The 57671-nt window shown below is 49.5% G+C and carries 45 protein-coding genes and 2 pseudogenes (1 of these 47 only partly in view); 19 read left to right on the top strand and 28 right to left on the bottom strand.

The genetic code is table 11. From position 1 onward, the window contains the following. Positions 1–802: 802 nt before the first annotated feature. Both BWI97_RS03895 and recQ read right to left on the bottom strand, forming a co-directional pair. Positions 803–1810, bottom strand: coding sequence for a hypothetical protein (locus BWI97_RS03895; protein WP_102200106.1), 1008 nt, complete (start codon positions 1808–1810; stop codon positions 803–805). Positions 1811–1864: 54 nt separating this feature from the next. Beyond that, the gene (gene recQ, locus BWI97_RS03890) at positions 1865–4072 is read right to left on the bottom strand and encodes a DNA helicase RecQ (RefSeq protein WP_102200105.1); all 2208 of its coding nucleotides are present in this window, start codon (positions 4070–4072) and stop codon (positions 1865–1867) included. A 302-nt stretch (positions 4073–4374) separates the two neighbouring features. Between recQ and BWI97_RS03885 the strand changes: the two genes are divergently transcribed. From BWI97_RS03885 to BWI97_RS03875, 3 genes and pseudogenes are all read left to right on the top strand, one after another. Then, entirely contained in the window at positions 4375–5070 is a 696-nt protein-coding gene (locus tag BWI97_RS03885; protein WP_094813608.1) for a response regulator transcription factor, read from the top strand. Between the two features lie 130 nt (positions 5071–5200). Further along, positions 5201–6254: pseudogene (locus BWI97_RS03880) on the top strand (sensor histidine kinase). 79 nt (positions 6255–6333) lie between these two features. After that, the gene (locus BWI97_RS03875; RefSeq protein ID WP_102200104.1) at positions 6334–6726 is read left to right on the top strand and encodes a hypothetical protein; all 393 of its coding nucleotides are present in this window, start codon (positions 6334–6336) and stop codon (positions 6724–6726) included. Between the two features lie 132 nt (positions 6727–6858). On the opposite strand, the gene BWI97_RS03870 is transcribed toward BWI97_RS03875, so the two are convergent. The 4 genes from BWI97_RS03870 to BWI97_RS03855 all read right to left on the bottom strand — a co-directional run bounded on the left by BWI97_RS03870 (position 6859) and on the right by BWI97_RS03855 (position 11117). Next, positions 6859–7809 carry an energy transducer TonB gene (locus BWI97_RS03870; protein ID WP_158242678.1) on the bottom strand — a complete coding sequence of 317 codons (951 nt, stop codon included), beginning with the start codon at positions 7807–7809 and terminating at the stop codon, positions 6859–6861. Positions 7810–7970: 161 nt separating this feature from the next. Next, positions 7971–8924, bottom strand: a complete 954-nt coding sequence (locus tag BWI97_RS03865; protein WP_102200102.1) for a toxin-antitoxin system YwqK family antitoxin — start codon at positions 8922–8924, stop codon at positions 7971–7973. A 102-nt stretch (positions 8925–9026) separates the two neighbouring features. Then, positions 9027–9362, bottom strand: a complete 336-nt coding sequence (locus BWI97_RS03860) for a translation initiation factor (protein ID WP_102200101.1) — start codon at positions 9360–9362, stop codon at positions 9027–9029. A 126-nt stretch (positions 9363–9488) separates the two neighbouring features. Next, entirely contained in the window at positions 9489–11117 is a 1629-nt protein-coding gene (locus BWI97_RS03855) for an ABC-F family ATP-binding cassette domain-containing protein (RefSeq protein WP_102200100.1), read from the bottom strand. 202 nt (positions 11118–11319) lie between these two features. Here BWI97_RS03855 and BWI97_RS03850 point away from each other — a divergent pair, with 202 nt between their 5' ends. The 3 genes and pseudogenes from BWI97_RS03850 to BWI97_RS03840 all read left to right on the top strand — a co-directional run bounded on the left by BWI97_RS03850 (position 11320) and on the right by BWI97_RS03840 (position 14365). Continuing rightward, a complete protein-coding gene (locus BWI97_RS03850; protein WP_102200099.1) occupies positions 11320–11793 on the top strand; it encodes an NUDIX hydrolase in 474 nt (157 codons plus the stop codon). 154 nt (positions 11794–11947) lie between these two features. Then, positions 11948–13377: pseudogene (locus BWI97_RS03845) on the top strand (ATP-dependent RecD-like DNA helicase). A gap of 193 nt (positions 13378–13570) precedes the next feature. After that, positions 13571–14365, top strand: coding sequence for an O-methyltransferase (locus BWI97_RS03840; RefSeq protein ID WP_102200098.1), 795 nt, complete (start codon positions 13571–13573; stop codon positions 14363–14365). Between the two features lie 68 nt (positions 14366–14433). Here the strand turns inward: BWI97_RS03840 and BWI97_RS03835 are convergent, their stop codons facing one another. Beyond that, complete coding sequence (locus tag BWI97_RS03835) at positions 14434–14952, bottom strand: MarR family winged helix-turn-helix transcriptional regulator (protein ID WP_158242677.1); 519 nt, start codon at positions 14950–14952, stop codon at positions 14434–14436. Between the two features lie 454 nt (positions 14953–15406). On the opposite strand from BWI97_RS03835, the gene BWI97_RS03830 reads away from it, so the two are divergent. The 3 genes from BWI97_RS03830 to BWI97_RS03820 all read left to right on the top strand — a co-directional run bounded on the left by BWI97_RS03830 (position 15407) and on the right by BWI97_RS03820 (position 19488). Beyond that, on the top strand, positions 15407–16450 hold the full coding sequence (locus BWI97_RS03830) for an HlyD family secretion protein (protein WP_094813588.1): 1044 nt from the start codon (positions 15407–15409) through the stop codon (positions 16448–16450). Positions 16451–16543: 93 nt separating this feature from the next. After that, a complete protein-coding gene (locus BWI97_RS03825; RefSeq protein WP_102200097.1) occupies positions 16544–18100 on the top strand; it encodes a DHA2 family efflux MFS transporter permease subunit in 1557 nt (518 codons plus the stop codon). Positions 18101–18186: 86 nt separating this feature from the next. Continuing rightward, entirely contained in the window at positions 18187–19488 is a 1302-nt protein-coding gene (locus BWI97_RS03820) for a TolC family protein (RefSeq protein WP_102200096.1), read from the top strand. A 525-nt stretch (positions 19489–20013) separates the two neighbouring features. Here BWI97_RS03820 and ald read toward each other — a convergent pair. Next, entirely contained in the window at positions 20014–21144 is a 1131-nt protein-coding gene (ald, locus tag BWI97_RS03815) for an alanine dehydrogenase (RefSeq protein ID WP_094813582.1), read from the bottom strand. Positions 21145–21509: 365 nt separating this feature from the next. Here ald and BWI97_RS03810 point away from each other — a divergent pair, with 365 nt between their 5' ends. Beyond that, a complete protein-coding gene (locus tag BWI97_RS03810; RefSeq protein WP_094813580.1) occupies positions 21510–21968 on the top strand; it encodes an Lrp/AsnC family transcriptional regulator in 459 nt (152 codons plus the stop codon). 231 nt (positions 21969–22199) lie between these two features. Next, the gene (locus BWI97_RS03805) at positions 22200–23525 is read left to right on the top strand and encodes a TolC family protein (RefSeq protein WP_094813578.1); all 1326 of its coding nucleotides are present in this window, start codon (positions 22200–22202) and stop codon (positions 23523–23525) included. A gap of 70 nt (positions 23526–23595) precedes the next feature. Here the strand turns inward: BWI97_RS03805 and BWI97_RS03800 are convergent, their stop codons facing one another. The 4 genes from BWI97_RS03800 to BWI97_RS03785 all read right to left on the bottom strand — a co-directional run bounded on the left by BWI97_RS03800 (position 23596) and on the right by BWI97_RS03785 (position 28663). After that, the gene (locus BWI97_RS03800) at positions 23596–26553 is read right to left on the bottom strand and encodes a glycoside hydrolase family 3 N-terminal domain-containing protein (RefSeq protein ID WP_102200095.1); all 2958 of its coding nucleotides are present in this window, start codon (positions 26551–26553) and stop codon (positions 23596–23598) included. Positions 26554–26723: 170 nt separating this feature from the next. Beyond that, on the bottom strand, positions 26724–27560 hold the full coding sequence (locus tag BWI97_RS03795) for a glutaminyl-peptide cyclotransferase (protein WP_102200094.1): 837 nt from the start codon (positions 27558–27560) through the stop codon (positions 26724–26726). 151 nt (positions 27561–27711) lie between these two features. Then, positions 27712–27897 carry a CsbD family protein gene (locus BWI97_RS03790; protein WP_102200093.1) on the bottom strand — a complete coding sequence of 62 codons (186 nt, stop codon included), beginning with the start codon at positions 27895–27897 and terminating at the stop codon, positions 27712–27714. Positions 27898–27979: 82 nt separating this feature from the next. Then, positions 27980–28663 (bottom strand): SDR family oxidoreductase, encoded by a 684-nt coding sequence (locus BWI97_RS03785; RefSeq protein ID WP_158242676.1) that lies wholly within the window; start codon positions 28661–28663, stop codon positions 27980–27982. A 175-nt stretch (positions 28664–28838) separates the two neighbouring features. Here BWI97_RS03785 and BWI97_RS03780 point away from each other — a divergent pair, with 175 nt between their 5' ends. Beyond that, a complete protein-coding gene (locus BWI97_RS03780; protein WP_102200091.1) occupies positions 28839–29618 on the top strand; it encodes a porin family protein in 780 nt (259 codons plus the stop codon). 68 nt (positions 29619–29686) lie between these two features. On the opposite strand, the gene BWI97_RS03775 is transcribed toward BWI97_RS03780, so the two are convergent. The 4 genes from BWI97_RS03775 to BWI97_RS03760 all read right to left on the bottom strand — a co-directional run bounded on the left by BWI97_RS03775 (position 29687) and on the right by BWI97_RS03760 (position 35732). Beyond that, complete coding sequence (locus BWI97_RS03775; protein WP_102200090.1) at positions 29687–30682, bottom strand: hypothetical protein; 996 nt, start codon at positions 30680–30682, stop codon at positions 29687–29689. Positions 30683–30796: 114 nt separating this feature from the next. Beyond that, a complete protein-coding gene (locus BWI97_RS03770; RefSeq protein WP_094813566.1) occupies positions 30797–31459 on the bottom strand; it encodes an HAD family phosphatase in 663 nt (220 codons plus the stop codon). Between the two features lie 98 nt (positions 31460–31557). After that, the gene (locus tag BWI97_RS03765; protein WP_102200089.1) at positions 31558–32466 is read right to left on the bottom strand and encodes a glycerophosphodiester phosphodiesterase family protein; all 909 of its coding nucleotides are present in this window, start codon (positions 32464–32466) and stop codon (positions 31558–31560) included. 65 nt (positions 32467–32531) lie between these two features. After that, the gene (locus BWI97_RS03760) at positions 32532–35732 is read right to left on the bottom strand and encodes a carboxypeptidase regulatory-like domain-containing protein (RefSeq protein WP_102200088.1); all 3201 of its coding nucleotides are present in this window, start codon (positions 35730–35732) and stop codon (positions 32532–32534) included. 154 nt (positions 35733–35886) lie between these two features. Between BWI97_RS03760 and BWI97_RS03755 the strand changes: the two genes are divergently transcribed. Then, positions 35887–36681: a polysaccharide deacetylase family protein gene (locus BWI97_RS03755; RefSeq protein ID WP_158242675.1), complete on the top strand. Its 795-nt coding sequence runs from the start codon at positions 35887–35889 to the stop codon at positions 36679–36681. Between the two features lie 263 nt (positions 36682–36944). Here BWI97_RS03755 and BWI97_RS03750 read toward each other — a convergent pair whose 3' ends face one another. The 6 genes from BWI97_RS03750 to BWI97_RS03725 form a co-directional block, all read right to left on the bottom strand. Continuing rightward, a complete protein-coding gene (locus tag BWI97_RS03750) occupies positions 36945–38060 on the bottom strand; it encodes an acyltransferase (protein ID WP_102200086.1) in 1116 nt (371 codons plus the stop codon). Positions 38061–38108: 48 nt separating this feature from the next. After that, on the bottom strand, positions 38109–39365 hold the full coding sequence (locus BWI97_RS03745) for a hypothetical protein (RefSeq protein WP_102200085.1): 1257 nt from the start codon (positions 39363–39365) through the stop codon (positions 38109–38111). Then, positions 39362–40633 carry a hypothetical protein gene (locus tag BWI97_RS03740; protein ID WP_102200084.1) on the bottom strand — a complete coding sequence of 424 codons (1272 nt, stop codon included), beginning with the start codon at positions 40631–40633 and terminating at the stop codon, positions 39362–39364. Before BWI97_RS03740 ends, BWI97_RS03745 begins: the two co-directional genes overlap by 4 nt. 351 nt (positions 40634–40984) lie before the next feature. Continuing rightward, entirely contained in the window at positions 40985–42295 is a 1311-nt protein-coding gene (locus tag BWI97_RS03735) for an efflux transporter outer membrane subunit (protein WP_102200083.1), read from the bottom strand. Between the two features lie 164 nt (positions 42296–42459). After that, positions 42460–43524: an efflux RND transporter periplasmic adaptor subunit gene (locus BWI97_RS03730; protein ID WP_102200082.1), complete on the bottom strand. Its 1065-nt coding sequence runs from the start codon at positions 43522–43524 to the stop codon at positions 42460–42462. Between the two features lie 132 nt (positions 43525–43656). Continuing rightward, positions 43657–46866, bottom strand: a complete 3210-nt coding sequence (locus BWI97_RS03725) for an efflux RND transporter permease subunit (RefSeq protein ID WP_102200081.1) — start codon at positions 46864–46866, stop codon at positions 43657–43659. A gap of 815 nt (positions 46867–47681) precedes the next feature. Between BWI97_RS03725 and BWI97_RS03720 the strand changes: the two genes are divergently transcribed. Both BWI97_RS03720 and BWI97_RS03715 read left to right on the top strand, forming a co-directional pair. Beyond that, positions 47682–48353 (top strand): superoxide dismutase, encoded by a 672-nt coding sequence (locus BWI97_RS03720; protein ID WP_094813550.1) that lies wholly within the window; start codon positions 47682–47684, stop codon positions 48351–48353. Positions 48354–48539: 186 nt separating this feature from the next. Next, positions 48540–48761 carry a hypothetical protein gene (locus BWI97_RS03715; protein WP_094813548.1) on the top strand — a complete coding sequence of 74 codons (222 nt, stop codon included), beginning with the start codon at positions 48540–48542 and terminating at the stop codon, positions 48759–48761. A gap of 65 nt (positions 48762–48826) precedes the next feature. Here BWI97_RS03715 and BWI97_RS03710 read toward each other — a convergent pair whose 3' ends face one another. Together BWI97_RS03710 and BWI97_RS03705 are read right to left on the bottom strand one after the other, a co-directional pair. Beyond that, positions 48827–49231 carry a DUF983 domain-containing protein gene (locus tag BWI97_RS03710; protein WP_094813546.1) on the bottom strand — a complete coding sequence of 135 codons (405 nt, stop codon included), beginning with the start codon at positions 49229–49231 and terminating at the stop codon, positions 48827–48829. A 103-nt stretch (positions 49232–49334) separates the two neighbouring features. Beyond that, a complete protein-coding gene (locus BWI97_RS03705) occupies positions 49335–50192 on the bottom strand; it encodes an AraC family transcriptional regulator (RefSeq protein WP_102200080.1) in 858 nt (285 codons plus the stop codon). Positions 50193–50416: 224 nt separating this feature from the next. Between BWI97_RS03705 and BWI97_RS03700 the strand changes: the two genes are divergently transcribed. Both BWI97_RS03700 and mnmA read left to right on the top strand, forming a co-directional pair. Beyond that, positions 50417–51406: an isopenicillin N synthase family oxygenase gene (locus BWI97_RS03700; protein WP_102200079.1), complete on the top strand. Its 990-nt coding sequence runs from the start codon at positions 50417–50419 to the stop codon at positions 51404–51406. Between the two features lie 158 nt (positions 51407–51564). Further along, positions 51565–52677, top strand: coding sequence for a tRNA 2-thiouridine(34) synthase MnmA (gene mnmA, locus BWI97_RS03695; protein ID WP_094813540.1), 1113 nt, complete (start codon positions 51565–51567; stop codon positions 52675–52677). Positions 52678–53326: 649 nt separating this feature from the next. Here the strand turns inward: mnmA and BWI97_RS03690 are convergent. The 3 genes from BWI97_RS03690 to BWI97_RS03680 all read right to left on the bottom strand — a co-directional run bounded on the left by BWI97_RS03690 (position 53327) and on the right by BWI97_RS03680 (position 55066). Further along, a complete protein-coding gene (locus BWI97_RS03690; RefSeq protein WP_102200078.1) occupies positions 53327–54292 on the bottom strand; it encodes a LiaI-LiaF-like domain-containing protein in 966 nt (321 codons plus the stop codon). A 72-nt stretch (positions 54293–54364) separates the two neighbouring features. After that, a complete protein-coding gene (locus BWI97_RS03685; RefSeq protein WP_102200077.1) occupies positions 54365–54634 on the bottom strand; it encodes a LiaI-LiaF-like domain-containing protein in 270 nt (89 codons plus the stop codon). Between the two features lie 36 nt (positions 54635–54670). Continuing rightward, positions 54671–55066, bottom strand: a complete 396-nt coding sequence (locus BWI97_RS03680) for a PspC domain-containing protein (protein ID WP_094808206.1) — start codon at positions 55064–55066, stop codon at positions 54671–54673. A gap of 516 nt (positions 55067–55582) precedes the next feature. On the opposite strand from BWI97_RS03680, the gene BWI97_RS03675 reads away from it, so the two are divergent. Next, entirely contained in the window at positions 55583–56428 is an 846-nt protein-coding gene (locus BWI97_RS03675; RefSeq protein WP_102200076.1) for an SDR family NAD(P)-dependent oxidoreductase, read from the top strand. Positions 56429–56577: 149 nt separating this feature from the next. Further along, positions 56578–57186 (top strand): Crp/Fnr family transcriptional regulator, encoded by a 609-nt coding sequence (locus tag BWI97_RS03670; RefSeq protein ID WP_102200075.1) that lies wholly within the window; start codon positions 56578–56580, stop codon positions 57184–57186. Here the strand turns inward: BWI97_RS03670 and BWI97_RS03665 are convergent. After that, a protein-coding gene (locus BWI97_RS03665; RefSeq protein ID WP_102200074.1) for an HD domain-containing protein crosses the window boundary here: on the bottom strand, positions 57174–57671 show its 3' portion. Its footprint extends 42 nt past the window's final position; 498 of the gene's 540 nt are visible here — the last part of the coding sequence; the start codon falls outside the window, past its right edge; the stop codon is at positions 57174–57176. The two genes, BWI97_RS03670 and BWI97_RS03665, sit on opposite strands and share 13 nt — an antisense overlap.

Here is a 57671-nt window from a genome sequence, read left to right as displayed (position 1 = left end):
TGGAAGCACTTGCTGCACTTATCATAAACTAGCGAGAAGTACTGGGCTATCACAGGATCCGTATTGGGTTCCGCTGCCACGGCTGGTCATTTAGTCCGTATGCATTCCATGCCGGGCATCGCATGCGGGCACGCCCACCGCTGACTTCCTCTTGCTCAGGCCACCGCTTTGCCGAGGGAGCGACCATGGGATGGCCCCCATGGAATGGCCCCCATGGAATGGTAAGCGGCTTGAAATTCCGGCATGGAATGCGATAGGACGGGGTTTGGTTTTATACCGTCCCTGTAGTTATCCGGCTATACTTTAACAACTAGCAACGAATAACCATCAACAAACAACTACTATACCCAGTCTGGGTGAATAGCGAAACTCAAAAAGGTAAAGCTTTTGATAGGATATGGTCCACTATCGAATGGGGTAAAGTCTCCAACCAGCCTAAACTCGGTCTGTTCAGCGACGTAAGTAAACAATCCTTTCTCCTGACTGCTTATAAACCTTCCTGTCAAGCAGCCAGTACCGGAAAAAACAGGAAGTGTATACTTACCTCATTTTTACAAAAAACCGACGGCATCGTTGACATTGATAGTAACGAATCGGCATGAAAAAGAATAGATAGCGAAAGGCCACAGGTCGCTGACGACGCTCGATGGACGTAGACTGGCAATAGGGGCATTGCCTCTGGAAAGTGATGGGAAACATGGTGAGATAAAGCGTTGGCGGATAGAGTGTAAAGCTATTAAAAAGCCGGAAACGTTTGTTTCCGGCTCAGCATATTTTCCCGTGATCTTTAATTAATTATCTTTTAATAAGTATTGGCCCACTCTAACACCTCAGGAGTACGCCCACTACTGGAAAGAATACCCAAACGAAGCTCACTCCCCAAGCCTTCGCTAGCGAGTGGAGCTACCTTGAAAACTGCCGCCCGGCGTCCCAGGGTTTGCTTGAGAGCCTGGATAATATTGCGAATTTCGTGCGTATTCAGGGCCTGAAGCGGATCATACTGTACGACGAGCAAAATACGCTGGGCTTCGTGCGGCAACGTACGCTGATTTCCAAACGTTTGCTTGATTTTTGCCACACTGGCCTCTAACCGTTGCTGACTACCCTGAATCGACAATCGCGTATAAAAGGCCAGACCGCTGGCTTCCAGGACCGTTTTCAGCTCCTGAATGTCCGAATCCGGCGTTTCGGAAGGTTTCAGAATATCCGGAACGATGCGAGCCGTCTGGCAAAGTAACTCATCGGCGGCGGCGTAAAACTCAGCGATACTCAGATCATCATTCAGATTCTCAGCAAGTTTATCCAGAGAAAAAGCCACCACTGAATCACAGGACTGCGTGAGTTGCTTCAGACCCCGCTCGGCCATCTGCATCGTTTCGTACCCTTCGGAAGCAAAGGGCATCATCACACACGCCACCACCAATAGTCCTCGCTGACGGGCCATTTCGGCAATGACCGGAGCCGCTCCGGCTACCGTACCATCCCCCAGCCCACCTACCAGAATGACAATTTTTGTTTCTGGATTAAGCACGGAGCCAATGACCGCCTGCTGATTCAGGGCCCACTGTCGGGCTTGCTCCGCCGTAAGTCCCAATCCCAGATCCCGCATCCCGAGCGGAATGGCCTGTGGAAAGGTCACTAACTGCGTAAAGTCCGTGTGACAGGGAATCAGGTGTAAACCTGTATAGGCCTGGTCGGCCATTTTTTTGAGGACCGAACAACCGGCCCCACCAATACCAATCATTTTCACGCCGTAGCAATTTGACACCGTTGGTAAGGCATCTTGCGAGGATAAAACCGTTTCTTCCACAACAGGTATAAGGCTTAGCTTTGGCGTAAATTACCGCAATTTTTCGAACAATTACTAGGCCGTTCGCGGGGGTAATCCATGTTCCTGCCGCCAGGCCTCCACGTCCATCCGTATCCCTTCGCCCGCAATCAAAAACGCCAGCCGTAGTTGCCAGGCCTGATAGGTCTCCCCAAAACTTTCCAGCAAGGGTGCAATCGGAGCGTTTTCAGCAACGGGGATGTCCAGTTGCCGGGCCGCTTTCAGAATGGCCTCTCGCGTAGCTTCCGGCAGCAGTCGTTCGTAGGCAATGTCCTCTCCGTCCGTTTTCAGTTTGTGTAAATGGCTCAGAATGGTCGTGGCCGTTAGGTTTCGTTCGGTAGCCATCCGCTCAATATCGTACCCTTGCTGGTAGAGTTGCAGCGTCTGTACGTAGGTCAGACCCTTGGCCATCTTCACGCCGGACTGATTATTTTCCTGGACAAAAGCCAGAATTTCATTGATGAATACATCCCCGAATTGCCAGTTTTTCTGCTCGCCTACGCCCGAAACCTGCAGGAACTGAGCATGATTGATCGGCCGTTTCTGAGCCATATCCGAAAGCGTAGCATCGCTGAATACCTGAAAAGGCGGAATCCCCAGGGAGTCGGCGAGTTGTTTTCGTAAAAGTCGTAACCGTTCGAACATGGCATCGCGAACCACCTCTCGTTTGCTTTTTGGAGCCTGTACGTTTTCTTCTTCCGCCCGGGCTCTTCGTTCTTCCAGGGGAATGAATTTCACTACGGATACGTTTTTGCCTTCCCGCAGTACCTGCTGACTGACTGCGTTGAGTTTGAAGGCGTGTCCTTCATCGTAGGCAATGTCCATAATGCCCGAATTGAGCAGCTGACTGATGTACTCAGCCCATTCTTCGTACCGCAGCTCATGACCTGCCCCGAACGTTTTCAGCTGATCGTAGCCGTGACGAATGATGTTCTGGTTCCGGCTGCCCCGCAAAATGTCAATGAGGGTACCCATGGCTACTTTCTGCTGGGTGCGGGCAATCGCCGAGAGTACTTTCTGAGCCATGACCGTCCCATCGATTTTGGTACGCGGATTGCGGCAGACGTCGCAGTTCCCGCAGTCTTTTTCTACCGTTTCATTGAAATAGCTAATGAGAATACGTCGTCGGCAGATATCCGCCTGAGCGTACTGCTTCATGCGGTCAAGCTTGGCAATGAGCAGATCTTTCTGATCCTGGGACAGCTCCGATTTCAGAATCATGTCCGTTTGCTGGGACACGTCCTGGTAGCTGTAAAAAAGTACCGTATCGGCGGGTAAGCCGTCCCGGCCGGCCCGACCGATTTCCTGATAAAAACTTTCGACGTTTTTGGGCAAATTGTAGTGCATGACCCAGCGAACATTCGATTTATCGATACCCATACCAAAAGCAATGGTGGCTACGATGATCTGAATGTCGTCCCGGAGAAACTCCGCCTGCGTATGGTTTCGGTACAGAGCATCACAACCGGCGTGGTAATGGCGGGCGTTGAAGCCCATGTACTGCAGATTGGCCGCTACGCTTTCGGTGGTTTTTCGACTGAGGCAGTAAATGATTCCCGGCTGGCCGGGATGGGCATTCAGAAAATCCACCATCTGCTCCATGCGTTTCCGCCCCGGCAGTACGGTGAGATTGAGATTGGGACGATCAAAACTGGCCAGAAAGGTACGAGCCTGCGGAATGGCGAGTTGTTGAAGAATATCCTTCCGGGTCACATTATCCGCCGTGGCCGTCAGTGCAATGATGGGTACGCGGGGGAAATGTTCTTTCAGTCGGTGCAGTTGCGTGTACTCGGGCCGGAAATCATGCCCCCAGAACGAGATACAGTGGGATTCGTCTACGGCAAACAGACTGATCTTCTGCCCCTTTAACCAATCCAGAAAGTTTCCCGAAAAAAGCCGTTCGGGTGAAATATAGAGAAGCTTCAGCTCGCCCAGTTTGATTTTCCAGATGACGGATTCCTGCTCGGACTGATTTAACGTAGAATTCAGGAAAGCGGCGGATACCCCATTGGCCTTCAAACCCTGGACCTGATCCTGCATAAGGGCAATGAGCGGTGAAATTACCAGCGTTAATCCATCCAATACCAAAGCCGGTACCTGATAACAAACCGATTTCCCGCCCCCGGTGGGCATGAGTACCAGAGCATCTTTTCCGGCTAAAACGGTATCGATCACCTCCGCCTGCAAGGGCCGAAAGACATCGTACCCGAAATATTGTTTAAGAACTTGTTCCTTTGTAAGCATTCGTAATTCTTTTTACCAGAAATAATCAGACAGCATTCTGATTATCAACAGGTTTATTCATCAATAGAGCATACCTGTTGCACGGTTTAAGTTACACCATTTATGGGACTTTTCAAAGATATTTCTTCCCGACCATAGACCTCACACCATTCCCTAAAAAGTATACTGAACGGTCGTATTAAGTTTTTGTGAACTTTCTGTTTCCGAATTGTTAATCTTTGCTTCCAGGAGCGGCACAGCAAGCCAACAGTTCCTACCAACCGTAAATTCACGTACTTTTGTATAAAGCAACAGACACCCCCATGAGCACTACGCCCGCCTACAAAATTTTACTGGTGGACGATGATCCCGACATCATTGAATTACTTCATTATAATCTTGAGAAAGAAGGGTACGACATCGAGTCGGCTTCGGATGGCCGCAAAGCCGTTGAAATAGCCCGGACGTTCGCTCCGGATCTCGTATTGCTCGACATTATGATGCCCCAGCAGGACGGCATTGAAACGGCTCGCCAACTACGGGAGTTACCCGAGCTGAAAGGTAGTTACATTCTTTTCCTGACGGCCCGTTCGGAAGAGTACTCCGAAATTGCCGCTTTTGAAATTGGAGCCGACGATTACATCACCAAACCCATCAAGCCCCGGGCTTTGATGAGCCGTATCAAGGCTCTGTTTCGCCGGGAAGCCCAGAAAACCGATCCAGGTGACCGGATCGAGACGGCGGGACTGTCGATCAACCGCCAGAATTACACCGTTACGGGCGGTTTTGGTTCGGTTGTATTGCCGAAAAAGGAATTTGAATTACTGTTTTTCCTGGCCCAGCACCCCGACAAAGTATTCAATCGCGAAGAACTCCTCCAGCGAATCTGGGGAGCCGATATCTACGTACTCGAACGCACCGTCGACGTTCACATTCGGAAGCTTCGCGAAAAAATTGGCGAAACCTATATCAAAACGCTCAAAGGCGTAGGGTATATGTTTAATGGCGAAGGAGAATAAAATGAGTTTTGAGTGTAGGGTTTTGAGTACGGAGTTGCATGAAACGATAATGCCTTGAAGTGTCAGTTCCTGACTCTTCGAGGTTCACTCAAAACTCATAACCCTACACTCAAAACCCTACACACTGCCCATGTCCCCTTTAAATCCCAAAGTAATTTCTGTTATTCTGGCCCTGTTGATTTCGGCCATTACGAGTGGTTTTCTCTGGTTTGTGCCGGGTACGCCCGGTGGTACCATCTTCATTGCGGGAGCCACTACCTTCTTCGCGACGCTCATCCTCGTTTTCTACGTACTGGATTACCTGATTTTCGAAGAAATCAATAAAATCTACGATACCATTCAGCGGCTGAAGCTGAAAGATTTTAACCTCTCCCGTAAAAAAAATTACCAAGAGCGTCAACCCCCTGAAGAAACTCAACAACGAGATTTTCGTATACGTAGCCAAAAAGCAGCGGGAAATTGATGAACTCCGACGCATGGAGCAGTTTCGGCGGGAGTTTCTGGCCGATATTTCGCACGAACTCAAAACCCCCATCTTCGCCGCTCAGGGCTTCATTCATACCCTCATTGACGGAGCCAAGGACGACGAACGGGTACGGGATAAATTCCTGCAAAAAGCCGCAAAAAGCCTCGATGGCCTCGACGCTCTGGTGGCTGACCTACTCACCCTCTCGCAAATTGAAGCGGGCGAAATCAAGATGCACCGCGAGCGGGTGGATCTGGTAAAAGTTACCCACGAAGTCATTGAACAGCTGGAACCCCGGGCCAATCAGCGGGAAATTAAAGTAAAGCTTCATACCCCGCAGGATCAGATCTTTGTGAAAGCCGATGCCTATCGCATTTCCCAGGCTCTCACTAACCTCATCGACAATGCCATTAAATACGGTCGCGACGGTGGGAAGGTGAATGTGACGTTTACGGAGGATAAGAAAGACTGGGAAATTGAAGTGAAAGACGACGGTCCGGGCATTCCTCCCGAGCACCTCAACCGGATTTTCGAACGCTTTTATCGGGTGGAAAAGTCCCGTTCGAAAGAAAAAGGTGGTACAGGCCTGGGATTGGCCATTGTCAAACACATTGTCAACGCCCACAAATCCAAAATTACGGTCATGAGTCGCGTGGACAAGGGTACGACCTTTAGCTTCAAGCTGGATAAAATTGAAGAGAAACTGGCCGGATTTTAAGTACGCACGGAAGACCCGAACCTTCATTTTTTGCGGGTGGTATTGATTTTTCATAACGGCTAGGTAAACACACACTGCTATGAAAACAGAAACCCTTCAAAATGTCGCCCGTATTGGTTTAGGAAGTATGCTGGTTTTTGCCGGCGTCAGTCACCTGACTTTCGCCCGGAAAGAGTTTCAGGCCCAGGTTCCTGACTTTGTACCTTTGGAAAAAGATGATACGGTGGTCTACTCGGGATTAGCTGAAATCGCTCTGGGTGCCAGCCTGATTTTCGCTGGAGAAAAACGCAAGGAAGCCATTGGCAAAATCGCAGCTTCGTTCTTTGCGGCCGTTTTTCCCGGTAATATTTCCCAATACACCAACGAACGCGACGCCTTTGGTTTGGATACCGATAAGAAACGATTTACCCGACTGTTTTTCCAGCCTGTACTCATGTACTGGGCTCTCAAGAGTACGGAAAAGAGCAAGTGATTTTGCTTAAAAACCAGACCGGCTGTACCCATCGGCACAGCCGGTCTGGTTTTAAACGGTTCGGGCTACCTGGCCTCAACTATCAGTAGTAATCTTATCTTCAGTAGCTAATACGGTCGCCTCTACCAACAATTAAATCAACTTGAAAGGAATCGGAATGGTGAACCGATTCGCTACGGCTTTCCCCCGCTTCGTCGCTGGTTTCCACTTGCCTTTACTAAGCTGAATAACCCGTATGGCTTCTTTGGTCAGAACGGGGTCGGGCGAAGAACTGACCCGAATATCCTGTGGTACGCCCTGCGTATCGATCAAAAAATTCAGGATGACCGTACCCTGGCTTTCTGCTCGCTGAGCCGCTGCTGGGTAGCGAACCGAGGAGGCAATGAAATTCACAACTCCCTCTGCATCAAAACCAATGGGCGTTTCCAGAGCCGTATATGGATAGGTTTTCCCCTGGGCGTCGAAACTGCGGCCTTCCTGTAATACGCCTGCAACATAGGTTTCTTCGTAGGCTTTAATTCCATTTTCCTGATAACCTACCCATACGGAATCTTTCAAGCCTTCGTGATAGGAGCCTACTTCCTGCACTCTTCCCTGCGGATCATACAGGCTCACGGTTCCGTGGCCCTGCGTAACCAGCATCTGGCCCGTACTATCCGCGTAAGTAGTTAGAAGATAACGCAAGGGGGCTTCGTAAGGTCGGGGATTTTTTGACCATACGCCCATTTCCTGAAGTTTCCCATTGGGATAGTACGTTCGCCAGATGCCCATCGGCTGATTTCTGAAGTACCGACCTTCGCGGTGCTTTTGTTGATTCGGATAGAAAGTCGTATACCGATCATGTCTTTCCAGCATGGGCGTAATTCGGATCGCAAATCCTTCCGCCCGTCGTACGCCCGCTTTATCATATTCCGTGTATTGATACAGGGTATCGCCCTGTACGCTTAGGTCGAGGTAAAAACGGGCGGAATCAGGAATACTCGTAGCCACTTGCGTATCCAGGTAATAAATCCGGGTGACGTTTTGAGCGAAAAGGAAGGGAGTAAGGAAAGCGATTAAGGCGGTCAGGAGGTATTTCATCATCTTCATTTATTGGATGCTTTTAACGCAGGACTTTTCTAGTGGTAATTCATCTAACGTTATCTGGAAGTAGATCCGTTCATTCTTTTGGTGTACTGTAACTTCTCGTGAGTAACACGATGCTAAGTACCAACAAAATACTAAACAAACGCAGCTAAATGGCTTTAAAGTCGAACAGGAATATGAAGTTGGGTACTTGTGCATTGGCCGCGATGTTTAGAAGCCTGCCACTTGCCATTCATTCGATTCATAATTCGAATGATTTCTTCCCTTACATAGCGATCACGCAAAGAAGGAACCTGCACTTCCGTAATGTTTCCTTTCGTATTAACAACGCATGATACTAAGATTTCTCCCCTAAAACTACGGGTCCGGATCGTCAAAGATTTAGTAAAAGCCCGGCGTAGAAATGCTTCCAGCGTTTTTTCCTTCCCCGTAAATACGGCGACTTCATCCAGCTTCTTATAGCGATACGGCTGAGCCAGAGCATCGTAGCTAATGCCCTGTATTAGTACACCTTTTTCGTAAATTTCATTGTAAAAAATAATCGATTGCTCACTGGGATATCCCTCCCATACGCCATCCTTTAACCCATTGAGGTATACGCCCTCTTCAATCAATTCCTCCGCTTCATTCCATCGGCTACACGGCCCGGTACCTTTTTCAACCACTAGCTTACCTTTGGTATCGAAATAGCTTTCAATTTGATAGCTCGTAGCATACCTACCCTTTTCGTCTACCGAATTGCTGTCTTTTACCCAGTAACCTACTTCCTCCAGTTTATGGTCTGAATAATATTTTTTTTGTAAACCTTCTGGTTGACCGTTTTTGTATTCCGTTTCTTCTCTGATGGTTTGATTGGTATCGTAAACAATGTACTTGCCTTCTCGTATTAGGGGAGTAATTAAGGGGGTATCTCCCTCGCATTCTTTCATTCCATTCATGGCGTATTGAACGAAATGAAACACCTTATGATCCTTTATGGAATAATCCCTGAAAAACTGGGCAATATCGGGGTTTAACGTTTCCTCGCCATTTTCCTTAAAATAATGTCGTTCAAACGATTGAGCCTGTAAAGCATGGATTGCTAGTATAAAAAAGAATAAATAGTACTTCATCCAAATTGGTTTTAATCACAATAATAAAAAAAACGGCTAGTATGAACTAGCCGTTTTTTCTCAGATAAATGAAAAATAATTTCTTTTCAGAACGCTCCAACCTTACCCTACTTTCTTCGCCTTATATCCTTTTTCAATCAGCCATTTTAGCACCTTATCCCGCTGATCGCCCTGCACTAAAATTTCACCGTCTTTGGCCGAGCCTCCTACGCCACAAAGCGTTTTCAATTTCTTGCCTAAATCCGCTAAGTCGTCTTCCGTACCAATGAATCCAGTAATCAAAGTAACCTGCTTCCCACCGCGTTGTTTCTTATCCAGTTGTACCTTCAGATTCTGCTGGGCAGGGGGCAAAGTGTCCACTTCGGACGGCTCGTCGTTCTGGTATTGAAAATCCGGATCGGTGGAATACACCACACCCGTATAGTTTTTCTTAGCCATGCTGGTTTGGTTGTTGGTTAGTAGTTGTTAGTTGATGGTTATCTGATCGTTATTTACCAAATATCCTGACGTAGAATCTGGTTAACGAACCATCTATCAACCATCAACTAACAACTACTAACTGCATTATACTTTCTCTCCGTACAATTCTTCCCGTTGCTCCTTAATACGGTTATCGGTCAGGTAATCGTCGAAGGTCATAAGTTTATCCAGGCAACCTTTAGGCGTCAATTCCACAATACGATTCGCAACCGTCTGCGTCAACTGGTGGTCATGGCTGGCAAACAGCATTACGCTGGGGAAATCCTCCATACCTTTGTTCAAAGCCTGAATGGATTCCAGGTCCAAGTGGTTCGTCGGCTCGTCCAGCAGCAGTACGTTGGCTCCCGAAAGCATCATTTTCGAGAACATACAGCGTTGTTTCTCACCCCCGGACAAGACCGTACACCGTTTCAGGGCTTCTTCGCCCGAGAACAACATCCGGCCCAGGAAGCTCCGAATAAAGGTTTCATCCTTTTCAGCGGAGTACTGACGCAGCCAGTCTACCAGATTCAGACTGGCATCCGAAAAATATTTGCTGTTGTCGTTCGGCAAGTAGCTCTGCGTCGTCGTTACGCCCCACTTGAAAGTACCCGTCGTTGGTTGGCGTTCGCCCATTAAAATGTCAAACAGAGCAGATACGGCCAGACCATCTTTGCTCAGGAAAGCAATTTTCTGATCGTTCATCACGCTGAACGTCAGGTTTTTGAACAGTACCGTACCATCTTCCAGTACGTAGCTCAGGTTTTCTACATTCAGTACCTGATCGCCAATTTCACGCTCGGGTTTGAAACCAATGTAGGGATAGCGACGGCTGGAAGGTTTAATTTCATCCACCTGAAGCTTGTCCAGCATTTTCTGACGGGCGGTCGCCTGCTTCGATTTAGCCACGTTGGCCGAGAAACGACGAATAAACTCTTCAAGCTCTTTCCGTTTTTCGTCGGCTTTCTTGTTCTGATCCGCTTTCTGACGGGCCGCCAGCTGACTTGATTCGTACCAGAAAGTATAGTTACCACCGTAAATCTGAATCTTGGCAAAGTCAAGGTCAGCAATGTACGTACAAACGTTATCCAGGAAGTGACGGTCGTGGCTGACCACAATTACCGTATTCTTGAAGCCCATCAAAAAGTCTTCGAGCCAAAGGATGGAATCAATGTCCAGGTTGTTGGTAGGCTCATCCAGCAACAGAATATCGGGGTTACCAAACAGGGCCTGGGCTAACAGTACCTTCACTTTTTCGGAAGGGTTCATGTCAGCCATCAGCGTGTAGTGGCTTTCTTCCTTGATACCCAAACCCGAAAGCAGCGAAGCCGCGTCTGATTCGGCTTCCCAACCGTTCATTTCAGCAAACTCGGCTTCCAGATCAGCGGCCCGGTTGCCATCTTCTTCGGTGAAATCAGCCTTCGCGTAGATGGCGTCTTTCTCCTGCATTACTTTATAGAGCTTGTCGTTCCCCATGATGACCGTGTTCAGTACGGTTTCGTTATCATAGGCATTCTGGTTCTGGTTCAGAAAGGACATCCGCTCGCCCGGATCGAGCGATACTGAACCCGTAGTGGGTTCAATTTCACCGGAAAGAATTTTAACGAAAGTAGACTTACCGGCTCCGTTGGCTCCAATGAGGCCGTATACGTTGCCCGGTACAAATTTTAAGTTAACGTCTTCAAAAAGAACCCGCTTCCCAAAGCGGAGCGAAATATTACTTACGGATAGCATTCGTATATCTGGTTTTCTAGTTGCAAAGGTACGGATTTTCAGGCGTTTTTCGGGCAGAAAATGGATTTACTACCGCTCGCCAAACCGCATTTTTATTGATTTTTAAAACGTTTTCGGGCTTACCAGGGTACCCCCTAAAATCTAGGTGTTGTCGCTTTTGTACCTAGTAAACGTATATATTGCCCGAAAAGACGATCTTACGATGAGTACCGAAGTTTTAGAGAAATTTGGAGGGTACGTACGAGTACGGGTCTGTGGCATTGCCGTGGAGGACGACCGAATCTTACTCATTCGCCATAAAGCCCTCTTTGAAGATGGCCCTTTCTGGGCTCCACCGGGCGGTAGTCTGGAGTTTGGCGAATCCATCCCTCAGGCTCTGGTACGGGAATTCAACGAAGAAACGCAGCTTCAGGTTCGCGTGGGCGAGCTTTTGTACGTCAATGAGTTCATTCGCTCCCCTTTACATACGCTGGAAGTCTTTTTCCGGGTGTTTATTGAATCCGGTCAGTTGCAGTTGGGCCACGACCCCGAATTTCAGCAGCAGATCATGGAAGAAGCCGCCTGGCTTTCCTGGAAAGAACTTCAGGCCCTCCCCGATGCTCAGGTGCATTCCGTCTTTCGAAAGTATACGCAGCTATCGGATTTGTTACGACCAGGTGGTTACGGATTACAGTAACGGAACTTCAGTATTTGCCCGAAAATGACGATCTTTACGTAGTAATTTTTTGTTTCTGAAAAACCATACGTCAGCCCCAAGGTGAGGCGTTGGTACTCAGGAGACGCATCGTTGAACGACTCTACGCGGCTCGTTCACTACCCGTTATTTTATTGTGAATACATCCGATACGCCCACCCCCGCGTTTCTGTTACGACAGAAATTTCCCTTTCAGCCTACGAAAGGTCAGCTGGAGCTATTCAATCACATGGAGAAATTTCTTTCCAATGATGATGCTCAGACTTTTTTGCTGAAAGGATACGCCGGTACCGGGAAAACTACGCTCATTAGTACGCTGGTCAAAAGTCTGCCCAAACTGGGTTTCCGCACGGTCCTGCTGGCTCCAACCGGACGAGCGGCCAAAGTGATGGCGACCTACTCCCGGAAAAAAGCCATGACGATTCACAAGAAAATCTATCGTCAGGTTGCCAATAAGTTTACTGGAGCCCTGGAATTTCGACGCCAGAATAACTACCATACCAATACGGTTTTCATCGTGGATGAAGCTTCCATGATTCCCGATGAAGCCGATTTCGGTGGAATGAATGGCCTGCTTACCGACCTGATCGAATACGCCTTTGGGAACGAGGAAGGCGGACCCAATAAACTGCTGTTCGTGGGGGATCTGGCCCAGTTGCCGCCCGTTGGCAAAGACGACAGTCCGGCTCTGGATGCCAAGTACTTACGGGACAATTTTCACATGGACGTCATGGAAGTCGAAATGACCGACGTCATGCGGCAGGACAACGATTCGGGCATCCTGGCGAATGCCACGCGGTTACGCGAAATTCTCTGGGACAAAATTCCGGAGATTCGACTCAGTACCCGGGGATTCCGCGATTGCTTCCGCATGACGGGTGAAAAACTCGAAGACGGCATCAATTACGCCTACCGCAAATACGGCGAGGAAAACACCATTGTCATTACCCGTTCGAACAAAACGGCCGTAGCTACAATCGTTACATTCGGACTCGCATCAAATACCAGGAAGACGAAATCTCGACGGGCGACCGTCTGATGGTCGTCCGCAATAACTATACGGCACTCGATGAGGATTCGCCCGCGGGCTTTCTGGCGAACGGCGATTTTGTGGAAGTGCTGAAAATTCGTGGGTACGAAGAACAGTACGGCATTCGCTTTGCCAACTGCTTGTTACAACTTTCGGACTATCCCGATCAGCCGCCCTTCGACGCAAAAATTACGCTCAATACCCTCGACAGTGCTTCGCCCTCGCTAACCCGCGAAGAAAGTAAAGCTCTGTACGACGGCGTCGCGGCGGATTACGAACACATCGCCTCTAAACGCGAGCGTATGCAGGAAATCCGGAAAGATCCGTATTTAAATGCCTTGCAGGTGAAATTCGCGTATGCCCTCACCTGTCATAAATCGCAGGGTGGGCAATGGAGTGCGGTTTTCATTGATCAGGGCTATCTGACCCTTGAACAGGTCAATCAGGAATTTGTGCGATGGCTATATACCGCTATGACCCGGGCCAGTTTGGAGGTATTTCTGGTCAACTTCCACGGTGATTTTTTCGAATCCTAACATCGGCCGGTACACATGTACCGGCTTTTTTTATGCCTTGTGTTTCATTGTTTTAGAATCAGCATTTGTGTGATTAAATCCTTTCCGTATTTTAGACACCTGATCAATCTATAAGGAACTAATCGTAGTACAACCGCCAGCTTTCATTGATTTTCAGTTTTAGTAAGAATCCAAGACCTCTACTTTGAAATTCATGAATACAGCTTTGTTTACTTTGTATCTGGGAGTATTTAAACGCATCGCCCGCACGGCTGCCCTTAGCCCTTTTGACACCCAGGAACGCCATCGACTCGGCGAGTTGTATGCTCTGTACAGTCCACCCGCTCCCAGCTCAGACCTGCCCGAAGACCCTTACAAACTGCCGAAAACAGATATTCTGGAACTGGCTCACCTGGACAAAAATCTTCTACTGGAAGGCGTGAACGAATGCGGTTTCGGTCACGTGACCGAATTTGAGGTAAAGGTGATCAGTCAGTTAGTTAATCAGTTACAGCCCCGACGGATTTTCGAAATCGGTACCTTTCAGGGAAGAACGACGTTAAATATGGCCCTGAATAGTCCGGCGGACGCCCAAATCGTGACGCTGGATTTACCGCCTTCGGAACTGAGCCAGACGCAGATGCAGATTGAAAAAACGGAGGAGATGTACGTGAAGAAAGCCGAATCCGGCGAACGCTTCAAAGGGCATCCGTTAGCATCCAAGATTACTCAGGTCTTCGGCGACTCCGCTACGTACGACTATTCCCCCTACCATCATCAGATGGATCTGGTTTTCATTGATGGCTCACACGCTTACGAATACGTGCTGAGTGATACAGAAAACGCTCTGCGGCTGGTTCGCAAGGGCGGCACCATTCTCTGGCACGACTATACCAACTGGGAAGGCGTTCGGCGGGCTCTCAACGACTATTATCAGTCCGGGAATCCAGTGTTCCGAAACCTTCGGCACATTGGCGGTACGAGCATTGCCGTACTGACCGTTTCCTGATCCGTACTTCATAAAAAAAGCGGCTCTTCGAAGGAGGAGCCGCTTTCGTATTCGACAAAGCTTGAGGGTTATTTCTTCTTCGTGGATTGCAGCGGATAGTTAGCCGTTTTCTGCTGTAACATATCCAGCCACTGAGTACGCCGGCCTTCCGAGGCTTCCGTCAGTTCTTCTTTGAGTTTATTTTCGTGATAATCCGCCAGATCCAGCAGAATGTCCTTGAGTTGTTCGAGGCGTTCCGTACCGAGGATTTCTTCAAATTTCTGATCTACGACTTTCGTACAGTACTGCCATTCCAGGGTAAACCGAGCCCCTTTATTGGTAATCTTCACGAGTACCGAGCGGGCATCATCGGGATGTTTCTCGGTTTCCACGTACCCCTGCTCCTGCAGTTCCTTCACGATTTTGCTCACGGCCTGCTTGGTAATGCCCAAACTCGCCGCCAGTTCATTAATCGTAGAGCCATCCACCTGAATATGTACCATCAGCACCAGATGACTGAGCCGATACGACTCGTAACCTGCTTCTGCCAGTTTCTGACTTGATACGTCTACTACAATCCGAAAGGCCCGGCTCAGGAGTCGGCCCATAATCCGGTTTCGCTGAACTTTAAACGCTTCAAGCTTTTTTCTTAGTTCCTTATCCATCATTCTCGTCGTCCAAGAAAGAAGTCGAAGTGTTCTTCTCCCCTCCCTTTTCCATTTTAACGTAAATTTAATACAAATTAAAAAAGTACAACATCTCAATCATACATTTCAATTTGTTTTTATTGCTTCAGTTCATAAAACAGTTAGCCACTCAATATTAAATTCCTAATATACAGCAACTTAACTCAATAACCCCTTGAACATTTTTAAAAGAACTCGAGTTATAGTAACGCGTAGTTGACTAACTCGATGCAAAAATAGTTATAAAAAAATAATAGTCAACTAACTTGACTTTTTTAGTCAACTAAGGTTACATTTGCATCGTCAATGTAGTTGACTAACTCCAAACGACACGGGTCTGCATCCCATTTGATCACCACTAATAAATAATTGAATCATGGCTACGCCAGAACAATCTTCATTCCGTAAAATGTTACCCCGGATTATCCTGCTTGTTGTGCTAGGTGTGGGAGCATGGTTCGGATTTTCCGCTTACCAGCACGCCCAAACGCACGAAGAAACCGACAACGCCCAGATCGAAAGTTACATGGTGCCGGTACTACCCCGTATTGCCGGATACGTGAAAACGGTGGCCGTTAATGACTACGACAAAGTAGAAAAAGGTCAGTTGCTGATGGAAATCGACGACGCTGAATATCAGCTGCAACTGGCTGAAATGGAAGCGACGTATCGGCAAATGCAAACCGATGTCGAAAACGCTAAAGCCAGTCTGCGTAACGCGGAACTGACCATCAAAGCTCAGGAGTCGAACCTGAAAGCAACGGCCCTGCGTCGCGATAAGGCCAAATCGGATGCCGAACGCGATGCCCGTTTGCTGGCCGATAAAGCCATCACCCGGAAGCAGTCGGACGACAGCCGCAACAACTCCGAAGTACTGGAACAACAATACGTAGCTGGTCAGGCCGATGTACTGGCCTCCCGCTCCCGCCTGGACGTGCTGCGTTCGGCTCTGCACAAAGCGGAAGCGTCTCTGGATGTACAAAAGACGCGTATTGATCAGCAGAAACTAAAGCTGACCTATTCTAAAGTATACGCTACTTCATCGGGCCGGATTGGCCGCAAGAGCGTAGAGCCTGGCCAGTACATTCAGAATGGTCAGACGACGATGACCATTGTACAGGACAGCACGCTTTGGGTAGTTGCCAACTTCAAGGAAACGCAGGTAGAGAACTTACGCATTGGTTCAGAAGCTACAGTGACCGCGGATGCCTTCCCGAATACACCCATGAAAGGTAAAATCGTATCCTTCAGTGAAGCGACGGGTGCCAAATTCTCCCTGCTGCCCCCCGATAACGCCTCCGGTAACTTCGTGAAAGTAACGCAAAAGATTCCGGTGAAAATCGAGATTGAGAACTTACCCCAATACCGCAACCTCCTCCGGGCCGGTATGAACGTAGAAGTGAGTGTAAAAACGAAATAGTTTTCAGTTGTCGGTTTGCAGGAATCAGCTGAGACGATACCGTTGATCGCTGAAACTAAAAACCGACAACTAACAACTGCAAACTAAACACACATGGCAACCTATCCAACCGGATTTAAGCGGGCTATTATTGTGGCTACGGCCATTTCCGCTGCCATCATGGAGCTGATTGACACCACCATTGTCAACGTAGCTCTGAACCAGATGGCCGGATCGCTGGGAGCAACCATCGAGGACATTGCCTGGGTAGTGACTTCGTATGCCATTGCCAACGTTATCATCATTCCGATGACGAGCTTCCTGGCCGAGTACTTTGGCCGGAAAACCTATTACCTGGGTTCCATCATTCTCTTTACCATCGCTTCGTACTTCTGCGGTCAGTCGACGGATTTATGGGAGCTGGTATTCTGGCGGTTCATTCAGGGGGTAGGCGGTGGTGCCCTGCTTTCGACCTCGCAAGCCATTATTTTCGATGCCTTTCCGCCACAGCAACGCGGGATTGCCTCGGGTATTTTCGCCATGGGTATCATCCTGGGTCCTACGTTCGGTCCTGTACTGGGTGGGATCATCGTGGAAGATTACCACTGGGCGAATATCTTCCTGGTGAACATTCCAGTGGGTATTCTGGCCTCTATTCTGACGATCCTTTACATTGATAAAAAGGAAGGAGAAGGTCAGCATAAAGCGGATATCAAAATTGACTACGCGGGTATCCTTTTGCTCATGCTGGGCGTAGGTTCGCTCCAATTCATGCTTGAAAAAGGCGAATCCGAGGACTGGTTTGAATCCCGACTGATTGTATACACGGCCATTACCGCGGCCGTCGGTATGATTGGGTTCATCTGGCGGGAACTGACCACGGATCACCCCGTCGTGGATCTGCGGGTGATGAAACGGGGTACCTTGGGAATTACGACTATTTTCAGTTTCGTCGCCGGGATTGGTCTATTTACGGCCATGTTTGTCTACCCGGTGATGGTACAGCGAATCATGGGTTATACGCCCACAATGACTGGTCTTTCGCTGCTTTGGCCTACGCTGATTGGCGTATTCATGATGCCCATCGTAGGTCGGCGGCTGTCGGCGGGAGCTTCTCCCCTGCCGTTTATCATTTCGGGTATTTTGCTGATGATTGCCTTTGGATTCTATGGGGGTACATTCAACGCCGACGCCAGTCAATGGCAGTTTTTCCCGGCACACATGCTACGGGTATTAGGCATTTCGCTGTTACAGCTCCCCCTGACGAACCAGGCCGTAGCCGGTCTTTCTCCGAAAGAATACCCGAATGCCATTGCCATCAATAATATGATCCGGCAGTTGGGCGGTGCCTTTGGTGTAGCCCTCGCCAACAACTTTGTGGCGATTCAGTACGCTCAGCACCGTTCGGATCTGATGGCGAATTTGTACCCCGGCAATCCGCTGCTGACGGAACGCTTGCAGTCGATGGGCGGAGCCAGTATGCGGGCCTACCGGATGCTCGAAGCCGCCGTCGATAAACAGGCGTATCTGCTTTCGTACCTGGATACGTTCCGGATTGTCGGTTTCTTCTTCGTGCTCATCTTGCCCCTGACGGTCATTCTTCGTCAGAAAAAGAAAAAGACGCCCGAAGAAATTGCAGCAGCGGCAGCAGCCATGGCCGAAGCCCATTAAAGTGTTATCAGTTTACCGTTGTCAGTTTTCAGAATATTCGCTGAAAACTGGCAACTGAAAACTAAAACTCATTCAATTCTCCCAACATGAAATCCATATCAGTACTGGCCCTCGCGTTGCTTACGAGTTCGCTGGCCTTTGCTCAGCAGCAGCCCAACGACGAGGTGCTCAACGGATTAATTCGTCAATCCATTCAATACTACCCCCAGTTAAAACAGCAACAGCAAGCCCTTTCCCTGAGCGAAAGCCGTACGCAGATGGCCGAAGCCGCTCGTAAGCCTTCCGTGAGTGGCGACGCTTCGTATCAGTACATCTGGCCTTTGCAACGCGTAACGTTCGAAATTCCGGGTCTGGGTTCGAATGCGATTCAGTTTGCTCCGCGGAATAACTACAACGTGGGTGTTTCGGTGAGTCAGACCGTCTACGATTGGGGAAAAGATGCGGCTAACATCGACAAAGCCCGCACCGAGAGCCTACTTTCCCAGCAAAACGTTGATTTGGCCACGCATCAGCTGGCCTATCAGGTAGCTCAGGTTTACTTTAGCATTGTGTACCTGCAGAAAGCCATTACCGTACAACGGGCCCAGGAATCACTCGTGGGTGAGACGGCTAAAGTGATCGAAAACCGCATCAAGAGTGGGGATGAAATTGATTACAACCTGGTCGCTACGAACGTTCGCTACAAAAACGTCCGGACGCGTATCGTTGATCTGCAGACGCAGCTCGATCGGCAGTTCATCCTATTGAGCTCGCTGGTGGGTAAAGATGTTCGGTCTACAGTCAACGCTGAGGCTGGCTTTTCCTGGTCTTCGCTGGTTACGCCCCAGGATTCATCGAATGTGAATAACAACTGGGATTTGCGTTTGGCCAAAACCCGTGAGTTAGTCGCTGAGAAAGACATTCAAATTGCGAAAGCAGCGAAATTACCCACTTTTTCGTTCAACGGATCGACGGGTTTCCGCAACGGTTTCCAGCCCGAAATCCAGGAGTTTCGCTTTAATGGCGGGTTAGGTTTCCGTCTGTCGGCTCCCATTTACGCGGGTGGTCGTCACCAGATTCAGGAAGACATCGCCCGCAAAAACCTTCAGTTGAGCCAGTACGGAACGGAAACGGCTTCCGTACAAATTCGTACCCAACTTGAACAGGCTCAGTCTGAATTACGTTCTACGACCGAGAAGCTACGTTTGTCAGAAACGCAGCTTCAGGAAGCTCAATACGGCCTTCAACTTGCGAATGTTCGCTTCCAGAATGGAGTCATTACCCAGCTTGAAATCCAGTCGGCACAAACCGCTCTGGAGGAGGCTGAATTCCAGCGAATTCAGTACCAATATCAGCAGGCACTGGCCCGTCTGGAATTAAATCGTCTGATTGGTACCAAAATTTGGTAATGGATTTATCCGTGGTACGAAATTTTGATCTAGTCTATGTAAACTATTTTTTTAGGAGATACGTTATATAACTGAGTCTCCCGTACAAGCCATAAATGATTAAAAGTGTCATCGTTTCGATGATCATTTCATCAAAACGGAGCACTTGAAGAAACCTAAAGTTTTTTTTACGAAGTCGAACTTTTGAAAATAACTTTAGGTTAATACTTTAGAAATGACTGAGTTAGTAAGAAGAATTAAGTTTTAATTCGACATACATATACTCGACGGATCTTCGTTTTAACTACCCCAAAGGTAGAGTCCCCACGGGGGTCGCGGAGCGAAGTTTAGTCCTCGAAAAGCATTAAAAAAAAGAAAAGACAGATAGGTTGAAGGTTGAACGATGATTACCGGCCTGCTTTGCGGGCCGGTAATTTTGTTTATATACGTTTCAGTATCACCCGCCTATAAAAAAACCGCCCGAAAACATCCGGGCGGCTAGCGGTTTTATAGTTGCTGATTTGATGAATATCTTGACTGAATGATCTAAGCAACAATTACTTTACCCAGTACGTCATCTACGGGCGTCAGTGGCAATTCCCAGGCATCGGCTACTCCTTTGTATACCGTCTTGCCGTGTACCACGTTCAAGCCTTTTTTCAGCTCTTCGTTTTCGCGGCAGGCTTTCTTCCAGCCTTTATTCGCAAGTTGAATCGCGTAGGGCAAGGTTGCGTTGGTAAGAGCCAGCGTGGAGGTGTACGGTACCGCACCAGGCATGTTTGCCACGCAATAATGTACAATACCTTCCACGACAAAAGTTGGGTCTTCGTGCGTCGTTGCGTGTGAGGTTTCGAAACATCCCCCCTGATCGATGGCCACGTCCACCATTACCGTACCCGGACGCATCAGGCTGAGCATATCCCGCGTAATGAGTGAAGGAGCCTTAGCACCTGGAATCAGTACGCCACCAATGATCAGATCCGTCGTTTGAACCAACTGACGAATGTTGTATTCATTGGAGATAACCGTATCCACGTTCGCAGGCATGATGTCTTCCAGGTAACGTAAACGCGGCAGGCTAATATCTACAATGGTTACATTCGCTCCTAGTCCCGCCGCCATTTTAGCCGACTGCGTTCCTACGATACCGCCACCCAGTACGAGTACGTTGGCGGGTTTCACTCCGGCCACGCCGCCCAACAGGATACCCCGGCCACCCATGGGTTTTTCGAGATACTTGGCACCTTCCTGTACGGCCATCCGACCGGCCACTTCGCTCATAGGAACCAACAGGGGCAGGCTACGATCCGTTTTCTCAACCGTTTCGTAAGCCAGACAGATGGCACCACTTTCCAGCATGGCGTGCGTCAGTTCCTGAGAAGACGCGAAGTGGAAATACGTGAAGAGTAACTGATTGGGTTTAATGAGAGCGTATTCGGAGGCAATGGGTTCTTTTACCTTTACAATCATCTCCGCGATTTCGTATACATCCTCAATCGTCGGCAAAATGGTTGCTCCAGCGTGCACATACTCGGCATCCGTGATTCCACTGCCTAAGCCAGCCGTCGCCTGTACGTAAACGTCGTGACCACTTTTCTTGAATTCGGCCACACCCGCGGGCGTTAAAGCCACACGGTTTTCGTTGTTTTTAATTTCTTTGGGAACCCCGATAATCATAGTTTTTTGTCGTTAGTGCTGCTTGTACAATGGACGCGTCAGTGGAATGGCTGGCAGGCGTGAAACTTTTTACAAAAATCGCTATTCAGAATAGTTTTCGTTCTTAATACTATAAATAAGAAATTTGTTTTATTATTAGGTCTATTCAAAGTTCATTTTACTGTAAATAATACTCAAATGAAGCTTTCTACCGAAAAAATTTCTGTACGACTCAACCGATGCTCCACTCCGCTTGCGGTGGAGTAAGCCACACACTAATTTCGGAATCTGATCTTTTCCGTGTATAATGCATAGCTTTCAAATTTTCCTTTGCAAATACGTTCTTCCCTGACTGACTTTATCTTCACTCGAATCGCGAAAAACGTATGGAATTAGATACTATTGATCGCCAACTGCTCAATCTCTTGCAGGAAAATGCTCTGCTCACGGTACGTGAACTGGCCGAGCGGGTACACCTCAGTATAACGCCCGTTCATGATCGAATCAAAAAACTTGAGAATCAGGGGATTATTGAAAAATACGTAGCCCTCATCAACCGTAAACGCATTGGCCGGGGGATGATGGTGTACTGTTTTATCACGCTCGATAAACAACGACAGGAAAGCTTCCAGGAATTTAACGAGGCCATTCGAAAACTCCCTGAGGTACTCGAATGCAGTGTTGTATCGGGCAACTTTGACTATTTACTGAAAGTCATTGTTTCCGATATGGAGGCGTATAACACGTTTTACCAGAGCAAACTGAGTGTCTTGCACAGCGTTTCGCACATGAGCAGTTCTTTCGTCATGGAAGAGGTAAAAAGCACCACCCAAATTGGATTGTAACGCAATGAAGCACCCCTACCCTCCTATCATCATTCTGGATTAACGTAAGTTCTTGGATACTTTGGGCTTAGCTCTTAAATCTTCGTCGCCACTTTTGCTTGATTTATCTCAGATTCCTGAACTACGGCTTCCCGGACGGCTAACTTCGTGGAAGTAGTCGTTTTTTGTGAGAAACTAGACCAAAATCGGGACGGAGGATGTATTGACACGGTCCCGTATCTCTTAACCCCCATGTATAAAAAAATAGCCCTCTTTGCCAGCTGTTTTACGTTTTGCTTTTCTCTTTTTGCTCAGACGGCTCCCGAATCTTTATCGCTGGAAGACGCCATCACGCTGGCGTTGGAAAAGAACTATTCGATTAAAGTCGCCAAGAATCAGGTACGATTGGCCGAAAACGACAATACCCGGGCGGCGGCCGGTATGTTACCCCTCATCACGGGGCTAATACAGCCGAATGGACTTTTTAACTTTTCCAATCAGCGGTTTTTTGACGCCGTACGACCGCCCCTGGTTCAACAAGGAATCTTTAACCGAAACGTGGCCGCCAACGTCCAGTTAACCTGGACCATCTTCAACGGGCGAAGTATGCAGATTACTAAGGCCCGGCTGGAAGAACTCGTTCGGGCGGGTGAATCGCAGGCTCAGGTGACGATTGAAGGGACGATTGCTCAGGTTACCAACGCGTATTATTCGGCCGTTCAGCAAAAACAACAGTCTCGTTCGCTGGAAGATGCCCTGACCATTTCGCGGGAACGGCGGCGGCTGGCCAAAGATCGTTACGACATCGGGCAAGGCTCTAAAGTGGAGTACCTCACCGCTCAGGTCGATTTCAATGCCGATACCGCGGCCCTGATTGCTCAGAAACTGACCTACGTTAACACGAAAACGCAGCTTAATCAACTATTAGCCCGTTCGCTGAATGTGGATTTTGTGCCGAATGACACCTTGTTGTTGAACCGTGATCTGGTGTACGAATCGTTACGGGATCAGACCTTACGGGAAAACCCGCAGCTCCTGCTGGCCCGCAACAACAGTCTGATTGCCAATCTGGACGTTCGGAATCAGAAAGCCTTACTCTGGCCTACGGTCAACGTGGTGGGCGGCTATACCTATAACCTGCTCCGCAACGGCGGTTCCGGCTTTGGGGTACGAAGCGGATACAATGCGAACTTCACGGGGGGCGTTCAGGTCGCGGCCGTCATTTTCGACGGGCTGAATCAACGGCGACGCATTCAGGGAGCCAAGATTACCGAAGAAATTACGAATCTACAGGAAGCCGACGTGAAAGTCCAGATTGAAGCGGCCCTGCAACAGACGTATCAGAACTACCGAAACAACCTGAATCTGCTCGACCTGGAAGCCCTTAATGTCAAGACCGCCGAGCAGAACGTTAGTATTGCTCTGGAGCGGTACAAGATTGGCGTGGCCACACCCCTGGAATTACGGGAAGCCCAGCGAAATTTTATCGCCGCTCAGATCCGACTCATTCAGGCTCAGCTGACGGCCAAAACTTCCGAAATTGAACTGTACCGACTGAGTAGTAACATCATGAAATAAGATTCAAATGACTATAAAAAAGCCCGAGRCATACTGCTTCGGGGCTTTTTTATAGCTACTGTTCAAACGCTTAAAATCCTACGACTGCAGACTGGCGGATGGCTTCGTAAATCATCTCACCAAATTGGGTGCGGATATTCAGTTGGCCAATCTTCGAATTATTCCGCGTGGGATATACGCGGTTCGAAAGGAAGATGTAGAGCATTTTTTCCTTCGGTTCAACCCAGACGAAAGTCCCCGTGAAGCCCGAGTGACCAAAACTTGCCGGACTCGCCGAGGGAGGCCCGGATAAACCGGGACGTTTGCGATCAGGTTTATCGAAACCAATGCCCCGACGACTGTTTACTTCCACCGGGAAAGGATACGAGGTCCATTGGTGTAAGGTTTTTTCGCTGATGAATCGCTGATTGCCGTACACGCCACCGTTCAGGTACATCTGGTACAGTTTAGCCAAGTCATTGGCGGTACCGAATAAACCGGCATGGCCCGAGATACCTCCCAACAACGTAGCTCCTTCATCGTGCACTCGACCTTGAATGAGTTCTTTCCGGAACAGCGAATCATACTCCGTAGGGATGATGCGGTCAAGCGGATAATGTTCCCGTGGATTGTACGTGAGCGTCGTTGCACCCATGGGCCGGTAGAACGTATTTTTCAGGTAGTCTTCCCATTTTTCACCCGTCAGCTTCTCCACAATTTGCGGATAGAGATAGTACGATAAATCGCTGTACACGTAGCCCTGCTTGGGTTTAACGGGCGACTCTTCAATTTGTCGTAACAATTCCCGGCGGTAACGACGGTGCAGAAACAAGTGGTCAGCGACCGCAATGGGGTAGCGACGGCTTTGCTCCGTGCTGAACGTACGCGGTTTCCAGCCACTTTCGCTGGTAGAGTCCAGAGCCGTTTGCCAGAACGGAATCCAGGCTTTCAGGCCCGCCTGATGGGTTAGAATATCAATCAGTTTCAGATTGGCTTTATTGGAATTTTTCCATCTGGGGAATAGCTCACCCAGCGTCATATCCGGACGAAACTTACCTTCATCCTGCATCCGCATCAGAGCCAGTACCGAGGTGCTGACTTTCGTGACCGAAGCCAGATCGTATAAATCGCCTTCCCGAACCAGTTGTGAACTTTCGTAGGTCGGTTTTCCGTAGACTTTCTTGAAGATGACTGCTCCATCTTTGGCGACCAGTACCGAAGCTCCAGGGTAGGCTTTGGCCATGAGCCCCTGATTGACAATGGAATCGAGTTTCGCATTCAGAATACGGGAATCGATGCCCACCATTTCGGGCATTGCGTACTGAAAACGTCCCATCGGCTGCACCCGTAAGCCATCGCCAAATTTGAAATTCGGATTCACTGTAACGGGCAACTGACCGTTGGCTCCGATCCCTCCGCCCACCAGCTGAGCGGCCAGTTCCTGCATCACCGCCGTTTCCTGATACGTAACGACCAGGGCTTTGGCTTGCTCGATTCCCGGCAATTGATTCAGTATGTAGGGATTACCGAAGAACAGGTACGCAGCATTGGACAGACCCGTGAAGTTCCGGGCGAGTTTCAGGCTCGGCTCGGGCCAGGCGTTCGCCGATCGCATAAAGGGACTATGCAGCGACACCAGTACCAGATCGTATCCGGCCAGTTTTTCTTTGATTGCCGTGAGTTGAGCCTCCGGGGTTTTCGCATCCACGCGGAAGGTATCGACGGGCAGATAATTCATCAGCATGGACTGAAAAGCCGTTGGATTGGCGGGCCCCTGAGCGGGCGTCCCGACGCTGATGGCAGCCACTTTGGTATGCATCAAATCTTTGATGGGCAGGGTACCCGCTTCGTTCCGCAGGACCGTGATGCTGCCTTCGGCCATCTTACGGGCTAAAGCTTCCGCACGGGGCTGGTTCAAGTCTTCGCTCAATCGGGCCAGCGGAGCCGGTTGGTACTTGTCCAGTCCCAGCCAGGCCTTGGCCCGCAGAATCCGACGTACTTTATCGTCCAGATCGGCCTGAGAAATTTCACCCGACTGCAAGGCTTTTTTTATTGCCTGAAACATCACCGGCACATCGGTAAACGTCTCCAGTACATCATTCCCGGCTAACAGGGCTTTTACTCCCGCAACACCCGGCGGATAATGCTTGGCCACGCCCTGCATTTCCATGGCATCGGTAAAAATGAGTCCTTCAAAACCCAGTTCTTTCCGTAACAAATCCGTCACGATGGGCTTGGAAAGCGTCGAGGCCTGATTCGGCGTAGGATCAAGGGCAGGAATACTCAGGTGAGCGATCATGACCCCATTGAGGCCCCGTTCAATCAAATGCTTGAACGGATACAGTTCCAGCGAATCCAGCCGAGCCCGTGTATGATTAATGATGGGCAGGTCCGCGTGAGAATCAACGTCGGTATCACCGTGACCGGGAAAGTGCTTGGCCGTCGTAATCAGTCCCGCATCCTGCATTCCCCGCATATAGGCCTGCGATTTCCGTAGGACTTCCTCCCGGTTTTCACCAAACGAGCGGAAACCAATCACGGGATTTTTGGGATTGTTATTCACGTCCGCTACGGGAGCGTAATTGATGTGAATCCCCGCCCGGCGACACTGCTCCCCAATTTGCTTGCCCATGCGGTAAAACCAGTCGTCGTTCATTCGAATGGCCCCCAGCGTGAGTGCATACGGGTAGCGAACGGTACTGTCGAGTCGCATGGTTAGGCCCCATTCCAAATCCTCGCCCATCATCATGGGTACGGTGGAAATGGCCTGTAAGTCGTTGATCATCGACGTTTGTCGGTAGGGCTGATTGGCGAACCAGACGAAACCGCCGACTTTGTAGTCGCGTACCCAGCTTTTGAGTTTTTCCTGATCGTAAGGCTGATTGGTAAAATTGGCCCGGGGCATCATGAGCTGGCCAATTTTTTCATCGACGGTGAGACGAGCAAAGACCGAGTCGGCCCAGCGTTGATTACCCGTCGTAAAAGGTTTTTGAGCGTACGAGGCAAGCGATACCAGAAGAGCGGTACCCAGAGGAAGCAAACGTTTCATAGATACAAAAATAGAGCATTGCCCGAAGTTTGCGGGAGTACGGAAATTTTTCTACGTAGGAAAAGATAATTTTTGCAAATAAGCCTTTGAAAGTGATTTATTAGGCAAATACTCATTTCTAAAAAAGATCTATATCAACCATCGGCTTTCTGCCAGAGGAACGGCCTTGGTTAAGGAGTCACCTTGATTTCGTAAATAGTTGACCAGAGTTTTCCCGTCACATACCAGTTTCCTGAGGTAGAGTCAAAAGCAATTCCGTTCATCTCCAGAGCTTGTGGGTACTTCGTTCTTGCATCCTGTTGTAAGGAGCTTAAGTCCATTTTACCCATTACCTGACCCGTTTGCGGATTGATTTTCACAACCGTAGCAGTCGTGTACACATTCGCATAAATATAGCCTTTGACGTATTCCAGCTCGTTCAGATTAATCACGGCACCCTGTTCATCGGTTACCGTTAGTACTTTTACAACCGTGAAAGTAGTAGGGTCCAGATAGGTCAGGTTTTGCGTACCATCGCTCATGATCAGGTACGTACCATCGGTGGTCAGCCCCCAGCCTTCTTTACTGGGAAAGGTGAACGTCCCCAGTTGCTTGAAAGTCCGGGCATCGTAGACAAAACCCTTTTTTGAAAGGTAAGTCAACTGGTAAAGCTTGTCTTTTAAGAAGACAATTCCTTCCCCGAAGTATTGATCGCGGTCCAGCTCAACTTTGGTTTGTATTTTTCCTGAAGATAAATCCACTTCGCCAACGATGGACTCCGTCTGGGGCAATTCTTTCGGCGAGCCCGTACTTTCATACAGTTTCCCGTCGTACATCTGTAAACCTTCAGTAAACGCATTCGTATCGTGCGGATGCGTTTTGACGACGGTATAGTGCAAAACCGGCGTGGCTGCCGGACTGTCTTTTGCTTCACTAGAAGATTTTGGAGCATCATTGCAGGCCGTTAGTACACTGCACCCGAGGAAAATAAGAATGGACTTTTGAAGGACTGATTTCAAGCGATTCATTACGTTAAACGTTTCCAGAACAATTTATCGGTATTGCAGCGATTCACTGGGCGTACCGGGTACGAACTTACACGTTTATTGATTGATCTTCTCTCCGTACAAACAAAAAGCCGGAACCTCCCGGCTCCGGCTTTTCAACTAAAAGTATTTACTACAGATCAGCAATTTTTTTGTTGATCTCGTCTTTGGTCTTACCCGTTTTTTGCTGGAGTCGGCCCCACAGTTCGTCTTCTTTACCTTCTTCGTAAGTCAGATCATCGTCGGTGAGGTCTCCGTAGGCTTGTTTGATTTTGCCTTTCAGTTCGTTCCAGTTTCCTTTAAGCGTTGTCTCGTTCATGACTGTATTCATTTTAAGGTTAAAGCGTAATTGCTGCTATTCTTACCAAAAAACTCATTCCAGCCAGAGTCTGACCCCAATTTCAGGCCTGCCCGTACGCTTTTAGGACCGGTTCGCGTAAGGTCTTTCCCGCTCCCAGGCTCACGAAGGCGATCATTTCCGCGAGTTCAGCCGGATTGATCCAGGTTTTAAAATCCGCATCGGGCATGTCTTTCCGATTGCTGGGCGTATCGATGGTACTGGGGGCTACGACCGTCGCAACCACATTTTTCTTCTTGCCCGCGGCGTTGATCAAATCAGCCAGACTGTTCACCAGCGATTTCGAAAGAGCATACGCCACCACGTGCTGTCCCGCCGTAGGGTCCAGAGCCGGACGCGACCCAATCAGGACAATGCGGCCACCGTTGGGCTGCTGACTCATCTGCTCAAAGACGGGGCGTGCGACCTGATACGCCGACTGAAAGTTAATTTTCAACTGAGCTTCCACAGCAGCGTAATCCGTCTCCGCCAGAGCTCCCATCGCAAAACCGCCCACTAACAGTACTGCTACATCAATGGCTCCGTGTTCCGAGACGGCGTCCTCAACGAATCGCTGGCAGGCTTGTTCATCAGCTACATCCAGGGCATACGGATGTAAACCTTCCTGCATGGGCAGCTTTTGTGGATCACGTACGGCAGCCACCACCGTATGACCCACCTGAAGAAATTGCTGCGTTACGCTGCGGCCCAGGCCACCCGTCGCTCCGGTAATTAAAACAATTGCCATAGCTATGCGTATAGTTAGAATTGTACGACTGGTTTCACGTTGCCAGTACCCAAAAGTAAAACTTTCATAAACCGTTCGGGCGGCTTTGCCGTAAATTGATAAGCGGGCGTTTACTCCCGCCTGCTTTTTCCGACTAAGTAGCCGGTACATTCTTTCAACTTTATCAAAGTACGTTATGAAATCATTTGTTCTACTCGGATGTCTGAGTATGGTAAATTTCTCCCTGCTGGCTCAGAGCCAACCCGCTAGCCCCTCTTCGCGACCAGTGACGAAGGAAATGCAGGAAATTTACGACCGGGCCAATGCCAAGCCTACGACTTCGATCATTACCACTCCTACCAGGACGGAACCTACTCGCTCCAAACCCGAGAAAACCAGTTTTGCCACAACGGGCGATTTCCGCGGCAGAAGTTACATCGGGATTAAAGCCGGGGGTAATTATACGACGGTGCTCAATGAAAATACGGATGCCGAACTGAATTTTGCTCCGGGCTACCACGCGGGTATTGTATTCAATGCCGCTTTGGGAAATGTGGTCTCTTTCCAACCGGAAATTCTCTATAACCACAATGCCTTGAAAGCGAAACAATTCGGCGATAATTACACTTTTACGTCTTCCAGTATAGACATTCCCTTATTATTTCGTTTTTCCTTCGGTAATCAGACGCAGTTTTTTGTCAATGCCGGGGTGATGGGAAGTTATTTACTGAAAACAACTTCTGAACGGGCAGGAACAAAGTTCAAAAATGACTTATCTGATTGGGAATTTGCCGACCGTACTAAATTCTCGGGCGTAGCCGGCATTGGCGTAGCCCATAACCTACCGAAGGGACAGATTTTCCTGGAAGCCCGTGGTCACTATTTGTTAGGCAATCTTTCGGAAGGTTTTTACAAGTCGGATGCCCTCCGTGATTTTCACGCAACTTTGTCTCTGGGTTATCTGATTCCTTTTTAGTTAAACACAAAAACGGACCGCTTCACCAGCGGTCCGTTTTCGCAAGGAGTAGCGGAATTTTATCCGATTTAGATTTCCAGTCGGTAAACCTTACCCGGTTTTATACCCACCAGATTTCCTTCCGTATCGTTGAAAATCCGTAAGGACTGTTCCATCTGCGGATAAATCCACTGCCCGTAGGTACTGTAGTAGTACCGAACCCCATCCACGTTCATCCAGAGATTCCCTTTGGCATCCTGCACGAAATCAGAAACGGATCGCCCGGAATCGTAATCACTCACCGGAACCAACGTTAATTTCTCCAACGTTTGCCCGTTGAATTTCATTAGTACGCCATCCCAGCGGCCATCCTTCACCACCAGCCAGAGTGTACGCGTATCATCTTCAAACACGCCAAACAAGGAATTTTTGATGCCTTTCCGCGTGTAGAGAAACTGCGAAAACTCGTACTCGGCCACCGGCTGGGACAGATTCGTATTGCTGTAAATCTGTAATTGCTGATTATCGGATTTCAGGGAAAAGTTTCGCGTAAAAAGCCGATCATTGGTATCTTCCACGAGGCGGCCTTTCTGCTGCTTCACATCCCAGATTACTAAACCTTTGGTCGTTTGAAACCAGTGTTCCTGAGCGGTAGCTTTCACTACTTCGTTGAAACGAAACTTTACATCTGCGGGGAAATTGCCTTCTTTGACCCAGGTTCCTCCGGTGTACCGATGTACGCCATACCCCAGCGTACCGTCTTGAGCAACGACCCATATATTTCCTTCGTCATCGGAGAACAAAACTTCCAGCGGCGGACTAGCGGGTTGAGGAAAACGGCGAAGGGCATACGTCACTGAGTCGGAAAGCATCAACGCATACGGAGTGATAATCAGGGCTCTGGTCCCGGTTAACGACAGTGTATCTATTTCCTTAAGGGCAATCGGTTTACTCGCCAGCGTACGGGCTTTAGGTCCATTCAGCTTCGTGGGGCTGGGCGGATAATCCGTTGGTTCAAAGAGCGAAAGATCGCAACTGGTCAGTAGCCCAAGCAATAGCAGGGCCCATAGAGAAGAAAGTTTCATAGCGAGCAGATGAGATGGAATCTGGGCAAAGGTACGCGGACTTTGCTTTCACCCAATAACAAAAGGACGAGTGGTATTACTCGTCCTTTCTGAAAATGAACGTTCAGTACGTTCCTATTCCGTTACAATCGCCCGGATTTTTTCGGCGTTCAACTCCGAAAAATGGTTAATTACCTGATTGGCTTCGCTCAAATCCTGCAGGGCCGTATGCTCGCTGTTGTAGCCAATGCAGTAAATCCCCGCCGCCCGAGCCGCTTTTACGCCGTTATTCGAGTCTTCGATGATGATACACTCCGATTTGGGAGCTTTAGACAGAGCGGCCGCGTGCTCAAAAATCGCCGGATCGGGCTTCGATCGAACGAAATCTTCGCCACTCACCTTGTCCGAAAAGTACGGGTCCAGACCAAAACGTTTGAATACCCGGGCAATCGTCACCTTGGCCGCCGAGGAAGCGAGAATGAGCTGAAACCCGTGTTCGTGCAGGTCTTCAATCAGCGTCCGTACGCCGTCGAGCAAATCCAGATCTTCTTTTTCATCAAACGCATCGTTGAAAATAGCCCGCTTCCGCAGCACGAACGATTCGATATCTTCCCCCAGGTTGTAGGCTTCATTGAGTTTCTGGTAGACGTTGCGGGTAGAAAGGCCCGTGAAGGTGGCGTATTCTTCGTCGGTAATGTGCAGGCCTAATTCGTCAAAATGCTTGAAAAAAGCGTAACGGTGAACGGGTTCGGTGTCAACAATCACCCCGTCCATATCAAAAATAACGGTTCGTATCATGGAAAAATGGTCTCACTGAAAAAGACGAAGGTACGGAAAAGGCCGGGTTTTGTTAGGAAAGGATCAATCCCAGACGGTTTTTAAAGCGAGACCATTCCTTACTTAAAAAACGCATCCTTATCACTCGTCTTCGGAAGCATCGGCTGTATCCCCTGATTCGCCTGGATCGGCAAATCAGTTTCGATCAGGTCGGCTCCTGCTTTTAGAATCGTCTGATACACGTCTGTTTTCCCAGCTTTGTATTCCTTGTCGTATACCGGACCAGCGGCAACCATCACCATCACCCCGCGTTGGTGTAACTCTTCAATCAGAGCCGGGTGTTCGGGTTTGGTCTGGGAGCCGATGTACGCCATGACCTGCTTCCAGGGAATACCCGCGGCTTCGTATTCGTGCAGGGCTTTTTCCGTGTGAACAAAGGCTTCGAAGAGAATGTCCGGGTTTCGCTGGTGGTAGTATTGAGCGTCTTTAGCGGTATGAACCGTCACCATCACGAAGGCCTCGGCTTGGTGTTTACGAATGATTTCCAGCGTTTTATCGAAAGGCACGTCCTTGTAATCCAGAATCAGTACCGTTTTCCCGCGGGCCCATTCAATGGCGTCCTCCAACGTAGGAATTCGAAAATCCGTCAGCTTGCCTTCCGAATCTTTCAATCGAAATTGCTGCACTTCCTGCCAGGTATAATCCCGGAGTTTACCCGTTCCGTTGCTGGTCCGGTTCAGCGTAGCATCGTGCAGGAGTACGATTACATTGTCTTTCGTCAGGCGTGGATCAATCTCGAAGGTCGCATACGTATGTTCGAGCGTGTTTTCGAACGTTTCCAGGCAGTTTTCCGGAAAGCCGGGCCGGGCTCCCCCCCGGTGTGCACTCAGAAAAGGCCGGTGTTGGGGCGTGTAGTGCCAGAATTCCTGAGCTTTGGCTACCGTTGGAATAGCAAGTTTGTGCAATTTTTTCTGAGCGAAACCCGTGACACACAGGCCCACTAGTACGAGGCTAAGCAGCTGTTTCATCGAATAAAAAGGCAAATCCGCCCGGACTCGAAAGCCCGGGCGGAAGTTAACAATCGGATGAATACTTACTGAAACGAATACCGCAGGCCAAGCTGAATCCGCCAGGGTGTACCGCCAATCGGACGCGTACCCAGGTTCTGCACGGCGTAGCCATACTGACGGGTTGTCTGATTGAAAGCGTTAATATTCAGTAGGTTCGTATTACCACGATTATAATTCCGGCCCCAGTCCCGGTTGAGTACGTTCATGAAGTTAAAGACATCCGCCGAAAACTCCAGCTTCTGACCTTCAGCGAGTTTAAAGGCTTTGTTCAAGCGTAAATCTACCGTTGTAGCAAAGGGGTTGATTCCGCCGTTTCGCTCGGCCACTTTACCCAGACTGGATTTGATGTAGTCTTTCACACTTTGGTCTACCGAAGGGTTGTTGAGCAGATCGCTCATGCCCTGACGAACGTTTTCCGGCGTTGTTGAACTATTCGGATCGAATACAAAGGCCAGATCATTCGTCAGTACAAAATCACCGTTCAGACTCGTACCGCCGCCTACCAGGAAGTTATAACGGGTACCGCCCACGCCAATCACCGTGGCCCCGAGCTGAAATCCTTTCCAGGAAGGCGTTGCTCCATTTACCACGATTTTGTTCCGGAAATGCGTATCGGCGTAGCCATAACTCAGGCTCCGGGGATCGTCTTTGACGGGCAAGAACGTCGAGGTATTCGCCACGCAGCAGCTATAGGACGAATTATCTTTCGTGGAATTGAGCGTATAACTCATGTTCACGTAACCGTCTTTTCCCAGTTTGATACCTGCGTCGGCCACCAGGGTAAACTGATCGGAAATACCCGTCGAGATCAATTCCAGTACCCGCCCGACTTCGGTCGTTTTTCGGGAATTCTGCCAGTCCGTGATTCCCTTGGCCGTAATGGTTTCGGCGGGAACGAAAACGCCCCGATTGTCTTCATTGGCAATTCTGAATTCCGGGTTATCCTTCAGGTTACGATCCACGTATACGTAGTTATGAATCGTTTTTGCCCAGATGGCGTTGAGTCCAACCCGAATGCGTTCGCCGATAAAGTGGTTGAAGTTCACGTTACCCTTGAACGTCGTCGGCACCTGAAAGTTCGGGTTGACGGCGTTGATGGTAGATACATACTTCCCACCTGCCGGAATACCCGGCACCGTCGAAACGTCCTGACGGTATTTGCTGAATTCCGGTACGGGAACCTGAGCACCCGTTACATCCACAGAACCGACCATCAGTCCACTGTTCTGAATGTTGTTGACCTGAGCGTAGTAGTGCGGTTGAGCGGAGAATAACCCGCCTCCAATTTTCAGGACATTCTGACGCTTGCCACCAATATCCCAGGTAGCCTGAAAACGGGGTTGAATGTTGTTCCAGTCCTCGGGTTTCACGTCCGTGCGAATGCCCAGCGTTCGTTTCACGGTTTCGTTGAGCTGTCCACCCGTCAGAAACGCCGTCGCATCGTAGCGTACGCCCAGAGCCAGGTTCAGGTCCGGATGCGGGTAAAAATCAGCTTGTCCGAAAACGGAAATATCCAGTACACTCTGATTCACGATGGGTTGCCCCTGCAAAGGCACTTCGCGGGCGTACCGATACGGCCGCAGAGCCTCCAGATCATCAATGCTGTTGAAGAAGAATCGACCGTTTTGTTCACTCGACAGATACGTCTCCATGGTGGTAATCATGTTGTCCGTACCAAAGGTGAAGTTGAATTTATCCGTATTCCAGTAGGCCGTATTGCTCAGGTGTAACTGGTGCATCCGGTTAAATTCGGGGGAATATCGTTGTCCGCCGAACTGTACCGTTTTCGTCTGCGTGGCGTTAGGATTGGATTCCGTGGGGAATGGCGAGGTAACGTTGACAATCGCCCGGGGAATATTCTGAAACGGCAGATAACCCTGGGGCGTAACGGGTTTGTAGGAATACAGGTACTGCACCTTGAATTCGTTCGTCAGTCGAGGTTTCAGCGTGGAACGCAACGCCGCCATAGCCGTTACCGATACGTCTTTCAGGTTTGCGTAGGATTCCAGCAAATTGATGTTCGAGTTATCACCATCGTTCAGCGGAGCTACGTAGTGGGTCATGTTGCCGCGTAGCGTCAGTTTGTGCTTGGTATTGAGCTGCCAGTCGAGGCGTGCAAAAGCCGTATTGGCCGTTGACTTCTTGGGAAACTGGCCGAATTGCTGCCCCGTAACGCCGTATTTTTCCTGGGCTACCTTCACCAGCCGTTCCAGATTGGTTTTTGTGATGCCGTACCGTAGCTCATCCGCGGATGAATTGATGTCGGCAATAATGAGCGGCTCGCTGGCATCCTGCCGATCGTAGGCTACGAAAAAGTGAAGTTTATCCTTGATGATCGGGCCACCCAGGCTGAATCCCGACTGAAAATTGGTAAAGTTCTGCTTGCGATCCGCTCCCTGAATAGTGTACGGACTCGACAACGTGTTGTTACGGAAATACAGAAAAGCCGAACCTTCCAGTTTGTTGGTTCCATTTTTGGTGACAGCACTCACGGCCCCACCCGACTGACGGCCCTGCGTAACGTCGTAATCGTTGGTGATGACTTTGTATTCGCGAATGGCTTCCAGCGAAATGGCATAAGGGCCAGCGGAAACCTGCCCGTTGGTCCAGCTATTGCGGGCATTCATCCCGTCAATGGTCACGTTAGTACCCGTCGAACGCTGGCCGCCGAAGCTGAAATTATCGCCGCCCTGCAGGGGAGACAGGTTGTTGAGTCGTGTAAAACTCCGGCCTTCATTGGGTAAGTTTTTGATCTGAGCCGCTGTAATCGACGTAGCTGCTCCCGCCTGCCGGACTTCCTTGGTGTAGCCGCGTTCGGAAACTACGATTTCTTTCAATTCCGTATTAGACGATTGTAGACTAATGTTTACGTTCAGGTTATCGCCATAATTGAGTGAGTACCCCGTTTCTTTCACCGTTTGTAAGCCAATGAAGGTTACCGTGACGGTGTAGGGCTTACCCAGCGGCAACTGCCGAAGGGCGTACTCCCCTTTCGCATTGGTCAGCGTACCCGTGGTAAAACCGGTTGCTTCGTTTCGAACGGTTACGGCGGCTCCGGGCAGGGCCTCGCCTTTTTCATCTTTCACAACGCCGGAAATGGAAGCGTCGGTAGCCTGAGCGGCCAACTGGAAATAGATACTAGTGCCGAGAAAGAAAAGTAAGCACAAAAAACGTCCGGTCCAGCCCTGGCGAGGCTGGTGTTTTTTCAACCAGAGTAAAGTCATAGTGAGCGTAACAGATTGATTGGTTCGTATAGGCCGGGCAAATGTATAGAGGCGTAAACCCGATCAAGCTGTTGCTTTTGCGATGTTTATATAATCTTTACATGAACCGGATTTTTCCGCAAAATCCTTAACATTTGCCTAACTAATGCTTCACATGGGCCGCTGGACTTTTGTTGTTATACTGCTTTTTTTATTGCCCGGCTGTCAATCCACAACCCAGCATCCGGAACGGGCGGGGATTGCCCTTTCCTTCGACGATCGCTTTTTCAGCGACTGGATGGCTTTACGCCCCTTACTGAATCAATACCAGGCTAAGGTGACGTTCTACGTAAATTGTCCGGATTCGCTAACGAATGAAGAAGTGAGGATACTGAAAACGCTTCAGCAGGATGGGCACGAAATTGGTTTTCACGGTACCATTCACGGCATCTCCACAGAAATGATACAGAATCTGGGCGTAGAAGGTTATCTGAATACGGAAATTCGGCCCGGGCTTTCGTATTTGCAACAAGCGGGCTTCCACCCTACTTCGTACGCTCATCCCGGCGGCAATCATAATGCCCGCGTCGATTCCGTACTGGAGGTTTCCGGTTTTCGAATCCTGCGGGACGTGGCCCTGGCAGAACGCTCCTACAAAGGCTTCCGGCTTTATCATCTTTCCCCCCAATGGCTACCTCAGATTTATTACGACTTTGATCAGCAACGCAGCGTGGATGCCCTCCTGTTTGATACGAGTGCAAATTTGAGTGTAGCGGAACTTCGGTCGGCTCTGGTTCGGGCCAAAACGCGGGGAAAAGCCGTGTTACTCTTTGGGCATCAACCCTTTTTCTCAGCCCCCAAGCCTGAGCAATACGGTTTTGATGTACAGGTACTTCGACAAATGCTGCAAACAGCCGATTCACTGCACCTGAAATTTTATCGCATGTCGGACTTACCAGTGATCCAGTAAAGGGAGGATGTTTCAGCGTTCACAAGGGCCGCTATTCTGCTTCTGAAGGGTAGCATTACTACCTTTGATTCATCTTCGGAATTCCGTCTCATTCTACACCCAGTACGCTATACGATCTAAGTAGTAAGACCCTCTATAATAGAAGAATAATGGACTGATTCTAAGGGAGTAGGCAGGCGTTAATCTGAATTACTTACTTCGCTTAGGAAACGGAGCTTTCCTACGAAAGCCTTGGCTGTATTCCGACACGATAGAATGAGCCCCTAACGTCCGTAGCGTTTGTCTTTGAAAACGAGCAGCGGTTTTTCCAGATACTCGTACGAGAGGTAAGAAACCAGAATGGACAAGCCGAATACAGCAGGGTACAAAATCAGGTTATAGGCCGTAGTGGACAAACCCGGAGCATACGTATTGAGGACATTAATCAGGAATACCGAAATGGCAACATGGTAGAGATATAGTCCGTAAGAGATCTTGCCAATGTAACTAACGACCGGGTTTTCCAGCGAAATAATACTGTCAGGATTCGTCGCCACATTCAGTACGAAAAAGCAGAAGAAGAAGGCATATACTTCCATGAAAGCCGGAATGTGTACCCCCGACAAAAAGCAGATCAGGAAGAGTACGTATACCGTAATCTGCACATTTTTCCGGTAGAGAACGGATAGGAATCGCGTCCGATTGGTATACACCAGATAAGCTCCACCCCCACCCAGGGCCATGATGAGTAAGCGAAACTGGCCAATGAACGTCAGTACGGAATCTTTCTTCTGAGCTTCGGTTCCATCCAGCAGGTATACGCCTAAAGCAAGTAATCCGACGGTCGCCAGCATGAAGATGGTTACAATCAAAAAGGTCCGTTTGGGGTATTTGATGATCCAGGGCCAGAGGTAATAAAACTGCTCTTCCACCCCAATCGACCAGGCCTGAGCGGCCCAGTAGGGAATGTTATACAGGACGAACGCGTAGTTGGGCAGTACCAGAGCCAGTAGCGTGATTCGTTCCGCAACGTGCTGGGAAGCGACTTCGTTGGCTCCGGGAAAATACATCAGGGGCACATGCGGAAAGACAAACAGGGCTAGTCCGACGATCAGAAAATAAATGGGCCAGATCCGGAATACGCGTCGCAGGTAAAACTTGGGGGCAGAAATGTCGCCAAAATTACCTTTTTCCTGCAACAGCAGATACGTGATGAGAAAGCCACTGAGTACGAAAAAAAGACCCACACCCAAACGGCCCGCGTGTTTGACGACCGTCAGATGGTAAATATTGGGCAGGTCAAACGCTTCTTTCGCCTGTTCGAGGTGATGGATCAATACGGACACCGCCGCAATACATCGTACGCCGTTCAGATTGGGAAAATTACGTTTCTGACTCATGCCAACAACTAAAGAAAGGTATCGCTTATAGGGAATGCAGCTGGGGTACTACCGGGGCGTGCTGTACTTTTTTTTTTCGGATCCGGGAAAGGCTACGGTAACAAAATAGCCCGTCAATACTACGACTCCCACCTGAATAACGTAATCGATAGTACGGGCCTGAAGGCCGAAAATATCGGCAGGAGTTGCGTAATTGGGCATGCCCATCCGCCACCAGTACGAGGGATGAATTACCGACAATACGTTAAAGATGAACAGGAGAATGACCTGTCGAAGGTTAGCCCAGTCCATTACTTCAAACACCAGCGGCAACAAAAACAGGAACAGATAATTACTATACGCACTTTGCTGGGCAATCATCATCAAACCATACATGGCTACCCAGAGGTGGGCCAGCATCACATTCACCGGCTGATTCCGCATCCGCCAGGCCGTCAGACAACCGATGCTAATGGTGGCTACCAGTCCGAGCCAGTTCCAGGCTTTCGCTCCGGTACCAATCGAATCGAACGTCCAGGGATTGATGACCGAAAGCAAGTTGGGAGCCCGTAATACATTCGCTTCGTCGAGCGGCTGCAAAAATTCCAGTTTTACCAGATGATATAAAATGGCTACCGACAGAGCTCCAATCAGGGAGATTGGAATCAGAAAACGAATTTTTTCTTTTTCAATGAGAAAGAGCGGAAACAGAGCCAGTCCAAAAATGGCCTTGGTGGTTAGTACCCCCAGAGCCATGACGAGGCTGTAACCAATGACACCCCAGCGTTTGCGAACCAGGAAGGCCAGCACGACGAACAGCCACATCCAGATGTCTTCCTGGGCTCCAACCACGCACAAAACGAGTGAGCCGGGCAGTAACAGGTACAGGAGGGCCTTGAAGAGTAAATCTTCCTTACTGTAGCGGTCTTTATAAAAGAGATAAGTCAGTACCAGAGCAACCCCGTCCATCAGAGCCATGGTCAGGACAATCATGCGGGGATTGTACCAGATTTTCAGCCACATACCTAAGAAATAGGCATACAAAGGGGAATACGGGGACCAGAAATCGCGGTATACCATCTGGCCCATTGAAGCTTTACTGCCTTCGTCCCAGAAGCCGTTCACATCGGAAGTAGGCTCCTGATTCGCCCATAGATAAATCACCAGAAAGGGAAACACCCGGAGCAGCAGCCAGCTCACGCCGAGTACACCGGCTACAGGTTTCGTTTTCAGCCCTGCCGTAATTGGGGGCCTGAAATACAGCACAATACCTACCAGCAGAATACAGCCCAGGCTAATAATCAGTTTGGCCAAAACAACACTCATGCCGGCGTCAAATGTTTAGGAGTAACAATTTTAGTGGCCGTTCGGGAAACCAGCCAGAAAAAACAGGCTACGTTGAGTACCTGTAGCAGCCAGTCGAACAGATATACGGGATTGGTCAGCATACCAAACCGGGTATAATCCGGTTGCTTAATGTATACGTTTACAAAGGGCTGTACTACTGTGAGCCAGCTCAGTACTAACAAGATTGTGAGGTGTTTGTTATTCCGCAGGTCAACAATATCGAAAACGACAGCCAGCAGATACGCAATGAGGTACGCTCCGGGGGCACTGGCCTGAAAGATCATCATACAGGCAAATGTGGCAATGAACAATGCAGGTAGCGTGTGCGTCAGCGGATTAACGCGACCCCGATACGCCAGATACGAAACCAGGAGCATGGTGGTGATTAGTCCCAGCCAGTTAACCAGAGTCGAATTACTGGTATCAATGTGCACGAAAAGCTCGATGACAGGCCGGGTAATGGAAAACAGGTTCGGCGTCATCAACTGCTCGGTATGCTGAATGGGCATAAGGAATAAGTCGCCGATTTGCCAGTAGAGAAACGCCAGAGCGGGTAATCCGATGGCGGCCATGACCAGCAGCATTTTGATCGGACGGCGTACGCTAATGAGCAGCGGGGGCAGGAAAAAGACAAACGTCGCTTTGGTGGTCAGCAGGGCGATGGCAAAAATGACGCCCAGTCCTACTTCATAATCCTCTGGATTCTGTTTCACGTGCCGCCACATGAGCAGAGCTAAACCCCAAAACCAGACTTCTTCCTGGCCATCGATAAGGATGTACATAAACGACGCCGGTAACATCCAGTAAATCAGGCTGGCCTGTAAGGCATTCGACTTTTCGGGTTTGTAAGTCCGGTAGGTTCCCCACAGAATGAGTGTTTCCATCAAAACCATTAGCAGAACAATCGCTCGGGAGTTGTGCCAGAGCCAGAGCGGCAGACTGATGATGTACGCAAACAAGGGAGCGTGATACGACCAGAAATCCCGGTACACAAATCCTCCGGCCTTTGCTCCTTCGGCTTTATAGAAAAAGAAGGGAACGTCTCCACGAGGCACCTCATTGATCACGAGAAAAATCATGACCCAGGGAATCAGCCGCAGGATAAGAAAACCCAGACTAAAGGCAAGGGTGTCGTTTTTTTGCTGCCATTGCTGAATGAGGGTTGCTTTCTTAACCGTCCAGATGATTCCGGCGGTTAATCCTACGTTCAAAAGCAGTTTAATGTAAAAAACGGTAAGAATTGACATTTATAGGATCGTTCATTCGGTGGGCCGAAGGTTCAAACGGCGGGTAAGACCATTCTGCTGGTTAAATCTATTAAGAGAAAAAACGCGGTGTTTTGACACGGATAGGTACGTTTTTTCTTCCGACCTGCAAAAGTATTTAATGTAATCGATTCGACCAACGCCTTCGGAAGATTAAGCGTTTCCCTATGGATAAATACCATTTTTTCTGAAAAATACTTAACCCTTTTGGTATTAAAAAAGGACCGAAGCGAGCTTCGATCCTTTTTGTTGCGTCCTCCCTACCCTTGGCTAACGACCAAGAGCCGTAGGTTTGATTTCTTTCATAACCATGGATTTCAGTCTATGGCCAAGCTACTGTCCACCCAAAGCCTTCCACAAAGCCACGGCGTATACCAGCCGTTGTCCCTGTAACTGAGCCAGTTGTCGTTCAGCATCCAGCGACGTACGTTGGGCATCGAGTACGTCAAGGTACGTCGTCAGACCTTTTCCGTACACTTCCCGCACGAGTTGCTCGGTTTTACGAGCCGTTTCAATGACGCTTTGCTGATTGCCAATCTGGGTTTCCAGATCACGGATGTTATCCAGGGCCACTTCGGCTTCGCGTTGGGCCGTCACCACTCGCTGATCCACCGACGTGCGGGCCGTTTGTATCTGCTGCTGGGCTAAGTTAATGTTTTCCCGGTTTCGCCGACCTTCATAAATCGGGAAACTAGCCGTGGCTCCAACCGTATACGTATAGCTGGACGGTAGCACCAGATCACCAATCCTACCACTGATCAAACCACCCGAACCGCCTACGTTGATCCGAGGTTTCAGGGCTTTTCTTGCTATATCCGCGTTAATATCTGCTGCCGATACCTGTACATTCGACTGCTGAATGTCGGGACGGTTCTGTAGTAAATCCACCGTAATGTTGGCGTACGTTGGCGTTGGGTATGGGGGTAACGTAGCCGGCGGCAGGATAAAAGTCCCCGCATCCTGACCCGTTAGAATGGCTAGTCCGTTGGTTAACTCGTGACGACTCCGTTGCAAAGCAGTACGTTGAGTTTGCAGATTACCAATCTCCGTTTCGGCCCGGCGGACGTCGATTTCACTCGTCAGGCCAATCCGGAATCGTTCGCGAACCACCGCCAGTACGGAATCCCGGGCGGACAAGGTTCGCTCGAAAACTGTTTGTTCGGCATCGTTGGAGCGTACCAGAGCATAGAGACGGGCAATTTCGGCGGCTACCGCCAGACGGGCAATCCGAACATCGGCCTCACTCAGTTGCATCTGCACTTCGGAAAGCCGCACGGTTTGCCGGATTCGTCCGAATAAATCCAGTTCGAAACTGGCATCAATGGGAATTTGAAACGTCGTCAGTTGTACCCGCACCGCCCGTACGTTGGTGAACTGAACGGGCCGGTTGGGCGAAAGGCTTTGCGTCTGAATGCCCGGATTCCCCCGAACTACAGGTCGCAGGTACGACTCGGCCACCCGTACGCGTACGCGGGCTTCCTCGACCCGACTCAGGGCATTTCGTATATCAGGATTGAAATTGAGTCCGGCCTCGATGAGTTTATCCAGTTCCGGATCGGCAAAAGGTCGACTGGTGGGCGTCTGTGCCGTAACCATACTGGTCACCAGCAAAAGCAACCCACTGATTTTCAATAAACAATTCATACGTTCGGTAAAAACTTTGGGAAGTTGAGGCAGTTGGAAGTTTTGTGTGTAGGGTTTTGAGTTTATGGGTTCATTCCAGCTTTCTGCCCCATCCTTTATTCATTTATTAGCGTTCCTAATAGCATGACCTACTCTAAACGCTACACACAAAACTCAAAACCCTCTTATTTTACGCGTACCATGCCTCCTTCTTTGAGGCCGTCGGATGGGTTGGCTACCAGGCGTTCGCTGCCCTGTAATCCATCCAGTACTTCCAGGCTCGTACCAAAATCGCGTCCAATCGTGATGGGCTGAAAATGCACCTGACCGTTGGAAGAAACAATGACGACCCGGGAGCCTTCGGGCGTAACCAGCAGCGTGTTGGCCGGAATCCGTACGGGAGGGTTAATCGCCCGTACGTCCAGCGTTACCTGTCCGTACAAACCAGCAACTAATTCACCGGAGCGGTTGGGAATGGCTACTTCCGTCAGCAACGTACGCGAGGCCGAACGAAGCGTACCCGAGGTACGCACCACTTTACCCGTGAAGCTTTTACCCAGTTCGGGCACCTTCACCGTAGCGGGCAGTCCGATTTTTACGAGCTGATAATAGGTCTGAGGTACGTCGATGTACACCCGCAGGGTATCTAGTTGAGATACTGTAAACAGGGGAATATTGCCCGTATTGATCAACGCTCCCACGTCCGCATTCCGGGCCGTTATGATCCCATTGAAAGGAGCCCGTACCTGTTGCAGGCTCTTCAGGGCTTCGAGCCGCCGCAACGCCGCCCGGCCTACTTCGTAGCCCGCCTGACGTGTATCCACATCCTGTTGCGAAACGGCTCCGGGAAGTGTCACGCTTTTCACCCGATCCAGGTTCACCTGAGCCAGTTTCATATCCGCCTGAGCTTTCAGAATGTCCTGATCCAATTCAGGAGCTTCAATCGTGGCCAGCAAGCTGCCCCGGTTTACTTTCGATCCAATATCGACCAAACGTTGCCGCAAAAAACCCTGCGTACGGGCGTATACCTGCGTTTCGCGGTACGGCATGATCTGTCCAGGCAAGGTCAGTCCCGTCGTATCGGTGGTACGTTTTGCAATGACGACGTTCACCAGCGGCAAACGATTTTTGGCAGCGTCGCTTTCGGCGTGCAGTTCCTGCTGATTTCTGATTCGGGGTAATACGCCTACGAAGAAGAATAAAGCCAATAATCCCACTGGAATCAGCCATATCCAGAGATTTCTCTTCATGATCTATATACTAGTTTTCTGTTTACAGTTTTCTGTTTTCAATGGGTAGATTTCATGATTTACCGTTTCTGTTTAAAAAATTTGTTGCTCTCGCAGGTAACAGAGAACGGTAAACTGAAAACTGCCCACTCATCAAACTTCCATCTCAGCCAGTTCTTTTTCTTCGGCCATTTCGGCTTCGGTGCGGTTTTTCGCCAGATAGCTAAATACGACGGGTACGAAAAGCAGCGTCGTAAAGGTGGCCAGTAACAACCCGCCAATCACGGCCCGCCCCAGGGGAGCGTTCTGCTCACCGCCCTCGCCGAGTCCTAAAGACATCGGCAACATCCCGATGATCATCGCCAGGGCCGTCATCAAAATCGGACGCAAACGGGTACGGCCCGCTTCCAGAGCTGATTCATACGGACTCATGTGCAGATCAAACACCTGTTCCTGAGCGAAGCTTACCAGCAGAATGGAGTTGGCCGTAGCTACCCCCACACTCATGATCGCCCCCATCAGCGAAGGAATACTGAAGGTGGTCTGGCTCAAAAACAGCAGCCATACCACCCCGCACATTGCTCCGGGAAGAGCCGTAATAATGATGAAGGGATACAAAAAGGACTGGAAGTTGACGACCATCAGCATGTACACCAGAATGGCCGCAAACAACAAACCAATGCCTAACCGCGTAAAGGCTGAATTCATACTTTCCACCTGACCGCGTACTTCAATTTTATTCCCCGGCTTGAGCTGTTGCTGGTACTCCTTGATGATCTCGGAAAGCTTTCCGGAAACACTTCCCAGATCTGTCCGTTCCACCGAGGCGTACACATCAAACATGGGTTGCGTATTCATCCGGTTCACCACCATGGGTGTTACGCGACGTTCGACCTTAGCGACGTTGGCCAGGGATTGCGGCGTCAGTTCGCCGGTTTGCGTCACCAAAGGCGTTTGCAGCAGTTTATCCAGCGTATTGAGTTTGTACGGCGGCGTCTGTACGGCCACCAGATACGGAAAGCCCGTAACCGGGTCCGGCCAGAAGTTCGGGTTTACCTGCGTGGTACCACTCATGGAAATCATCATGTTGTTGGCCACCTTGGTTTCATTGAGTCCCAGCTGATTGGCCCGCTCGCGGTCAATATTCACGAATAATTCGGGAGCGTTCATGACCTGATGCAGGTGCACATCGACCGTACCGGGTATCTGAGCTACTTTACTGCGGATTTCCTGAGCAATGCGTAAGTTATTCTTCCGGTCGAAACCCGTCACCTGAATGTCAATGGGTGAGGTCAGACCGAAATTCAAGATCTGCGTTACAATATCGGCTGGCTGAAAGAAGAAGGTCACCTGCGGCAGAGCCTCGGCCAGCTTGGCCCGAATTTCCCGCATGTATTCTTCCGTCGGACGACTTTTCTCTTTTTTAAGAGCCACCAGCAACTCCGCATCGGCGGAGCCCAGTGACGAGTTGTCCTGGAATACGAAGTTGTACCCTTCACTCGTCAGACCGATGTTGGCAATAACCGTTTCAATTTCATTCGCCGGAATGATCTGCCGGATAACTGCCTCAGCCTGCCCCGCCGTACGCTCCGTAGCTTCCAGTCGGGAACCCGCCGGAGCCCGCATGTGCAACCTGAACTGGCCGGCATCCACACTGGGGAAAAAGTCACGCCCTACAAAAGGAACCATCACCGCCGTAATCATAACAACGACCAGGAATACCGCCAGTACCGTTTTCCGGTGGCCCAGATTCCATTGCAGTACCCGCAGATACCGTCCTTGAAAACGGTCGAAGCCCCGGTTGAAGCTTTGGTAAATACGAGCAAAGAAGCTAGGTTTCTTCGCCTGACCGTTCAGGTGTCCCTCCTGGTGATGTGGCTCGGATTTGAGCAACAAGTCAGCTAGCGTAGGCACCAGGGTACGCGAAAGGATATATGAAGCAATCATGGCGAATACTACCGCCAACGCCAGCGGACCGAACAAGAAGCGGGCCGGACCTTCCAAAAAGAGTACCGATACGAACACGATACAGATCGTCAGCGTAGCCACCAGCGTCGGTGTGGCAATCTGGTGAGCCCCTACCATAATCGCCCTTCGCAGGGGCAGGCCTAACTCTTCGTTTCGGTGAATGTTCTCAATCGTTACTGTCGCGTCATCCACCAGAATACCAATAGCCAGAGCCAAACCGCCCAGCGTATTGATATTCAGCGTTTCGCCCATCAGATACAAAACGGCGAGCGAACTCAGAATCGAGAGTGGTATGGAAATAGCAACAATCAGCGTACTCCGCCAGCTACCCAGGAAGAGCAGAATCATGGCGGCCGTCAGCAGGGCCGCAATCAACCCTTCCACGACTACCCCGTGAATCGAGGCTCGTACGAACACCGACTGGTCAAAAAGTTCAGTAATCTTCAGGGAAGCCGGAGCGGCTCCGCGAACCGCCGGGAGTACTTCATTCCGAATTTTGTCGACCACTTCGGTCGTTGAGGCATTCCCGGTTTTTACGATATTGAGCAATACGCCCCGTCGGCCATCCTGTTTGACTACGTTGGTTTGTACGATCGAACCATCGTGGACGTTGGCCACATCGCGTAAGTGCAGGACCACGCCGCCGGGCAGCGTTTTCACCGGAATATCGTTCAACGCAATGATGGCGTCGGGCTTGGTATTCAGGCGTACGTTGTATTCCCTTTCCTCCAGCCGAAGCTGACCACTCGGCAGGGTTAGGTTCTGAGCGGATACGGCATTGACTACATCTTCGGGTGATACGCCGCGAGCCGTAAGCAATTCAGGATCAAGATCCACCATCACCTGACGGGCTTTTCCTCCGAACGGCTGCGACAGACGGCTCCCCTGTACGGTCGAAATCATGGGCCGTATCCGGGTCGTAATATAGTCGGTGATTTGGGATTCCGTCAGACTGTCCGAGGAGATACTCAGCTGCAGAATGGGAACGTCCGTAGCGTTGTACCGCACAATAATCGGCGGTTGCGTTCCGGGCGGCATCCGTACCCGAATCGTCTGCGAGATGGCCGTAATGGAAGCCAGGGCCTCCTCAATTTTCACCGTGGGCTGAAAGAAGATTTTCAGTACGGCCACCCCATTGTAGGTCTGGGATTCCACCCGCTGGATGTCAGAGGCGTTATTGATGACCGACGTTTCGGAAAAGTTGGTAATCATCTTTTCCATTTCGTCCGTCGAAAGTCCCCGGTACGACCAGATTACGGAAATAACCGGAATGTTGATACGGGGAAAAATGTCGGTGGGCATCTGACGAATGGATACCACACCCATAATCAGGATCAGCAGAGCCAGCACCGCAATGGTATACTTCCGCTGTAAAGCTAATCGAACAATCCACATAACAAGAGGGGGTAGTGTCTAACACTCAATCAATTAAAGCTCTTTGTAAGTGCGTCTTACAGTCGATCACTGGAGCCTATACACGCCAGGGACAAGCAATGGAGAATCGTTCTGTTCATTTAGTTGCCGCATTTCCCGGATAAATCTAATTACAGAACCAATCTAGCTCCCTGCTCCTCTGGGCTAATTTCGCCAGTACTGGTAAAGTTCTGAAAGATCAGAGGCAGATTTTTAAAAATATTTGGCAAAGGGCGGCGAATGCCATTCGGATTTTGCACAAATCTGGGTGAGAACAAAACTATTCATAGCAAATGGGAAGAAATGACGTATGTATTAAATAAGTGCAAATCTCAGAAAAGGGCTGGCGGAATACTTTGACCTAAATCAAACAATTAAAATTAAAGCTTATTTTAATGTAGCGATCGCGAAAATCGACTTACTGTTCAATTCTAAAGACATTTCGGGGCGATCTCCCGCCAGTATCCTTTGCTGTTACAAAGGTCCTCCCTGCCCGCCTGTAACTTCATATCCATACGAAAGATTTTTGTATGAAAACGAAAGATCCATCGCTCATTCGGATTCTGAGGGCCGGCTGTCAGGGATAAATCATCGTTTAAACGCTATACAGACGATCTTTTGCCGCCGGGCCTTCCCTGGCCTATCCGTTGAAAGCACGGTTTGGGCGTTGACCAGCGTAGCTCCCAATCCATAAAAGTTTATCACCGAAACGCTTGTAGCCTGAAATGGTACAGATATTTTTGCCTTTGAGCTGCACCTAAGCAGTGTTTCAGATCCTTAAGAAACCATTTTCAACCATGAAATTTAAATCCCTTTTGGTAGCCGGCCTGCTGGCTTCGGCTTTTCAGGTTTCGGCACAGTTTACTCAAGCTCCCCTGCCTTACGCCTTCGACGCTTTAGAACCAAGCATCGACAAGCAAACGATGGAAATTCACTACGGCAAACACCACAAAGCGTACGTTGATAATCTAAACAAAGCCGTAGAAGGCAAACCCGAAGCTTCACAGACCATTTTTCAGGTGGTGAAGAAAATTGATAAAAACACGGCTCCGGCTATCCGGAACAACGCCGGTGGTCACTGGAACCACACCTTTTTCTGGAATACCATTGGCCCCAAACGCGGTGGCAAACCTTCCGGTGAATTAGCGGACGCGATTACGAAATCGTTTGGTACCTACGATAAATTCGTTGAGGAATTCAATAAAGCGGCTACGAGCCGGTTCGGTTCAGGCTGGGCCTGGCTGATCGTAACGCCGGATAAAAAACTGGCTGTTGTTTCAACGCCTAACCAGGACAACCCCTTGATGGCCCTGGCCGAAACGCCCGGTACACCGGTGATTGGTCTGGACGTATGGGAGCACGCTTACTACCTCAAGTATCAGAACAAACGTCCCGACTATATCAAAGCGTACTGGGACGTAGTAAACTGGGAGGCAGCAGCTAAAAACTACGCTGACGCGGTGAAATAAGCTTTCTCAAGCCCAAAAAAAGGATGGTTTCGTCAATACGGAGCCATCCTTTTTTTGTTGCATGTAGGTGCTCAACCTCACTTTGGTACGGTAATCAGGGCCTGCTTCCGATGGTGGAAAGCTTTTTTCGGGTGTACGCAGAAATGCTTCCCTTTGTAGCGTCATTCTCGTAAAAGCCCTATCTCTATGTTTAATCTCATTTCCATCCTGCTCGGCATCGTAGCCTTTGTGATTGCTTTGGCGGGACTCATTCCCTTCATTGGTATTGTCAATTGGGTCGCCCTTCCCGTTGCGTTTATCGGCCTGGGCTTTGGAGCTTTTTCGGAAAGTAAAACGGGTCGTAACCTCAATATCTTCGTACTCATTGTGGCCATCCTCCGGCTCATGCTAGGTGGAGGCATCCTGTAAGGCGATATAAAAAAGACCTCCCATCGCTGGGAGGCCTTCTGCAAACAGGTACTACGCAATAAACATTAGATCGCTGGTTTTAAATCCACGGCTTTCTGTTTGGCTTTGGCGGGGTCGTAATCGACGAACAGATTAAGCCAGGTCCGACGGGCCAGCCGGAAAAACCAGGGCATCAGCAAAACCAAAGTCGGAACCAGAAAGACCAGGAAATAATCAAGGTCCAGTTTCAAGACGTACGTATAGACGACGAAAGCGGTCAGACACCAGGCTACGTACAGAGCATAACTCACGTACAAAGCTCCCCAGTAAAAACCGGGCTCGGGTACCAGCGTTTCGTTACAATGCGGGCAATGGTGGTGAATTTCGTCAAAATGACGCTGGAAGGAAGTCTTGGTTTTGAAGAAATCTCCCTGGTGGCATTTTGGACATTTATTAAAAGCGATGCTATATAATTTCGAATTAAGTGCCATGATCGTGAAGGTTCAGAAGAAAATCCCTTTCTGATTCCTGATACAAAGATAATTTCTTCTTTCTTTTCACGTAAGGTATGAATACGGACAAGAATGGTACAAATCAACGATTTTGTGATTCTCGAAAATCTAATGGCGTTTGTCCCGTATGCGTTCGGAAAAAACGAACGAAGTACGAAGGGTCTTCAAAATGCAGCAGGTAGCCGATTTCCTTGATGGACAGAGCCGTATGCGTCAGTAAGCGTTTGGCTTCAATGATAATTCGTTCGTACAGCAACTGGCTGGCCGTTTTGCCCAGTAGTGTCTTACAGATATTATTAAGGTGGTTGGGGCTGATGTGTAATTGTTCAGCGTACGTTTTCACTTCCCGCACGTCCAGAAACTGTTCTTCCAGTAATTCTTCGTACTGCCGGATGCGGTCGTAGTAATGGGTGGATTCCCCCGGCCACTGGTTTTGATAGACGCGGTTCGCCTTTTCCAGGATAATGTGTAAGTACGACAGAAACACCTCCGATCGATTGACTTCAGCCGCCGTATATTCCTGATACATCAGCTCGTACAGGGACACGAACGTTTCATCTGTTACTTCCAGTAAGGGTCGATGCTGGTGGGAGTGATAAAAAGGATACGCAAACAATCGATTAGGAAAGCGGCTACGAAAGTAATTCGGCTCAAAAAAGAGATTATAGCCTTTAATATCCGGTGAAAGCTCCCAGCTATGTACCTGACCCGGCGTTAGAAAATACAATTGATGAGGTCCCACCTCGTACGTACGAAAGTCGATGGTATGCGTTCCCTTCCCCTCCTTGATCCACATCAGCAGATAAAACGTGTGCGAATGCGATTTATCAATGCCTTTGAATTCACGTACCAGTTTTTCGAGCGGGGTCATAAAAAAAGGTACATCGGGCTCGTGCCGCTGGAAGGCTTGAATACTATAGGTAGGAAATTCAGTGCTCATACGTTTCAGTTCAGGCGTAGGGATATCAACCAGACGGTCAGTATCATTGGCAATGTTCGGGATAAAAACGCCGGGGGCAAGGCGATTTGGTGAATTTGTCGGTAAGCCAGTCCTCTAATACGTTCCTGCCCGGTAGCGATTGATTTTCATTCACTAAACGCAAAATCGCAGCACCTACGCCTAAACTTGCTTACTTTTGTACAACACTTTATCCCTAGTACACCATGGAAAGTCTTCAGAATGACGCTCTTTTGGACGAAATCCCATCGCTGGATCTGGCTGATTTTACCTCGGGTGATGCCGAGCGAAAAGCCAGGTTCGTAGCTGATCTGGGCCGGGCGTTTAACAATATCGGTTTTGTTGCGATCAAAAACCACGGCCTCACGGCTGAGTTGCAGGACCATCTATATGCAGCAGTGAAGGAATTTTTCTTTAAAGCTGACGACTACAAGAAACAATACGAAGTGCCGGGCATTGCCGGGCAGCGGGGTTACGTGGGCAAGGGGAAAGAAACTGCCAAAGGTTTCAAAGTGGCCGATCTGAAAGAATTTTACCACGTCGGCCAGCCCCATCCGACGACGGACGATGGCGATTCGGTCTGGGCAGATTATCCCAAAAATGTATTTCCAGAAGACTTACCGGCTTTTGAACAGTATACCGTACAAACGTATCAGACGTTTGAACAAACGGGAAAAACGTTGCTGCGGGCCATTGCTCTGTATCTGGAACTGTCCGAGGATTACTTCGAGGGTAAGGTGAAGCACGGTAACAGCATTTTACGGGCTCTCCATTACTTCCCGCTCGACCCCAATGTAGTGGAACCCGGAGCCGTACGGGCCGCGGCTCACGGAGATATTAACCTGATTACGCTGCTGATGGGAGCCAGTGCCGAAGGACTCGAGGTTCTGCGTCGGGACGGAGCATGGATTGGTATTACGGCCTTGCCCGACCAGATCATCGTCAATGTAGGGGATATGCTCGACCGCCTTACTAATCACAAGCTGAAGTCGACGATTCACCGGGTAGTCAATCCTTCGCGGGAAAAAATGAACACCTCCCGGTTTTCGATTCCTTTCTTTATGCACCCTCGCTCAGAGATGGATTTGACTTCACTGGAAAGTTGTATTGATACGCAGCATCCTAAACTTTATACGGACATGACCGCCGGAGAGTTTCTGGATGAACGCCTGCTGGAGTTAGGCCTTAAAAAGTAGTACGTTTCAGGAGCAGTACTCGCATTACTGCTCCTGAAATTGAACTTTCACCCAAGGGTTTGGGTTGAAATGCACTCCCTTAGCATTACCAGTACCTTTTCGTAGTGTCTTTCACTACATCACCAATCGCAGGGCTTTGAACCCTGGCCGGATTCATTATGAGCAAACACGGACGTATTCTGGTCGCCATGAGTGGCGGCATTGATTCTTCACTGGCAGCGGTCCTGCTGCACGAACAAGGTTACGAAGTCATTGGTATGACGATGAAAACCTGGGACTACGCCAGTTCCGGGGGTACGAAAAAAGAAACGGGCTGTTGTAGTCTCGATAGCATCAACGATGCCCGTAACGTAGCGGTACAGCTGGGTTTCCCGCACTATATTCTTGACATTCGGAATGAATTTGGGGATTACGTAATCGACCATTTTACGGGTGAATACCTGGAAGGCCGTACGCCTAACCCCTGCGTTTTGTGCAACACGCACATCAAGTGGGACGCTTTGTTACGGCGGGCCGACAAGCTCGATTGCGAGTTTATTGCTACAGGTCACTATGCCAACCTGCGGGAAGGCAACGGCGGTCCGTCGCACGGTCGTCATATCGTATCGAAGGGTTTGGATACCTGGAAAGATCAGAGTTACGTACTCTGGGGGGTATCACAGGACAGTCTGGCCCGTACCAAGCTTCCCCTGGGTAATTTCCGTAAAAGTGAAATTCGAGAAATGGCCAAAGAACGCGGTTTCTTTGAGTTAGCCAGCAAGGCAGAAAGCTACGAGATCTGCTTTGTACCGGATAACGATTATCGCGGTTTCCTGAAACGCCGTATTCCTACCCTGGAGGCAGAAGTAGCCGGCGGTAACTTCGTCGATCAGGAAGGGAAAGTACTGGGCACGCACGAAGGTTATCCGTTCTATACCATTGGCCAACGCAAAGGCCTGGGTATTGCTCTGGGCTACCCCGCTTTCGTTACGGAAATTCGGAAAGACAGCAATGAAGTCGTACTGGGCCGTGACCGCGACCTGGAACGGACTGGTATGATGGTTAGTCAGCTGAATATGCAGAAGTATGCCGAACTGACGCAGCCCCTGGAAACAGTCACGAAAATTCGTTATAAGCACGAGGGAACACCGGCCATCATTACGCAAACCGGTGGGCAAATGGAAGTACGCTTCCACGAACCCGTAACCGGCGTAGCTCCCGGTCAGGCAGCCGTTTTTTACGAAGGCGACGACGTGGTAGGCGGCGGTTGGATTACCAAAGCCCTGCGGTAGAGATAAGCTTTCACTACATAAAGAGCCAAGGAATGTGCCGCAAGACATCGTTTAATCGCTGTCAACATACGGTAAATTCCTTGGCTCATTTTGTAAGGAAACGGGTCCTTAGGCAATAAAATAAAGTCCGCAGCAGTGAGACTTATGTAGACTGGTAGGCACAACCTACCAATTTTTGCGTCCGTAGTAAACGTTGCGGGCAACCCGCCCCGCTAATGTTAATCGAGTTTGACTAGCCAGAACACAAGCGGAGCAGTCTTCTCCTTTACCCAGCACTTAACCCCGAAGGGGTTCAATGTGATAGCCCCGTATGCAATGCGGGGAATAAAACGTCCATGGTTTATACCCATGGCTATGACCATTGAACCCCTCCGGGGTTAAACGGCCCCGTCTCCCCTAGTTTAGTCAAGCTTGTATGCCGACCCCCTAACCCTGAAGGGGTTCAACATCCATAGCCTCGTATGAAATGCGGGGAACATCCCGCCCGGTAGGCACAGCCTACCAACTTAAAAAGTCCGTAGTACATACTACGGACAACCCCTCCCGCTACCTTTACCAGGTTTATCCTACCTAAAACGGAAAACGGAAAACGGAAAACGGAAAACGGAAAACGGAAAACTCAAAACGGCTGCGGCCACCGCTCAAAACCCTAATACCTTTCCACTTTCCATTCCGCAATACCTCCTTCGAAGCGGATATTGATTTTTTTCTTGGCACCCGCATAGCCGGGCGTTTCGTAAGCATCACCCTGACGCGTAAATCCGTTGAAATCTTTTTCCGTTAACGCTCCCCGGGTGGTGATCCGACAACCCACGGATTGGGGCACCTTAATTTTTACACTCGCCACACCCGCATTTACTTCCACGTCTGTTTGGTCGGTTTTATCACCCAGTTTCAGATCCATTTCGGCGGCTCCGGTGTGCAGACTTACCTTGCTGACTTTGAAAGGCGTCAGGTCAAAATCGGCTTTGCCCGCCCCTACTTTCATGTCCAGATTCCAGAGCGGTTGTGGATTAAGGCGTACGGCAACATTGTTGTGTGAGTGCTCTTCGTCCCAGTTCCACTTCTTACGCCCCTTCATGCTTAGTACTACTTCGCTGGCTCCGTTCACACTCGTACTTTTCAGCGACAGATTGCCCATATCCAGATCACCATCGGCCTCTACCAACTGTTTATCCGTAGTACCCATCGTAAACTCCGCCGCTCCGCCTTCGAGCTGAAAACTAGCTGCATTAACACTATCGGTCATGGGTTCGGCCAGGTATTGCTTACCGCCACTCTGTTCTGAATCGCGGTTTTCGTACGATTCTTCTGATTCATCGTCCTGATCATCATCGTCCCAGCTTCCATTCCAGTGAATATTGTCACGTACCCGGTCCCGTACTTTCGTAGCAATGAACAAGGGAACGCAGATGGCCAGTAAAATCAGAGTCACTACCGTGACGTTGCGGTTCGCTTTACCCCAGATCATGTTTACACCCAGTACCACAAACAAGAGGGGCCAGAGCCGCAGGAGTTCACCGAAATGGAAGTCAAACCAGCCCAGATTTCGTCCCAGGAACAAAATTCCCAGTAGTACGAAAAATCCGCCGAGTAATAGATTTTTAGCATTCATAGCATGAAGGCCCGTAAGCGGTGCCCGTTAAAGAGAGATGACAGCAATAGCGTAGTTGAAGGAAAAACGTTATCAGGCAAAGGGTTCAGCGGGTGGCTGAGGCGGCTGCGGGGGTTGCGGTGCAGCGGGATCGGCTGGAAAGGATCCCGTAGTGTGCGGCGGGTCATAAGGCGGTTCTTCTTTTTTCCGAACCAATAGCCAGATACCCAGTACAATTAACGCTACGGGCCAGTATCGCCGTACCGAATGCCAGTCAATGTAAAACCACCCCAGTTCCTCGGCCAGTTTGATAATGCCATAGGCGATGAAAGCCAGGCCTATGATTACGCGAGAAGGTGTCATGTGTGTGTTTGGTTATGGGTGAGTGCAACGCTGGTATCAGGCAATTCTTTCCTTAATCTGATCTTTGAAAATTACTGCCAGCCCAACGACGATTAATGACAGAGGCCAGGCTTTATCCCAGTCGAACCAGGTAAACTCGTCCAGTAAAAACAGGGAGCCAAACAAAATTGCGGCAATACCCCAGGCTTTCGAATTATGCGTACGGGGCTGCGGTGAATTCGTATCCACCTCTACGGCATACGCTCCTTCTACTCGTTTGGGAAGGGCAATCCATAAGATAATATAGGCAATGACGAAAGGAGCATGCGTGAAAATGGCACCCAGTACAAACAGCACCCGTACCAGAGCTACATCAACATTTAAGTAAGCAGCCAGACCGGCGGCTACGCCACCAATCATTTTATGCGAAGGAATGCGTTCTAAACGGTTCATGACTTTATATCCTTAGTATTGAATGATAAACGTTGAAAAAGCGGTTCATTGTTCGCTTTGTTGATTCAAAGGTGGCAATTGAATTGGTTCAACGGAAGTCAATCGGGCCGGATGGTTTCTTTCCGTGGATCAACGGACTATTTTATGGATAGAACTTGGTTATACACAGTACCTATTACTTTTTACAGAAAATCTTTGCCTTTTTTTTACCCCTCTTGGCTAAAACAGGTATTTCTACGTAAAGAAAAGCCATCCCGCTGTATCACTTTTGTGAGATCAACCTTCTGCCTTTTCAAATTCTCGCTTGTGTATATAAAAGTCATGCATTATTCATGACGAATACTCCCTCTGGCGTTGCCGGTTTAGAGTAAGACTATTTCCGATTCAAATAGCTATCCAACTCACAAACACGAACCCATCCAGCCGGATGGGTTTATTTTTTGGTAAAGTTCGTACATCCTTCCATTGTGGGCTGGCCGTCTTTTTTTAACCAAAAGGCCATTGAACCTTTCTGTTATGCCCTATACTGCTCTCATCACCGGAGCCAACTCCGGCCTTGGCTTAGCCACGGCCCAGGCCCTGGCTCGACAAAATTTTGATCTGATTTTTCTGGTACGCTCCCGCGAAAAGGGCGAATGGGCCCGCCAGCAAGTGCTGCAACAGTCTCCACAGGCTCGTGTCGAGTTGTTCTTTGCGGACCTGACTAATCTGGCCGCCCTGCGTCAGGCCGCTGAGGCCATTCAGAAACGTTACGACCGCATTGACCGGCTGATCAACAATGCCGGTTACGCTCCCGCTTCCATCGAGTATACACCCGAAGGTTACGAAAGAAGCTTCATCGCCAATCACCTGGGTCACTTTGTACTCACCTTTGAATTGTTCGACTTACTACGAGCCAGCGGTGAAGCCCGCATTATCAATGTTTCTTCAGCAGCCCACGCTTTGGGAAAGGCCCGTCGTTTTTTTGTGAAGAACAATACCGCTCTGAACATCTGGACTACCTATGGCGATGGGAAGCTGGCCAATATTCTATTTACCCAGGAACTGGCCCGGCGGCTGGAGGGTCAGCCCATCACGGCCTACGCCCTTCACCCCGGCGTTGTCAATTCGCAGTTTGGACAAAATTTTCTGGGTAGCTGGAAAGTCGGCTTTGGTTTGCTACGCCCGTTCATGATCACGCCGGAAGAAGGGGCCCGCACGGCGGTGTATCTGTCAACGGCATCTGTACCCGAGTCGTACAATGGCAAATACTTTAGTAAATCACGGCCCACACGTATCCTCAGTACCGACGCCAACGCCTACAATGGGCAGTTGTTATGGAAACTGAGCGAACAGGCCGCTGGTATCCGCTGGCTGTCCTGATCCCCGTTCCGGGCGGGCTCATAAGGCTTCTACGTACATTCGTCGCATTCCTTTTCCAGGATTGCTCCTTAGCCCGTACTTTAGTTTAACCTTTCAGCCAGTCCTACTGGCTCATCGAAGGGAACCACTACTCTGACTAACGAAACGATATGAGTGATTCCCATACTGCTTTCACAGTATTGCGAGCTTATTTAGTGGATAAAACTGAATTTTCGGAAGAAGACCTGGCGACCATTTTCAGTTATTTCCGGTTAAAAAAGGCCAGCCGTTACGAATTTTTGCTAACCTCAGGTGAGGTATGCCGAAATCTGTATTTTGTAAGTCGGGGTAGCTTTCGTTTGTTTTATACGCAGCCCGACGGAGCCGAAGCAACGCGGTATTTTGCTTTAGAAAACACCTTCGGAACGGCTCTGCAAAGTTTTTTGACGCAGGAACCTTCTCTGGAAACGAGCCAGGTACTGGAAAACTCGGATCTTCTGGTGATTAGTTACGAAGATTTTTATCACCTGCACGCCACTTTACCCGGTTGGGATGCGGTGTACCGTTACATTCTCGAAACGGCCTATATCATTAGTACCCGACGCTTTGAAACCTTCCTGTGCATGGATGCAGCCGATCGCTATCGCTGGTTGCTACGCATGCACCCCTCCTTCATCGAACGCTTTTCTAACAAACACGTGGCCTCCTACCTCGGGCTTTCTCAGGAAACGCTAAGCCGCCTCAAATCACGTATTGGTCGTAGCCCTCAACTCAACTGACGCTGCAGATGTCGCAGAGCCATCGTGCGGTAAGGCTCCAGATCCAGGATCGGCCGGGTTCGTTGCGGAGCTTCGTCGTCCCATTCTTTCACTTTCAGGCTCAGGTAGAAGTACGGATTTTTTTCGTAAGCTTTGGCCTCCCGTTCGGGCATAATGCCCCCCTGCGTGTACAACTGATGCAGGCGATGTTCGTCCAGCTGGCGTACGCGTTCCGGAAATTTCCAGCACAAATAGCGTTCGGCCTCGGTATGCATTACTACCACCTGGGCTACTTTTTCTGAAAAACCATTGGCTCGCAGGTACTCGGAGCCAATTCGACCGTAAGCTGGCTGGTAATGATCCGAAGCCAGCAACTGGCCAATGTCGTGAAAAAAGGCCGCTAGTACTACTTCATCGTCGTAGCCTTCTTCTTCAGCCAGTTGAGCCGTCTGAATGGAATGTTCCAGCAAACATTCGTCGGCATGTTCATACGATTGGTACAGGCC

It is taken from the genome of Siphonobacter sp. BAB-5405 (genome assembly GCF_002872335.1).
GTDB lineage: Bacteria > Bacteroidota > Bacteroidia > Cytophagales > Spirosomataceae > Siphonobacter.
This window is presented reverse-complemented; position numbering and strand designations above follow the sequence as displayed.

What these genes read in the sequence shown, in the direction of transcription:
- BWI97_RS03775 (WP_102200090.1), bottom strand. Translation starts at nt 30,682, where the DNA reads ATGAAACTTTCTTCTCTATGGGCCCTGCTATTGCTTGGGCTACTGACC.
- BWI97_RS03855 (WP_102200100.1), bottom strand. Translation starts at nt 11,117, where the DNA reads ATGCTATCCGTAAGTAATATTTCGCTCCGCTTTGGGAAGCGGGTTCTT.
- mnmA (WP_094813540.1), top strand. Translation starts at nt 51,565, where the DNA reads ATGAGCAAACACGGACGTATTCTGGTCGCCATGAGTGGCGGCATTGAT.
- BWI97_RS03825 (WP_102200097.1), top strand. Translation starts at nt 16,544, where the DNA reads ATGGCAACCTATCCAACCGGATTTAAGCGGGCTATTATTGTGGCTACG.
- BWI97_RS03835 (WP_158242677.1), bottom strand. Translation starts at nt 14,952, where the DNA reads ATGGGCCGACTCCTGAGCCGGGCCTTTCGGATTGTAGTAGACGTATCA.
- BWI97_RS03840 (WP_102200098.1), top strand. Translation starts at nt 13,571, where the DNA reads ATGAATACAGCTTTGTTTACTTTGTATCTGGGAGTATTTAAACGCATC.
- BWI97_RS03705 (WP_102200080.1), bottom strand. Translation starts at nt 50,192, where the DNA reads ATGAGCACTGAATTTCCTACCTATAGTATTCAAGCCTTCCAGCGGCAC.
- BWI97_RS03820 (WP_102200096.1), top strand. Translation starts at nt 18,187, where the DNA reads ATGAAATCCATATCAGTACTGGCCCTCGCGTTGCTTACGAGTTCGCTG.
- BWI97_RS03675 (WP_102200076.1), top strand. Translation starts at nt 55,583, where the DNA reads ATGCCCTATACTGCTCTCATCACCGGAGCCAACTCCGGCCTTGGCTTA.
- BWI97_RS03765 (WP_102200089.1), bottom strand. Translation starts at nt 32,466, where the DNA reads ATGAAACAGCTGCTTAGCCTCGTACTAGTGGGCCTGTGTGTCACGGGT.
- BWI97_RS03830 (WP_094813588.1), top strand. Translation starts at nt 15,407, where the DNA reads ATGGCTACGCCAGAACAATCTTCATTCCGTAAAATGTTACCCCGGATT.
- BWI97_RS03780 (WP_102200091.1), top strand. Translation starts at nt 28,839, where the DNA reads ATGAAATCATTTGTTCTACTCGGATGTCTGAGTATGGTAAATTTCTCC.
- BWI97_RS03710 (WP_094813546.1), bottom strand. Translation starts at nt 49,231, where the DNA reads ATGGCACTTAATTCGAAATTATATAGCATCGCTTTTAATAAATGTCCA.
- BWI97_RS03680 (WP_094808206.1), bottom strand. Translation starts at nt 55,066, where the DNA reads ATGAACCGTTTAGAACGCATTCCTTCGCATAAAATGATTGGTGGCGTA.
- BWI97_RS03870 (WP_158242678.1), bottom strand. Translation starts at nt 7,809, where the DNA reads ATGATGAAATACCTCCTGACCGCCTTAATCGCTTTCCTTACTCCCTTC.
- BWI97_RS03810 (WP_094813580.1), top strand. Translation starts at nt 21,510, where the DNA reads ATGGAATTAGATACTATTGATCGCCAACTGCTCAATCTCTTGCAGGAA.
- ald (WP_094813582.1), bottom strand. Translation starts at nt 21,144, where the DNA reads ATGATTATCGGGGTTCCCAAAGAAATTAAAAACAACGAAAACCGTGTG.
- BWI97_RS03875 (WP_102200104.1), top strand. Translation starts at nt 6,334, where the DNA reads ATGAAAACAGAAACCCTTCAAAATGTCGCCCGTATTGGTTTAGGAAGT.
- BWI97_RS03670 (WP_102200075.1), top strand. Translation starts at nt 56,578, where the DNA reads ATGAGTGATTCCCATACTGCTTTCACAGTATTGCGAGCTTATTTAGTG.
- BWI97_RS03750 (WP_102200086.1), bottom strand. Translation starts at nt 38,060, where the DNA reads ATGAGTCAGAAACGTAATTTTCCCAATCTGAACGGCGTACGATGTATT.
- BWI97_RS03745 (WP_102200085.1), bottom strand. Translation starts at nt 39,365, where the DNA reads ATGAGTGTTGTTTTGGCCAAACTGATTATTAGCCTGGGCTGTATTCTG.
- BWI97_RS03755 (WP_158242675.1), top strand. Translation starts at nt 35,887, where the DNA reads ATGGGCCGCTGGACTTTTGTTGTTATACTGCTTTTTTTATTGCCCGGC.
- BWI97_RS03790 (WP_102200093.1), bottom strand. Translation starts at nt 27,897, where the DNA reads ATGAACGAGACAACGCTTAAAGGAAACTGGAACGAACTGAAAGGCAAA.
- BWI97_RS03685 (WP_102200077.1), bottom strand. Translation starts at nt 54,634, where the DNA reads ATGACACCTTCTCGCGTAATCATAGGCCTGGCTTTCATCGCCTATGGC.
- BWI97_RS03800 (WP_102200095.1), bottom strand. Translation starts at nt 26,553, where the DNA reads ATGAAACGTTTGCTTCCTCTGGGTACCGCTCTTCTGGTATCGCTTGCC.
- BWI97_RS03715 (WP_094813548.1), top strand. Translation starts at nt 48,540, where the DNA reads ATGTTTAATCTCATTTCCATCCTGCTCGGCATCGTAGCCTTTGTGATT.
- BWI97_RS03770 (WP_094813566.1), bottom strand. Translation starts at nt 31,459, where the DNA reads ATGATACGAACCGTTATTTTTGATATGGACGGGGTGATTGTTGACACC.
- BWI97_RS03860 (WP_102200101.1), bottom strand. Translation starts at nt 9,362, where the DNA reads ATGGCTAAGAAAAACTATACGGGTGTGGTGTATTCCACCGATCCGGAT.
- BWI97_RS03730 (WP_102200082.1), bottom strand. Translation starts at nt 43,524, where the DNA reads ATGAAGAGAAATCTCTGGATATGGCTGATTCCAGTGGGATTATTGGCT.
- BWI97_RS03785 (WP_158242676.1), bottom strand. Translation starts at nt 28,663, where the DNA reads ATGGCAATTGTTTTAATTACCGGAGCGACGGGTGGCCTGGGCCGCAGC.
- BWI97_RS03725 (WP_102200081.1), bottom strand. Translation starts at nt 46,866, where the DNA reads ATGTGGATTGTTCGATTAGCTTTACAGCGGAAGTATACCATTGCGGTG.
- BWI97_RS03720 (WP_094813550.1), top strand. Translation starts at nt 47,682, where the DNA reads ATGAAATTTAAATCCCTTTTGGTAGCCGGCCTGCTGGCTTCGGCTTTT.
- BWI97_RS03760 (WP_102200088.1), bottom strand. Translation starts at nt 35,732, where the DNA reads ATGACTTTACTCTGGTTGAAAAAACACCAGCCTCGCCAGGGCTGGACC.
- BWI97_RS03735 (WP_102200083.1), bottom strand. Translation starts at nt 42,295, where the DNA reads ATGAATTGTTTATTGAAAATCAGTGGGTTGCTTTTGCTGGTGACCAGT.
- BWI97_RS03885 (WP_094813608.1), top strand. Translation starts at nt 4,375, where the DNA reads ATGAGCACTACGCCCGCCTACAAAATTTTACTGGTGGACGATGATCCC.
- BWI97_RS03865 (WP_102200102.1), bottom strand. Translation starts at nt 8,924, where the DNA reads ATGAAGTACTATTTATTCTTTTTTATACTAGCAATCCATGCTTTACAG.
- BWI97_RS03850 (WP_102200099.1), top strand. Translation starts at nt 11,320, where the DNA reads ATGAGTACCGAAGTTTTAGAGAAATTTGGAGGGTACGTACGAGTACGG.
- BWI97_RS03700 (WP_102200079.1), top strand. Translation starts at nt 50,417, where the DNA reads ATGGAAAGTCTTCAGAATGACGCTCTTTTGGACGAAATCCCATCGCTG.
- BWI97_RS03740 (WP_102200084.1), bottom strand. Translation starts at nt 40,633, where the DNA reads ATGTCAATTCTTACCGTTTTTTACATTAAACTGCTTTTGAACGTAGGA.
- recQ (WP_102200105.1), bottom strand. Translation starts at nt 4,072, where the DNA reads ATGCTTACAAAGGAACAAGTTCTTAAACAATATTTCGGGTACGATGTC.
- BWI97_RS03795 (WP_102200094.1), bottom strand. Translation starts at nt 27,560, where the DNA reads ATGAATCGCTTGAAATCAGTCCTTCAAAAGTCCATTCTTATTTTCCTC.
- BWI97_RS03805 (WP_094813578.1), top strand. Translation starts at nt 22,200, where the DNA reads ATGTATAAAAAAATAGCCCTCTTTGCCAGCTGTTTTACGTTTTGCTTT.
- BWI97_RS03690 (WP_102200078.1), bottom strand. Translation starts at nt 54,292, where the DNA reads ATGAATGCTAAAAATCTATTACTCGGCGGATTTTTCGTACTACTGGGA.